Below are 56529 nucleotides of genomic sequence, written 5' to 3' on the forward strand. Positions count from 1 at the left end.
AGCAGCAGCAGGATCACCGCGGTGGACGTGGCGCGCAGCTGGGGCAGGGTGATGTACCGGAAGGTCTGCCAGCCCGACTTGGCGCCGTCGATGGCGGCGGCCTCGTACAGCTCGTCCGGGATGTTCTGCAGCGCCGCGATGAACAGGATCATGTAGAAGCCGGACTGCAGCCACAGCCGGGCGGTCACGATGACCAGCCAGTACCAGGGCGGGTTGGGGTCGATCAGCCAGGCGATGTTGTCGATGCCGAACCAGCCGAGGACCGTGTTCATCAGGCCGAAGCGGACCCCGCTGAAGATGGACATCTTCCAGATGAGGGCCGCGGCGACGTAACTGACCGCGGTCGGCAGGAAGAAGACCGAACGGAAGAACGCCCGCATGAAGCGCATGCGGTTCACCAGCAGGGCCAGGCCCAGCGACAGCGCCCAGGTGGTCGGCACGATGAACGCGGCGAAGACGGTGAAGGTGCCGAGCGAGCCGACGAAGTCGTCGTTGGTCAGCATGTACGTGTAGTTGTCGAAGCCGACGAACTTGTCCGGCGTGACGGTGAAGCGGGCCTCGAAGAAGCTCAGCCAGAGGCTCCAGAGGATCGGTGCGTAGACGAAGATCGCCAGGCCGATCAGGAACGGCCCGGTGAAGAGCCAGAAGGCGAAGGTGGGGCTGCCCCGCAGGCCCCGCCGCGGCTTGGCCGGTGAGGCCTTCGCCGGGGCGGAACCCGCGAGGTCGAGCTCGGTGGTGGTCGACATGTCGTGGTCCGTCCCGCGGCCTATCCGAACAGCTTCTTGAGCTCGCGGTTGACGGCCGTGTCGCAGCGGTCGAGGGCCTTCTCCGGGTCCATGTTCTTGCGGACGCAGTTGGCGAAGACGTCCTCGAAGGCGGTGCGCATGGCCTGGGTCCAGCCGATGTTGTCGAAGTGCCCGAACTCGTTGAACAGGCGGACGCCCTCGGCGGCGTTGCCCGACTTGAGCTTGGTGGCCTTCTGGGCGATCGAGGTGCGCGGCGGAATGTGGAAGCCGTAGGAGGTGGCCCAGTCCTCCTGGTAGTCCTTCTGGTCGATCCACAGCCACTTGACGTACTCCTTGGCCGCGTCGACGTCCTTGCCCTTGGCGTTGACGAACATCGACCAGCCGCCGTTGTAGACCGACGGCTTTCCGGAGTCCGTGACCTTCGGGAAGGGGAAGACCCCCCAGTCGTCGCCGAGTGCGTCCTGGATCGCGGGCATCGCCCACATGCCGCAGAACTGGATGGCGCACAGACCCTGGTTGAACGAGGAGGGATCCCAGGACTCGGTCGGAGCGCCGAGGAGGAGGTTGCCGCTGGTGAACAGCCGGCGCATCTTCTTCAGGCCCTCGACGACGCCGTCCGTGTGGTAGGCGATCTCGTTCTTCTCGTCGAGGTGCTGCGCCCCGGCCGACCAGATCAAGGTGTCGTTGACGCTGTGCAGGTCGTTGCCCATGTACAGGCCCTTGACCTTGCCGGTGGTGAGCTTGGCGGCGGCCTCCATCAGCTCGTCGAGCGTGGTCGGCACCTCGACCTTGGCCTTCTCCAGCATCGACTTGCGGTAGAAGAAGAACTGCGGGTCGTCGATCATGCGGACGCCGTATATCTTCCCGTCGACCGTGTGCGACTTGATGTCGGCCGGGTTGAAGTCGTCCTTGACCGGGTTGACGAGGTCGCTCAGGTCGGCCACCTGGCCGCTCTTGATGAGCTGGATCTGCGGGTGGAACTCGAAGAGGTCCGGCGCGTTCTTGGTGAGCAGGGCCGAGAAGAGCTTGCTCTCGTAGTCGGCGCTGGTGATCCACTGCGTGGTCACGTTGGCGTCCTTGTACGCCTTCGCGTACCGCTTGACTGCCTGCTCGGTGCCCGCCTCGCCGTACGCGTGGAACATCTGCACCAGGTTGGTGCCCGAACCGGACCCACCGCCGCGGCCGTTGTTGCCGCCACACGCGGCGAGTCCGCCGGCGGCGGCCAGACCCATCGCGGCCCGCAGTACGTTCCGGCGGTCCCAGTTCATGTTGCTCGATGCCGACATGCTGACGTCCTTGTCTCGAGTGTGGCTGCGGCTCTGCGGCTCACTGCCTGATGGCCCACGGCCCGTAGGCGCGTGCCAGGTGGCTCAAAGAGAGGTGCGGTGCGGGACGCTAGAGCTTCGGCTAAGGCTTCGGCAAGGGGTTGGACGAAGTCTGTGCGAAGCGTTGTGTCCGGTTCGCCATTTCGAACAGGTGGGGGGAGTGGAGGAGTTGGCCAACGGGTCGGTTTCCCGCGTTGGCTCCCGCTACGAGGGCGGGGCGGTGGTGCGGCTCCTCACGGGGGCAGTGCGTTTGCCGTTCTTCTGCCCGACGGTCTGCAGTGCGCCTTCGAGCGCGAACGTCGCCGCGCCGAGGCACACCGGGTCGGTGGGGATCGGGGAGAGGACGACTTCCGTGGCGGCCAGCGGCCGTGGCAGCGCGTGCCGGGTGACGGCCTCGCGCACCTCGTGCAGCAGCGGCTCGCCCAGGGTGCGGGCGACCCAGCTGCTCAGCACGACGATCTCGGGGTTGAACAGGTTGACGAGGTCCGCGACGCCGGCGCCCAGATAGCGGGCGGTCTCGTGGACGACCCGGCGCGCCACGGGGTCGTCCGCCGCGACCCCGCGGGCCAGGGCGTCGATGGTCGCCGTCTGGTCCTCGGCGTGCAGCAGCGCGCTGCCGGGGTCGAGTTCGCGCAGGTTCAGCATGATGCCGCGCGCGCCGACGTACGTCTCCACGCATCCGTGGTTGCCGCAGCGGCACGGGCGGCCGTCCAGCACCATCGTGGTGTGGCCCCACTCGCCGGCGCTGTTGCTGACTCCGCGGTGCAGTCCGCCGCCCAGGACGAGACCGGCGCCCACGCCGGTGCCCAGGTTGACCACCACCGCGTTCCCGCGTCCGCGCGCGGCCCCGAACCACAGCTCGGCGACCGCGCTGGCGCGCAGCGGGTTGTCCAGGTACAGCGGATAGGCGATGTGCTCGGTGAGCAGGTCGAGCAACGGTACGTCGTGCCAGTCCCAGTTCGGCGCGTACTCGGAGATGCCGGTCGCGCGGTCGACCTGCCCCGGCACGCTCACCCCGACCCCCAGCACCCGGGCGCCCTCGATGCCGGCCTGCGTGACGACCGAGCCCACGGCGGTGGCCACGTGGCCGACCACGTGCTCGGGCAGGCTCTCGCCGGGCCGGACGTCCTCCTCGGCCCGGGCCAGTATGTTCAGTCCGAGGTCGAACAACTCGACGTGGACGTAGGTCTCGGCGATGTCGACGCCGATCAGCGCGCCGCCCGAGGTGTTGACCGCCACCAGGCCCCGGGGGCGGCCGCCGGCCGAGTCCTCGAAGCCGACCTCGGTGATCATGCGCAGGTCGAGCAGCTCGCCGACGAGGGTGGCGACCGTCGCGAGGCTGAGGCCGGTGGCCGCTGCCAGCTCCTGCCGGGACGTGGGCGACTCCGCGATGATCTGGCGCAGCACCTCGTAGCGGTTCGCGGTGCGGATGTCACGTGATGTGCGCTTCACCGGGGTGCCCCATTCCTTCCCAGACCGGCCGGGCCGGGGTCGACGTCGGCACCGGCGCGGCGCAAGGCTATGGGCTGCCGGGACTTTCGACAAGGGGTTTGGAAAGGGGCTTTATAAAGTGCGCGCCTGGTGAGGGACGGTGGTGGCCCACCGTGGCCCGCCCATCATGCCTCAGTGCGGGGCCGACGGCCCCCGGTGTGCCGGCCTCACTCCTCGGCGGGAGCACCGGCGGGACCGGCCGGCGCCTCGCCCGGGCGGCTCGCGCCGGAGACCGCGGCGGACAGCTGTCGCCGCACCGGTTCGGACAGCGTCGTGCCGCGTACGGTGCCCACCAGGTCACGGGCCAGGTCGTGCAGTTTGGTGTTGGTGTTCTGCGAGGTCCTGACCAGCACGCTCCAGGCCGCCTCGGGGGTCAGGCCGAAGGAGGCCATCAGGATGCCGCGGGCCAGGTCGATGGTGGGCCGGGTCTGCATGGCGCGCCGCAGCTGGGTGACTTCGGCCCTCAGGTCCTGGCCGTCCTCCTGCGTCGGGGACGTGCCGGACGGGGCCGGGGGTGCGGTGCCCTCCATGGGGAGGGAGTCCGTGAAGAGCTCCCGCATGCCGGTCAGGTCGAGAACGCGGTCGACCGCCACGCCGCAGGACCGGACGGTGACCGACTTGCCCTGGCCGACGGCGCGGTCGTGCAGGTCCAGCAGGGCGTCGAGGCCGGAGCAGTCGCAGAACCCGATGGCGTCCAGACGCAGGTCCAGGCCGCCGCCCGACAGGGTGAGCAGGTCGTACAGCTCGGGCAGCAACCGGCGGCTTCCCAGGTCCAGTTCACCCCAGATCGTCACGGCCATCCGGTCGCCGTCCGGAACGACGTCCATGGTCGCCATGCAGGGCGGGATCGCCGCCGGCGCACTGTCGGAAGCCGTGGGTGCTACCTCTTCCGGTGTGTGAGACCGCGCAGAGCACGCAGGCTCGGGCATGGCCCTGTTCTCCCTCGTCCGTTCGCCTTGCCTCCGCTTCCAGCGTTGCGTCTCTACCCCATGCACGTCAATCAATACATGAAACGCCGTACGTGTTTTTGGGTGCGTGAATGTTCTGTCGCTAGAGTCGGGGGCATGGATGGAGTGCCCGAGCCACACACCGGATGGACGTTCCTCACCAACCATGCCCGCGTGCTGGCCGCCATTGCCGACAACCACAGTGCCCGTATCCGGGACATCGCGGCTCACTGCCGGCTCACCGAGCGGGCGGTGCAGAAGATCATCGCGGACCTGGAGCAGGACGGGTACCTCTCCCACACCCGGGAGGGCCGCACCAACACCTACCGGATCGACCCCGGCAAGGTGCTGCGCCACCCCGCCGAGGCGGGGCTGACCGTGGCGTCCCTGATGTCCCTGCTCGTCAAGGACGAGGCCGACCGCGCCACGACCTCCGTCACCCGCGGGCACCCCCACGCCGCGACCTGACCGGCGCCCGCCCTGCCATGGACGGCGGGTGAGCCGCACGCGCCGGGGCCACCGACATCCGGTCCGGCGGCGCCCTTCCTTCGCCTACGCCTGCGCGAGCACCTCCCGCACGAAGGCGTTGGCGAACTTCCCCCTCGGGTCGAGCTCCTGCGTCAGCGCCCGGAAGTCGCCCAGACGCGGGTACGACTCACGCAGAGCGGAGGCGGGCAGCGTGAACACCTTCCCCCAGTGCGGGCGGGCCCCGAAGGGTGCCAGCGCCGCTTCGACCCGCCGCACCACCGGAAGGACCGCCCAGGTGTCCTCGATCCAGGTGAAGTGCGCCGCGACGGTGTCCCGTCCGTAGGAAGGGCTCAGCCACTGGTCGTCGCCGGCGACCGTGCGCACCTCACAGGTCTGCAGGACGGGCGCGACGCTCTCCCGGATCGCGTCCAGTGCGTGCAGCATCTCCACGGCGTGCCCGCGCGGCAGCAGGTACTCCGACTGCAGCTCCGCCCCGCTGCTCGGCACGAACTCCGCCCGGAAGTGCGGCAGTCGCCGGTGCCACGGCCCCGGCACCCCGAACTGCTCGGTGCAGTTGACCGCGGGCATGCCCGGCACCGGGTGCATCTTCTCCGTCGCGGGAGCCGCCCAGGGGAACGCGGGCAGTGGCTGGTCCGTTCGCCGCTTGAGCCACACCTGCCCGAATCCCGGCTCGCGCCAGTCGGTGAACAGGCTGACGCTGTACCCCGTGGCCATCACCGTCTCGAACACCCCGGAGTCCAGGCCCTCCAGGGGCAGGCCGGTGAACACGTGCTGCTCGACCTCGTAGGCCGGCTCCAGGTCCAGGGTGAGCGCGGTGACGACGCCGAGCGCGCCCAGTGAGGTGACGGCCCCGCCGAACCGTTCCTCGTCCCGCCCCACGGTCAGCACCGAGCCGTCGGCCGTGACCAGCTCCACCTCGCGCACGGACGCCGAGAGCGGACCGTTGAGGACGCCCGAGCCGTGCGTGCCGGTCGCGACCGACCCGGCCACCGAGATGTGCGGCAGGGACGCCATGTTGTGCAGCGCCAGCCCCTGCCCGTGCACCCGGCGGGCCAGTTCCGCGTAGCGCACACCGCCGCCCACCCGGACCGTCCGGGCCACCGTGTCGATCTCCACCTCGGGGGGCAGGTCCGCCAGCGACAGCAGGACGCCCTCGGGTCCGGGCTCGGCGATCTCGTTGAACGAGTGTCCGCTGCCCAGGACCCGCACCCGGTCGCTCTGTGCGACGAGGGCGCGCACCGCGGCCGGCGAGTCCGGCCGGTGCAGCTCCTTCGCCGCGTAGGTGACGTTGCCGGCCCAGTTGGTCACGGTCCCGTTCATCCGACGTCCTTCCCCGAGGCGGCGGGGACAGGAAAGCCCCCGCGGGAACCTACCCCCGGTCCGTTGTCGATTGCCGCCCCTGCCCGGCTCGGCCTAGGGTAGGAGTCGTAGAGAGCGTTTTCTATACGCGGTGCGGAAACCGTTCGCGAACGTCCCGAGCAGGAAGGTCACCTCCTTGAGCCGGCGCCCCCAGGCACTGTTCGCCCTGGCCGCGGAGAACGTGCCGCTGGTCTTCCCGCCCGAGGTACTGGCGCGACTGCGCGAGTCGGTCGACATCGACCCGGACCTGGTGGTCCAGGACTTCACCGAGCCGCGTGGCCTCGACGCGCTCGCCCGGGCCGAGGTCCTGGTGACCGGCTGGGGCTGCCCCCGGATCGACGGGGCGGTGCTCGACGCCGCACCCCGGCTGCGGGCGGTGCTGCACTCGGCCGGCTCCGTGAAGTCCTTCGCCACCCACGCCCTGCGGGAGCGAGGCATCACCGTGTCCTCGGCGGCCGTCGCCAACGCGCTGCCGGTCGCCGAATACACCCTCGCCATGATCCTGCTCGCCGGGAAGGACGTCCTCGCCGCCCGCGACCGGATGCGCGCCACCCGCGCCTCCACGGGCTGGGGCGTCATCCCCGGCATCGGCAACCACGGCCGCCGGGTCGGCGTCATCGGCGCCTCCCGCATCGGGCGCCGCGTCCTCGAACTGCTTCGCCCCTTCGATCTGCGGCCCGTACTCACCGACCCCTACGTCGACGAACACGCCGCCGCCGCGCTCGGCGTGCCCCTGCTGCCGCTGGACGAGCTGCTGCGCACGTCCGGCATCGTCACCCTGCACGCCCCCGATACGCCCGAGACCCGCCACATGATCGGCAGCCGCGAGCTGGCGCTCATGCCCGACGGGGCGGTACTGATCAACACCGCGCGCGGCGGCCTGGTCGACCACGACGCCCTCGTGGCGGAACTGCGCACCGGACGCCTCTCCGCCGTCCTCGACGTCACCGACCCGGAGCCGCTGCCCGCCGACTCGCCCCTCTACGACCTGCCCGGCGCCTTCCTCACCCCCCACCTCGCCGGCTCCCAGGGCAACGAGCTGGCCCGCCTCGGCCTGGCAGTCGTGCGGGAGGCGGAACGCCTGGTGGCCGGCGAGGAGCCGGCATACGCGATCGAGTGGGCGACGCTGGAGCGCGAAGCCTGACCCGTCCGCGCCGCCGCGCCCGGCCGTCGGCCCGGCGCCTGACTCGGCTCGGGTGTCCGGCTCGGCCCGGGGCGAGCCCGGTCGCCGACCCGGATGAAGAGTGACGAGCGAGACATTCTCTCGGCTCGGGGGGACCCGGTACCCGTCCCGCACGGCCGGGGGCATACCGTGAGGAGTCGTACGTCCGAACCGGGAGGAGAGACGGGATGGGCAGCCGTACCGCGCTGGTCGAGGATCTGATGGAGCGGTTCCCGCACGTGCCGCGGGAGGCCGTCTTCAAGGAGGACCTGCTCCGCGGCGGCGTCGCGTTCGACCCGTCCGCGCTCAGCGATACCGCCAACGAGGCAGCCGGCGAGGTCAAGCCGAAGTCGTACTTCATCTTCTCCTTCGACCACGGCACCCTTCCCGAGCTGGGCGAGGCCGCGCTGCGCCGCCCGCCGGAGGAGATCATCCTCACCGGCGGCCCCTACGACCTGCGCCGCACCGTCGTCTCGGTCCGGGTGAACCCCGCCTCCCCCTACCGCGTCGCCGCCGACGAGGACGGCGTGCTCGGCCTCTACCTCGACGGCAAGCGCATCTCCGACGTCGGCGTGCCGCCGATGCCCGAGTACTACCGGCACACCCTCGCCAACGGGAAGTCGGTCATGGAGGTCGCGCCGACCATCCAGTGGGGCTACCTCATCTACCTGACCGTCTTCCGGGTCTGCCAGTACTTCGGCGCCAAGGAGGAGTGCCAGTACTGCGACATCAACCACAACTGGCGCCAGCACAAGGCGGCCGGCCGCCCCTACACGGGCGTGAAGGACGTCGAGGAGGTGCTGGAGGCCCTCGAGATCATCGACCGCTACGACACCGCCAAGGCCTCCACCGCCTACACCCTCACCGGTGGCGCCATCACCAAGACGGTCTCCGGCCGTGACGAGGCCGACTTCTACGGCCACTACGCCAAGGCCATCGAGGAGCGCTTCCCCGGCCGCTGGATCGGCAAGGTCGTCGCCCAGGCCCTCCCGCGCGACGACGTCCAGCGCTTCAAGGACTACGGCGTGCAGATCTACCACCCCAACTACGAGGTGTGGGACGAGTACCTGTTCAAGATGTACTGCCCCGGCAAGGAGCGGTACGTCGGCCGCGACGAGTGGCACAAGCGCATCCTGGACTCGGCGGAGGTCTTCGGCGCGCGCAACGTCATCCCCAACTTCGTGGCGGGCGTGGAGATGGCCGAGCCCTTCGGCTTCAAGACGGTCGACGAGGCCATCGACTCCACCACCGAGGGCCTGCGCTTCTTCATGTCGCACGGCATCACGCCCCGCTTCACCACCTGGTGCCCGGAGCCCACGACGCCGCTCGGCAAGGCCAACCCGCAGGGCGCGCCCCTGGAGTACCACATCCGTCTGCTCCAGGCCTACCGGCAGACCATGGAGGACTTCGGCCTCTCCTCGCCCCCCGGCTACGGCCCGCCCGGCGCCGGCAACGCGGTCTTCTCGGTGAGCTCCTTCATGGACAGCCTCCCGGCAGACGCGCCCACCGCCGTTTGATAACGCTTCGATGACAACGCCCCTTATGGCGACACGGCGTTGAGTCACAGGGCGGCCGCACCCGTATGGCACTCCGAGACCGGAGCCAGGGGTGCGGCCGCCCTGTCGTGATATCTGAACAGGGCGCTTGTCAGTTGTGTGGGAGGCGTGAAAAGCTCTTGCACTGCCGCGAGGTTCCCCCCAACTCCAACACCGATGTGGTGAGTTGACCTCGCTCGTGGATGCAGGAGACTCATGCCCGACCTGCCGACCCCTCAGGACGCCACCGAGGCCGCGCTGTTCTCCGAGTGCTGGGACGCGGTCCTCGCGTACGCGGACCTGTGCACGTCCGGTTCCGCGGCCGCCGCTCAACTGGGCCGCGAGGCGTTCGCGCACGGCATACGCGAGGCCCGTGACGCAGAGAACGGCCCGGTCCGCGGCACCGGCCGCCGCCCGGCCCGGCTGCCCCGCATACCCCTGCTGCTGACCTCCGTGCGCACCACCGCCGCGGCCTGGGAACAGCAGGGGCAGGGTCACAAACTCGACCCCGACCTGCGCCTGTGGCTCAATTCGGACAAGGCCGCCCGCTACACCGGCCCGCCCCTGCAGCGCCCGCTCGCCCTGCGCGGGCTGCGCGATCTGCAGCAGCCCGACGCCGAACTGCTCTGGTTCGCCGAGGTGGAGGCGCTGCCGCTGTCCCTGGTCGCCCGCCGCCTGGGACTCGATCCGGCCGGCGTCGCCGAGGAACTCCAGCAGGTGCGCACCCTGTTCCGGGACCGCTGCCACCGCAACCACCTCGACACGCCGATGGACCCCCAGTGCCGCAGCTATGCACGGCTGCTGGACGCCGTCACCCGCTCCTCCGCCGCCGAGACCCCCGGCGATCTGTCCCGGCACCTCGCCACCTGCGTGCAGTGCGCCGAGGCCGCCGCCTGTCTGCGCCTGCACGGCGGGGCCCTGCCCGGGGCGCTGGCCGGCGGGGTGATCGGCTGGGGCGGCCTCGCCTACCTGGAGCGCCGCCGCCGCGCCGCCGAAGTCCGGCTCGGCGCCGGCCGGCCCGGCTCCGCGGACAAGCCGGCCGGGGAACCGGAGGACGGCGAGCACAAGGCCCACGTCGCCCGCAACGGCCTCCTCGTCGCCGCGGTCCTCGTTTCCGTCCTGGCGCTCGGCGTCTCCCTCATGCCCTTCGGCGGCGACGGCGACGACCTCGGCGCGCGCGGCGGCGTCGACCGCCAGCCCGTGGCCGACAGCGCACCGCCCCTGCCCTCCGCCCCGTCCCTGACACCCGCGACCTCGAAGCCGGCCGCCGACCGGACCACCCGGCACACCGAGCAGCCGGAGAAGTCAGCAAAGCCGGACGACGACCGCCACACCGAACCCCAAGGCACCTCCTCGCCCACCGGCCGGACCGAACCCGACGAGAGCGCGGACCCCCTCTGCCGCGTCGAGTACGACCTGGTCAACCAGTGGCCCGACGGCTTCCAGGCCACCGTCACCGTCACCAGCACCCGTTCCCTCGACTCCTGGCGCGTCGCATGGTCCTTCCGGGACGGACAGCAGGTCGGCCAGATGTGGGACGCCTCCGTCGCCCAGGACGGCTCCCGCGTCACCGCTGCGGCCGCCGACTACAACAAGAAGGTCCCCGCGGGCGGCGACTTGTCCTTCGGCTTCCTCGCCTCCTGGCGCGGCAAGAACTCCCCGCCGTACGCATTCGAGTTGAACGGCCACGCCTGCGCGAAAAACAGTTGACGAACCCGCGCCGGGGCGGGATATCGTCACGTCGGTTCCGCGCACACCGTGGTTCCGTGAAGACCGAGAGCCGAGCGAGGAGGAGGTGTCGACCGATGGCTGTCATTGCGATGGGCGCTGCCCGCATCCAGTCCATGAAGTCCACCTCCGTGGCCGCCGGCTGATCCGACCGACTGTCGGACCGGGGGCCGACCTCGAAAGGGTCACCCTTGTCTTCCTCCTCTGCTTCATCCGTTTCCTCCGCGCTCGCTCCCTACGGCTGGGACGAGTCCTGGGCCGAGGCGTTCGCCCCGTACGAGGCCGACGGGCTGCTGCCCGGCCGGGTCGTGCGGGTCGACCGCGGACAGTGCGACGTCGTGACCGCCGACGGGCCGCTGCGGGCCGACACCGCGTTCGTCACCCCGCACGACCCCCTGCGGGTGGTGTGCACGGGTGACTGGGTCGCCGTCGAACCCGGCGGGAACCCGCGCTACGTCCGCACCTGCCTGCCGCGCCGTACCGCCTTCGTCCGCTCCACCTCCTCCCAGCGGTCCGAGGGACAGATCCTCGCGGCCAACGTCGACCACGCCGTCATCGCCGTGTCCCTCGCGGTCGAACTCGACCTCGGGCGCATCGAGCGCTTCCTCGCGCTCTCCTGGGAGTCCGGGGCCCAGCCCGTCGTCGTCCTCACCAAGGCCGACCTCGTGCCGGACGCCGTGACCCTCGCACACCTCGTCCAGGACGTGGAGACGAGCGCGCCCGGCGTGCCGGTCGTGCCTGTCAGCTCCCTGGGCGGAGACGGCCTCGACGTGCTCGCCGCGATCGTCGGCGGCGGGACGTCGGTGCTGCTCGGTCAGTCCGGCGCGGGCAAGTCGACACTCGCCAACGCCCTGCTCGGCGAGGACGTCATGACCGTCCAGGCCACCCGCGACGTCGACGGCAAGGGCCGCCACACCACCACCACCCGCAACCTGCTCGTGCTGCCCGGCGGGGGCGTCCTGATCGACACCCCCGGGCTGCGGGGCGTCGGCCTGTGGGACGCCGAGACCGGCGTCGGGCAGGTGTTCTCCGAGATCCAGGAACTGGCCGAGCGGTGCCGCTTCCACGACTGCGCCCACGAGGCGGAGCCCGGCTGCGCGGTGCTGGCCGCCGTCGACAGCGGTGAACTGCCGCACCGGCGGCTGGAGAGCTACCGCAAGCTGCTGCGGGAGAACCAGCGCATCGTCGCCAAGACCGACGCCCGCCTCCGGGCCGAGATCCGCAAGGACTGGAAGCGGAAGGGGGCGATGGGCCGCGCCGCGATGGAGGCGAAGCGGGGCGCCCACTGGCGCTCGTAACCCCCGCGCGCCGACTGTCGGCCCACGTGCCTGCTGCCGGGCCCGCCTCGCGCCGTGTGTGCGCTGCCGGCCCCGCGTCGGGCGGTGCCTGCGCTGCCGGGCCCGCGTCGCGCCGTGCGTGCGGCTGCCGGGCACCGGGCCCCGCTCGATCGTGGTGTCCGATTTCCGCCAGCGGCCGGTCGGCCGCCGGCGGAGACTGGACCCGTGACACACCAGGGAACGGACGAGGACACCAGGTACGAGGCCGTACGCAGCCGCGACGCCCGTTTCGACGGCGTGTTCTTCTTCGCCGTCGAGACGACCGGCATCTACTGCCGGCCCAGCTGCCCCGCGGTCACCCCGAAGCGGACCAACGTACGGTTCTTCACCACGGCCGCCGCCGCGCAGGGTTCCGGCTTCCGCGCCTGCCGGCGCTGCCGCCCGGACGCCGCGCCCGGCTCCGCCGAGTGGAACGTCCGCGCGGACGTCGTCGGCCGGGCCGTGCGACTGATCGCCGACGGCGTCGTCGACCGGGAGGGCGTCGCAGGTCTCGCCGCACGCCTCGGCTACAGCGCACGGCAGGTGCAGCGGCAGCTCACCACCGAACTCGGCGCCGGGCCGGTCGCCCTCGCCCGGGCCCAGCGGGCCCACACCGCCCGGGTCCTCGTGCAGACCACCGACCTGCCGATCACCGAGATCGCCTTCGCGTCGGGCTTCGCCAGCGTGCGGCAGTTCAACGACACGATGCGGGCGGTGTACGCGTCGACGCCGAGCGACCTGCGCGCCGCCGCGCCGAGGCACGGCCCGGGCCGCCGCACCGCCACCCCGAACGCCGGCATCCCGCTCCGGCTCGCCCACCGCGGCCCCTACCGGGCCGGACCCGTCTTCGACCTGCTGGAACACGAGGCCGTACCCGGCATCGAGGAGGTGAGCGGCCCAGCCGGCGCCCGCACCTACCGGCGCACCCTCCGCCTCCCGTACGGCACCGGCATCGTCGCCGTGGACGAACGCCCCGGTGCCGCCCGGACGGGGCTCGGTGCCCACCCGGGCGGCTGGCTCGACGCCCGGCTGCACCTCACCGACCCGCGCGACCTGACCACCGCCGTCCAGCGGCTGCGGCGCCTGTTCGATCTCGACGCCGACCCCTACGCCGTCGATGAGCGCCTCGCCGCCGACCCGCGGCTCGCACCCCTGGTCGCCGCCCGGCCCGGGCTCCGCTCGCCGGGCACCGCCGACCCCGAGGAACTCGCGGTGCGCGCCCTGGTCGGCCGCACGGAGGCCGAACGGCTCGTACGCCGCTACGGCAAGGCCCTCGACGCCCCCTGCGGGAGCCTCACCCACCTTTTCCCCGAGCCGGCCGTGCTGGCCGGAGCCGAGCCCACAGGCACCCTCGGCGCGCTCACCGCCGCCCTCGCCGACCGGGCCGTACGCCTGGACCCGGGCGCCGACCGGGACGCCGCGCGGGACGCCCTGACGGCCGTGCCCGGACTGGACCCCCGTACCGTCGCCGAGATCCGCGCCCGCGCCCTCGGCGACCCGGACGTGGCCCCGCCCGGCCTCGACGCACCCGACAGCTGGCGCCCCTGGCGCTCGTACGCACTGAACCACCTGCGCGCAGCAGGGGAGTGGGAGTCCCGATGACCTGCCCGACGTACTGGACGAGTGTGCCCGGCCCCCTCGGGCCGCTGCTCCTCACCGCCGCCCCGACCGGCGAGCTGACCTCGCTGTCGGTGCCCGGCCAGAAGGGCGGACGCGAGGTGCGGGACGACTGGCGGCGTGACCCCGGGCCCTTCCGGGAGGCCGAGGAGCAGCTCGCCGCGTACTTCGCCGGGGAACTGAAAGAGTTCCGCCTGGCCTGGCGCACCGACGGCACCGCTTTCCGTGAGAAGGTCTGGGCCGCGCTGGACGACATCCCGTACGGCTCGACCACGACCTACGGCGAGATCGCCGCGCGCATCGGAGCCCCCCGGGCCGCCGTGCGGGCGGTCGGCGGTGCGATCGGCGCGAATCCGCTGCTGGTGGTCCGTCCGTGCCACCGGGTGATCGGGGCGGGCGGCGCGCTGACCGGCTACGCGGGCGGCCTGGACCGCAAGGTACGGCTGCTGACCCATGAGGGAGTGCTGCCGGCCTGACGGCCGCCGGCTCAGCCCCAGACGACGGCGCCCACCCAGGCCGCCGCGATCAGCTGGCAGGTGAACAGCTCGGCCAGGATGCTCGAACCGCCCGCGCGCATGACCGTGCGCAGGGCGGCCACCGCGTCGGCGTGACGGCCGAGGCGGAACCGTTCGAAGAGGTAGACACCGGCGAGGAATCCCGGGATCGCGCCGGCGACGGGGATCAGGACGAAACCCAGGACGGAACCGGTGCCGGCGCAGGCCAGCATGCGGCGGGTGGTGCGGTTCATGCGCAGCCGGCGCGGTGGCAGCGCCCAGCGGACGGCCTGGGAGAGCAGCAGCAGGGCCGTGGCCCCGACCAGCACCCACCATGCGACGGGCTGCGGGTCCTTCAGCGCCCACCACATGACCGAGGCCCACACCAGCAATGATCCCGGCATGGCGGGCAGCAGCACTCCGCACAGTCCGAGCAGGATGACCAGCCCGACCAGCAGGAGGTCCCACACTCCCATCTGACCAGATTGCCGGAACACCGGAGAACACGCAGGTCAGAAGCGTGCCCGGGCTCCAGATCCGCAGGTCAGCCAGCCGCTGCGGGCCGGGCCGGCCTTTCGTACGACCGTTCCATGGCTCACTCGACGTGCCGTTCACCGCCCCTCGGTGGGCCGGTTTTTTCCGCAAGCCCCGTTTTCATCCCGCTCGTGCGGTGGACAATCAGGGCATGAGCCAGCAGGGGGGAAGGCCCACCGGTCGCGAGGACGACTGGTGGAGGGAGTTGTACGACGACTCCACCGACGACACCGGCCCCGGGCCCGCGCGGGATTCCCTGGACGACCGGTTTGCGTCGGCGTCGGGGGCGGTGGGGGACGACGGGGCCGAGAAGCGAGCCGGCTCCCCGGACGGGTCGGCGGCGCGGCCCTTCGGTACGCAGCCGGTGGTCCCGGCGCCCCGGACCGGAGCCGACGGCGTGCTCGACCCGCCCCGCCCGCCCGGCCGGCCCCGGCAACGCGCCCCCTGGGAGCCGCCACCGCAGGGCCCCACGGAGCCGGTGAGCTTCCCGACCGCACAGCAGCTGCCGCCGCGGCCCGACCGGACAGCTGCCGACCCACTCCCGGGGGAGCGACCAGCTCCCACAGCCCCGCCGACCGACCCCCGCGCGTCCTCGGCGGAAGCGGCCCCGCCTGTGGCCGCCCCCCGCGCGTCCTCGGGTGAGCGGCCGGGCGAGGCCGCCCTGCCTGCGGGTGGCTCCCGTACGTCCTCGGGTGAGTGGCCGGGCGAGGTGGCGCCGCCTGCGGGTGGCTCCCGTACGTCCTCGGAGAGCTCGGAGCAGGCGCCCGACCCGCAGGGCCCCGACGGGCGGGCGCCCCGGGTTCCGCCACCTCCCACGGCCCCTCCGGCCTGGCCACCCTCCGGGGCCGCCCCGGCTGCGGGAGCCACCCCGGAGGCTCCGGCCTCCGAGCCACGCGCGTCCGGGGCGAGCCGGCCCGAGCCGGGCGGAGCTGCCTCGCCCGCTGCGGCCGACTGGCCGCCCGTGCCGCCGCCTCCGCCCGCCGACCCCTCCGGCCGGTCGTCCGCCCCTGCGGGGCCGGTCGTCCAGGCGCCCGTACCGCCTCGCCCCGCCGAGCCGCCGACCGCGGTCCCGCAGCCCCAGGGCACGCCGTCAGCGCCCGCACGCCCCGCCGAGCCGCCCTCCGCGGTGCCGCAACCGGAAGACACCTCGTCGGTACTCGAGCGCCCCGAGCCCGCCCCCGGGGCCCGTGGTCACGTCGGTACGCGGCCGCCCACCTACGACGCCGAACCCACCGCTCTCCCGGCCGCCGATCCGGACGACCTCGACGATCTCGTCGCGGACACCGTGCTGGACGGGGCCCGGTACGGGGCCTGCACGCTGCGGGCCGTGTCCCTGCGGGGCGACTCGGCGCGGTACCGGGGGGAGCCCCGCAGGGATTCGCTGCTCACCGCCCGGTTCGGAGTGGGGGAGCGCGCGCTGCTGCTGGTGGCGATGGCGACGGGGGCCCGGGCCACTCCGGGGGCGCACCGGGCCGCCGCCGAGGCCTGTCACTGGATCGGACGAGCCGTCGGACGCAGCCACGCCCGGCTGGTCGAGGACTTAAGGGACGCCCGGCGCGGCGACCTGAAGTCCGGGCTGCACCGGCTCACCGACCGCAGCCTCGGCAAGCTCCGGGCCAGCGCCTCCGAGCAGGGCGTCGCCCCCGAGGAGTACGCGGCCGGCCTGCGCTGCCTGCTGCTGCCCGCCGACCCCCAGTGCCGCACGCGGGTGTTCTTCGGGGTGGGGCCGGGCGGACTGTTCCGGTTGCGGGAGGGCGAGTGGCAGGACATCGAGCCGCAGGTCACCGAGGTCAAGGGCGAACCCGTCCTGGGCTTCGGCTCGCCGCCCTCCGAGACCCCCGAGGGCGACCGGCTCACCATGGACTTGGGCATCCCCACCCCGCCAAGCCCGTACGAACCGGCCCCGGAGCCGCCCCGCGAGCCCTTCCGCTTCCGGGCCTCCGTCGCCCGCCCGGGTGACACGCTCCTGATGTGCAGCGCCGGCCTCGCCGACCCCCTGCGCGGCGAACCCGAACTGGGCGAGTACCTCGCCGAGCGGTGGTCCCGCCCCGACCCGCCCGGCCTCGCCGCGTTCCTCGCCGACTCCCAAGTGCGGGTCAAGGGTTATGCAGACGATCGTACGGCCGCCGCGGTGTGGGAGGCGTGAGCGCGAGCCGTGTGACTTGATGGAACCCGGAGGGATCCCAGGAGACCGAAGGGGCAGACGAGAGCCATGGCCAAACAGAACGTCGCGGAACAGTTCGTCGACATCCTGACCCGCGCCGGGGTCAAACGCCTCTACGGAGTCGTCGGCGACAGCCTCAACCCGGTCGTCGACGCCGTCCGCCGCAACTCCGCCATCGACTGGATCCACGTCCGGCACGAGGAGACCGCCGCCTTCGCCGCAAGTGCAGAGGCGCAGATCACCGGCTCTCTCGCCGCCTGCGCCGGTTCCTGCGGCCCCGGCAACCTCCACCTCATCAACGGCCTCTACGACGCCCACCGGTCCATGGCCCCGGTCCTCGCCCTCGCCTCGCACATCCCCTCCAGCGAGATCGGCCTCGGCTACTTCCAGGAGACCCATCCCGACCGGCTGTTCGCCGAGTGCAGCCACTACAGCGAGATGATCTCCAGTCCGCAGCAGATGCCGCGGCTGCTGCAGACCGCCGTACAGAACGCCGTCGGACGCAGCGGCGTCAGCGTCGTCACCCTGCCGGGTGACATCGCCGACCGGCCCGCACCGGAGAAGGCCGCCGAGACCGCCCTCGTGACCTCCCGCCCGACGGTCCGCCCGGGCGACGCCGAGATCGAACGCCTCGTGGAGATGATCGACGAGGCCGGCAAGGTCACCCTCTTCTGCGGCAGCGGCACCGCCGGAGCGCACGCCGAGGTCATGGAGTTCGCCGGGAAGATCAAGTCCCCGGTCGGGCACGCCCTGCGCGGCAAGGAGTGGATCCAGTACGACAATCCCTTCGACGTGGGCATGAGCGGACTGCTGGGATACGGCGCCGCCTACGAGGCCACCCACGAGTGCGACCTGCTGATCCTGCTCGGCACCGACTTCCCCTACAACGCCTTCCTCCCCGACGACGTCAAGATCGCCCAGGTCGACGTCCGGCCCGAGAACCTCGGCCGCCGCTCGAAACTGGACCTCGCGGTGTGGGGCGACGTACGGGAGACGCTGCGCTGCCTGATCCCGCGCGTGCGGGAGAAGAAGAACCGGCGCTTCCTCGACCGGATGCTGAAGAAGCACGCGGACGCGCTGGAGGGGGTGGTCAAGGCGTACACCCGCAAGGTCGAGAAGCACACGCCGATCCACCCCGAGTACGTGGCGTCCGTGCTCGACGAAGTGGCCGCCGACGACGCCGTGTTCACCGTCGACACCGGGATGTGCAACGTCTGGGCCGCCCGCTACATCTCTCCCAACGGCCGTCGCCGCGTCATCGGTTCCTTCTCCCACGGCTCGATGGCCAACGCGCTGCCCATGGCGATCGGCGCGCAGTTCACCGACCGCAAACGGCAAGTCGTGTCGATGTCCGGCGACGGCGGCTTCTCCATGCTGATGGGGGACTTCCTCACGCTGGTCCAGTACGACCTCCCCGTGAAGGTCGTACTGTTCAACAACTCCTCGCTCGGCATGGTCGAGTTGGAGATGCTGGTCGCCGGTCTCCCGTCGTACGGCACCGCGAACAAGAACCCCGACTTCGCCGCCGTCGCCCGTGCCTGCGGGGCGTACGGCGTGCGCGTCGAGAAGCCCAAGGACCTCCCGGGGGCCCTGAAGGACGCGTTCAAGCACAAGGGGCCGGCCCTCGTCGACATCGTCACCGACCCCAACGCGTTGTCCATCCCGCCCAAGATCAAGGCCGAGATGGTGACCGGGTTCGCCCTGTCGGCCTCGAAGATCGTGCTGGACGGCGGGGTCGGCCGCATGCTGCAGATGGCCCGCTCCAACCTGCGCAACGTGCCGCGGTTCTAGCGGACCCTCAGCTGTAGGGCGTCCATGCGCGCGCGGAGGTGTCGTACACGTAGCGGGGCAGGCCCTTGATGCCGCTGGTGCGGAACGGGTGGCCGTCGTCGTCGATCCGGACCGTGCCCCGGCGGCCCTGGGAGGACCAGTCCAGCTCCAGGTACCAGCGGCAGTCGCACGCCTGGGTCCGGGCGTTGACCAGCAGCACCTCGGGGTCCCGGGCGGACACCCGGTAGGGCATGCGCACCGCCGGGATCGGCGTACCCGCGTCGCTCCCGGCGACCGCGCGGGCGATGGGCCGGTCCTTGTCCAGGTCCACGTCGAAGGAGCGCGGGGTGATCGAACCGCCGCAGCCCCGGTCCATGGCGTAGGCGTTGCCCTGCGCCGGTGCGGTCCGTCCCACCACGCGTACGCGCAGCGCCTCCAGTACGACGGCCGTGTCGGTCCGCCCCTGCACGGACAGTTGCACGAGTGTCTCGCCGCCGTGGACCGCGTTCTGCGCGGCGGCCCAGACGCCGGCGTCCTGCGGGGCAGGTGGCGGCGCCACCTGCCCCGGCGGCCTGGCGACGACGTAGTCGTGACCGCAGCCGAGCTCCCACGCCTGGGAGTCGGCCGACCAAGTGAGGGGGACTCCGGGGTCGGCCGCGTCGGCGGGCGGCGGGGTGATGCGGGCCGAGGAGGAGGGGGCGGGCTTCCTCTTCTCCGGAGTCGCGGAGGGCGAGGGCGGCTCGGCGGTGGGGGAGCTGTCGCTCGGGTTGGGGGAGGCGCTCTCGCGGTGCGGGGCTTTCGGCCCCGCCGTACCGGACGGGGCCGGGGCCGCTGACGGGGTACGGCCGTCGGCGGTCGCACGCCGCCCGTCCGGCAGTGCGGAGAGGCTCCCCAGGGCCGCGAGCACCGCGCAGGCGGCCGCGAGCCCGACGGCGACGCGTCCGCGGCGGTACCAGGGGCGGCGGGGGAGCGGCGACGCGACGTCGGCAGGGCCGCCGACACCGACGGGTCCGGCCACCGGTACCGCCACTCCGCCGGCGACCGCGTCCCGTTCGCCCTCGGGTTCCTCCGCCCCGGCGGAGGCCGGGTGTTCTTCGGCCTCGGGTGCTTTCCTCCCGGCGGTGACCGCGTCCTGTTCGCCCTCCGGTTCTTCCGCCTTGGCGGCGAGCGGGCTTTCTTCGGCCTCGGGTTCTTTCCTCTCGGCGGCGACCGCGTCCTGTTCGCCCTCCGGTTTCTCCGCCTTGGCGACGACCGGGTTTTCTTCGGCCTCGGGTTCTTCCGCCCCCGCGGCGACCGTGTCCTCCTCGGCCGGAGCCGCCGTGCTCGCCGTGCGGGGGCGCTGCCGGGCCGCCACCGCCTGCAGCCAGCGGCGGTGGAGCTCCAGACGTTCCTCCGGGGACGCCCCGCACAGGGCGGCGAAGCGCTCCACGGGGGCGAAGTCGACCGGGACCGCCTCGCCCGCGCAGTAGCGGTGCAGGGTCGAGGTGTTCATGGCCAGACGCCGGGCGAGTGAACCGTAACTGCGGTCCGTGCGCTCCTTCAGCGTCCTGAGCAGCGCCGCGAACTCCCCGACGCAGTCGACGTCGCTCCGTGCCGACACCGTTCCCCCGTCCCGCGCGTCCGACCGGGCCCGGAACGGCATCCCAGGCACCTCATATACCTGCACGTCAGAGGGGCTGGGATGGTTCCACCGTGCCGGATCGGAAGCGGGCTGTTGCGCCCTCGCGGTGGGACCGCTGATGCTTCTGGTGCCGCACCGAGCAGACCCGGGCCGACCAGCCGGTCTCGCGGCGGCATCGACCATCCACGCATTCACCCACGGGGGACACCCATGCCCAGGCACATCCGAGCCAGTGCGCTCACCGCACTCACCGTCGCCACCCTCGCGGCGGGCACGGTCCTCACGGCTCCGGCCGCAGGTGCCGCACCGAAGGCCGCCGCACCGAAGTTCCTGTCGGCGTCCCAGCTGCCGCCGCACCCCGGCTCCGCCTGGACCGCCGGCCCGGTCACCGAAGGGTTCCCGGAAGGGCTCGGCATCTGTGTGAGCACGGAGGGCGTGCCCTCCTACGACTACCGGCACCGGGAGTTCCGGACCGACCTGGACACCAGCGCCGTGCAGCTGACCGTCGTGGCGGACACAGCGGCCCTGGCCAAGGCCCTGGCGAAGCACTACGACGACCTGATCCGCACCTGCGCCGACCGCCTGGAGAAGAACGACCCCGACATCGAGGCCGAGGGCCGGGACTACGGTTCGCTGCCCGTCGAGGAGGGCGCCCGCGTCCGCGGCGTGCACACCGAGACGTCCGGCGGCTCAACGGACATCTCGCTGCTGTCCGTCGGACGCGACGGCAGGACGGTCACCGTCGTGCAGTGGGGCCGGCTGGGCGACTTCGGGGACGCCCCGGTCGCCGCCTTCAAGAAGACGACGACCACCGCCGTCAACAAGCTGTACTGACGCGCGTCCGCCGTGAGATGCGGGGCCGTCCTCCCCCCACGGGGGTGGGGAGGACGGCCCCGTACCGGTCTCGGGGGCCGTCAAGACCGTCGCACTTCAGCCAACTTCACCCGAGCACCGCGCACCCGGTGTCCTCGCCCCGGCCCTTCCCCGTGTACGCACGGATCGACAGCCGGCCGTCGGCCCATCGTCCGATCTCCGGCGGTCAGCATCCGTCCGGGGACGACGACCGGCTACCCTCTTGCCCCCCTCCCCTCCGTCGCCGTACCGCTCGGCGGCCCGCCGCCCGGGCAGCCCGCGCCGTTCCGATGGCCGAACAACCGGTCGTCGACGATCCGGCATGACTGCCGCGTTCCCGATCGGGCATGGATCCCCGTGAACGTGTTCGAGCAGGAGGGGAACCGACATCGGCGCGCGGGCGGGGGTCATGGAGAGGCAGGCACGACGAGGCGGTCCCATAGCGATCGGGGGCTTCTCGGCGAAGACGGTGGAGGACAGGACCGACGATGTCACGGAACACGATCCGGCGCCGCAGTTGAGGCGCCGACTCGGACGGGCGGACCTGCGGGCGGTTCCCGAAGCCCGCAGGGCCCTGCGGGAACTGCTCGGGCAATGGGGGAAACACGGACAGTCCGACGTGGCCGAACTGCTCACCAGCGAACTCGTCACCAATGCGATCGTCCACACCGACCACGACGCGGTCCTGACGGCCACCGTCGGACCCCGCGGACTGCGGGTGGAGGTCCGGGACTTCGTGGCCCGCAGACCCCGGCTGCGCGCACCCGTCGCCGACGACGGCACGAACGGCAGGGGCCTGTTCCTGGTGCAGTCCCTCGCGGACGCGTGGGGCGTGCGGCCGCACGGCGTGGGCAAGTCCGTCTGGTTCGAGCTGGAGGCCGGCGCGGCGTGAACGCCGAAGGGGCGCGGCCCCCAGGCCACGCCCCTTCGCCGCCGTACCGCAGCCCGGCTAACCGAACTGCTGCTCAAGGTCCTTGAGCTTGCGCTCCAGGGAGTCCAGACGCGGCAGCGCCATGGTGTCGTCCTCCGCGGTGAGGTCGACGGTCACCGCGTCAGCTCCTTTGCGCACCGGCTGAAGGGAGGGACGCGAGCGCACGGGCAGGGGCTCCGGCGCTGATATGGCAGGCTCCGCGGAGACCTGCGAGGACTCGCGCTCCACCTGCACCTCCAGCTGCCGTCCGCCACCGCGGCCGAAGTGGCCGCGGTGACCGCGGCTGATCGCCTTCAGCTGGGCCCGCTCCACACGCTGCTGGTCGCGCCGCCGCTGCCGGGTCTCGTCCTTCTTGCGCTTGTCGTCGCGCACCTCGTCGACCGCCTCGTCCAGGCTGCGCACCCCCTCCAGGAGCATCAGCGACCAGGCGCGGTAGGTCTCGCGGGGAGCCCGCAGCCAGCGCACCATACGGATCTGCGGCAGCGGGCGGGGCACCAGGCCCTGCTCCCGCAGCGCGGCACGGCGGGTCTGCTTCAGCGCGCGGTCGAAGAGGACCGCCGCCGACAGGGACATGCCCGCGAAGAAGTGGGGGGCACCCGCGTGGCCGATGCCCCTGGGGGCGTGCACCCAGTTGAACCAGGCCGCGGCGAAGGCGAACGTCCAGACCAGTATCCGGGAGCCGAGCGCCGCGTCACCGTGGCTGGCCTCGCGCACGGCGAGGACGGAGCAGAACATCGCCGCACCGTCCAGGCCGAACGGGACGAGGTACTGCCAGCCCCCGGACAGCCCGAGGTTCTGCTCGCCGAAACCGACCAGGCCGTGGAAGGAGAGCAGGGCGGCGACGGCCGCACAGCAGAACAGAAGAAGATAGGAGAGGGTGCCGTAGACGGCTTCCTTGCGTCTGCGGCGTTCCTCGCTGCGCTCCCAGGAGTCGTCCGCGCTCGTGTTCTTGACCGAGGAGCGCTTGCCGCGCGCGAGCACCGCCACCGCCGCCAGCATGCCCAGGAGAAGCACGGCGCCCGGAAGCAGCCAGTTCAGCGATATGTCGGTCAGTCTCATCTGGGTGGTCCCTTGCATCGGGAAAGGGCGTGACGCCCGCCATAGTGGCCCAATCCCATCGGCCCTCAGGGGGTTTCGGGGCAAGAGACCGCCAAGGAAGTGCAAGGAAATGCCCAGGACGGCGATCTGCTCGAACTGTCGCTTGAGGGGCGGGAGTTGAGTTCGAGCAAGACTACCCGCACGAGTGGTTCTCCGGAAAGTTCCCGTGACACGTGGGGATGATGTGAATCGCCTGCGGGTGGGCCGGCCTGTCGGCGCGCGGACGTGCGGGTGTGTGTTTCGCGACGAACTCACGGAGCGGCCCGGGGGCTCGGCGCCGCGGGTGCGTCAACCGACCGTGGCCAGCAGCTTGGTGACGCGTTCCGTGTCGCAGGTGCGCGGGCAGGTGGTGCAGGTGTCCTCCGGCCGCAGTGTGTAGAACATGCAGCAACTCGCGCGGTCCCGGGTGAGCAGCGGCTCGCCGCCGGGGCCGGTCAGCTCCCGGAACGCCGCCGTGCCGACGTACGGCTTGGCCGTGCCCGGCAGCAGCAGCTCCAGTTCGCGCATCGCGCGGCGCTCCTCGGTCTCGCCGAGCAACTGGGCCACGTACCACAGCCCTTCGACGATCTCGTCGGTCGCCATGCCCCACAGGGCGCGCCCGCGTCGGCGCATCCGGGGGCCGAAGCCGGTCAGTACCGGCTCCAGGTGCTCGGCGACCGCCGACCGCACCTCCGCCCGCAGCGCCTCCTCGTCCGGGACGACCCGGGCACCGGGCAGTGCGGCCGCCTCGTCGCCGGGCAGGCAGGCGAAGCCGGCGGGGCGGACTGCCAGGTGCCCGAGGGCACGGCCCGGGGCGGTGCGGTCGTAGGAGACATGCGTCACGGGGTAGCGGGGGACCCGGCGGTGCAGGAACCACGGCACGGTGATCAGGAGGCAGGCGGGCCATGCGTAGCGGTGCAGCCCGAAGCCGGCGACGACGTCGGGGCGGGCCTGCCGGTCGTAGTCACGCCGGATCTGGTCCACGTCCCACGCCAGGAAGCGGTCCAGGGCGGGGCCGGCGGCTGCGAGGTCGGCGGCGACCGCCCAGCCGTCGCCGCGTGGGGTCTCGTCCGTCGCGTCCAGTTCGGTGACGACGAGGCCCGGCAGGACTTCGGCCAGACGGGCGTAGGCGCCGGAGACGGCCGAGACGGGCGCAGGCATGTGATCACCGATCCGACGGGAGAAACGGAGCTATTGAAGGTAAGCCTAACCTTACCCATGATCGCCGGAAGTCGAACGGGGATTTGAACTGGGGGCTTCGGCGCTTATGGTGCTTGACGGACGAGTAACAACCCGCCGTAATGACCGCAAGTACCGATACGTCCGGAGGAGGGCCCGTGAGGCAGGGAACGCAGGGCTCTGCGGACACGGGGACTCCGTGGGCGGCCGCGGCGGCATCGGCTTCGCCGTCGCTGCCGGCTTCGGCACCGACGTCACCGGCGGCAGCGGCGGCCGGGAAACCGGCCGGGTCCGCGCGGGTGCCGCGGCAGGCCGGGGAGGTGCGCGGGGAGCACACGCACAGCGAGCCGGCCGCGCCGGTCGCTCCGCGGGCGCGGCCCGTGGTGCAGCGGGCCTCGGTGCGCGGGCAGATCCTGGACGCGTTGCGCGCCGCGCTGGTGGCGGGGGATCTGCGGCCCGGAGAGGTGTACTCGGCGCCGGTGCTCGGCGAGCGGTTCGGGGTCTCGGCGACGCCGGTCCGGGAGGCCATGCAGCAACTGGCCCTCGAAGGCGCCGTCGAGGTCGTCCCCAACCGCGGGTTCCGGGTGGTCGAGCGGGGGGTTCGGGAACTGGCGGAACTGGCCGAGGTCCGGGCGCTGATCGAAGTCCCGGTGATGCTGCGGCTGGCCCGCACCGTTCCCGCCGAGCGCTGGGCCGAGCTGCGCCCGCTCGCCGAGGCGACGGTCCGCGCGGCGTCCTCGGGCTGCCGCGCCACCTATGCGGAGACCGACCGGGGGTTCCATCGGGCCGTGCTGTCCCTGTCGGGCAACGCGCAGCTGGTGCAGATCGCGGAGGACCTGCACCGCAGGGCGCAGTGGCCGTTGGTCGGGAGCGGCCGCGGGGTGCGGGCGCGGGCCGATCTGCTGGCGGACGCACACGAGCACACGGCGTTGCTGGACGCGCTGGCCGCACGGGACCTGGCTGTGGTCAGGGCGCTGGTGGGGGAGCACTTCGCCGGGGCGGGTGCCCTCGGCTGAGCGGCGGCGTGCGCGACCCCGCGTTCTCGCAGGGGTGGGCCGGGCCCGTGCCGGGGGTGTTCGTCCTCGCGCCGGAGGCGGGCCGGATCACCGTCCGCCCGCCCCGCCCGGTAACGCCGAGCCCCTAAGCCGTCGCAGCCGGCGGTACCGGCGGGGCCAACTGGCGGGACAGCCACGTCGGTACGCCGCCGAGCAGCCGGAACAACCGCCTCGCCTCCTCACGCAGCCGCGACGCCTCCGGCTCCGTCTCCGCGTCGGCGAGGGACACCAGCGCCGGGGCCGTGCCGACGAGATAGCCCAGCTCCTCCCGGAGCCGCAGCGACTCTGTGAATCCGTGCCGTGCCTCCGCCAACTCCCCTTCGCGCAGGGCGAGTCCGGCCAAGTGGCGCCAGGTGAACGACAGCAGCAGCGGGTCGGAGTGCGCCGTCGCGCCCGCGTGGGCCCGGCGGTAGGCGGCGCGGGCGGCCTGGGGGGCACTCGTCAGGTTCTCCGCCAGCAGCCCGCGGCGGAAGTCCAGCAGCGCCCGTGCGGGAGCCCCCGGAGGGAGCAGTGCCGCCGCCCGGCCGAGCGCGGCCCGTGCCTCGTCGGCCCGGTCGCGTACCGCGAGCAGTGTCGCCGCGTAGGCCAAGTAACCGCGTTCACAAGCGGCCGCGCCCCGCTCGTCGTCGCTGTGGGCCATCGCCTCGGCCGTGCGCAGCGCGTCCTCGGCCTCCTCCCAGCCCTGCTCGGTGTACAGACACCGTTCCACCAGGAGCGACGCGCGTTGCAGCGCCGCCGCCGGCGTGGCCGGCAGGAGCAGGGCGGCCGCGTCGGCCCAGCACCCGCGTGAGCGCAGCCGCCATACCGCGGTCTGGAGGGGATCGTCACCGGCGGTCGTTCCGTTACCAGACATGGCGGTATGCGCCACGTTGCCCTCCCCGAGCACGCCATCGAGCTGTTGAGTGGTGGCGGCATCTCAGCACGAATCGGCGGGCCGGGCCAAGAGGGTGGGTGAAGGATTTCACAAAGTCGTGGGATCCCGGGGTGCCGCGGGTTTGCCCCCGGGACACCCCGCGTATCAGCTCATCCGCAGTGCCAGGAAGAAGTCCAGCTTGTCCTCGAGGCGTGACAGGTCACGACTCGTCAACTGCTCGATTCGGCCGACCCGGTAGCGCAGCGTGTTGACGTGCAGGTGCAGACGGGTGGCACAGCGGGTCCAGGAGCCGTCGCAGTCGAGGAAGGCCTCCAGGGTGGGGATCAGCTCGGCGCGGTGGCGCCGGTCGTATTCGCGCAGGGGGTCCAGGAGGCGGGCCGTGAAGGCGCGGCGGACGTCGTCCGGGACGAAGGGCAGCAGCAGGACGTGCGAGGCCAGTTCCTGGTGGCCCGCCGCGCAGACCCGGCCCGGGCGGGCCGCGGCGACGCGCCGGGCGTGGCGGGCCTCCTCCAGCGCGCCGCGCAGCCCCTCCGCCGAGTGGACCGCCGCACTGACGCCCAGGGTGAGCCGGCCGTCGCCGTCGAGGCCCGCCGTGAGGGGTTCCCGTACCGAGGCCAGGAGTGTGTCCGCGAGGACGCCCGGCTCCGGTCCGTCGTGCTCCGTGGAGACGGCGGGGAGCGGGACCAGGGCGATGGCCTCGTCACCGGTGTGGGCCACCGCGATGCGGTCGGAGTGCTCCGGCCCGGCGACCGCGGGGTCGACGAGGACCTCCTCCAGCAGGGCCTGCGCCACCGGGCCGCCCTCGATCCCCTCGCCCTCCCAGTCGACGCGGGCCACGACCACCTGCCAGTGCGGCGCGGAGCCCAGACCGGGCAGCAGTACCGGCGCGGCCACGCGCAGGCGGGCGGCGATCTCGGCGGGCGCCGCGCCCGCCTGGACCAGTTCCAGGACCTCCTGGGCCAGCCGGCGGCGGACCGTGCGGGCCGCGTCGCGCCGGTCCCGTTCGACGGCGATGAGCTGCGTGACGCCGTGGAGCAGATCCAGCCGCTCCTCGGGCCAGTCCCCGGCGTCCGCCTCCACGGCCAGCAGCCAGTCCGCCAGGACCGTCTCGCGGACGTCCCGGGCGGGCTGCGGGGAACGGCCCGCGGAGCGGACCGGGAACAGGGAGTACGTCGTGGGGCCCAGGGCGACGCGGTGGGGGGCGCGGCGGCCCGTCCGGGTGGCGGCCAGGTGTTCCCCGGCGAGCCGGGCGCACGCCTCGGACGGCAGGGCGGGGCCCGTCGCCTTCGAGCCCGCGATCAGGCGGCCGGTGGGGGAGAGGACCCAGGCCCGCAGGTCCAGGTCCGTGCCGAGCAGGTCCAGGACCACGTCGGGGCCGCCCGCCGGGCCCGCCGTCATCATGCGGCGGTGGCGGTCGACCACCGCCGCGAGGTCACCGGCGCGCTCGCCGGAGACCTGCCGTACGACGTGCTCGGTGATCGTCGCGAAGGCCACCGACTCGTGCACCGCGAAGAGCGGCAGACGATGCCGGGCGCAGGCCACCACCAGGTCCTCCGGCACGTCACCGAGCTCGGCCTCGCCCGCGGCGAGGGCCGTCACCCCCGCCTGCACCAGGATCCGCACGAACGGCTCCGAGTCGCCTGCGTCCCGGCGCCAGGCCAGGCCCGTGAGCACCAGTTCGCCGCCCGCGAGGTAGCGGCTGGGGTCACGCAGGTCGGTGGTCATCACACCCCGGACGGTGCGGTCCAGCTCGTCCTCGCCGCCGAGCAGCTTGAGGCCCAGCGCATCGGTGTCCAGCAGTGCGCGCAGCCGCATTCTCGTCGCCGCCGTTCTTTGTCTCGAAATCAAGCCCTGCCCCGGCTGTGTTCCAGGTCACGCGGTCGTATCGCGTGTTTCCACAGGAGAACGAGGAGGTTTCCACGGGCCTCCGTTCATACGAATCTACAAGATGCCTGTCCTGGCCAGCCAAACCCTTCATGGTTTCCGTGACTGACTCGCTTGGCGCAACGCGCTGTGTACTGAGGCCACTACGCGTTAACAGCACATGAACGAGCCGGGACCGCCGCACACGGATTGGCTCAATCTGAACGCCCCACGAGAAGACGAAGAAGAGAGCCGGTCATGGACTTCCTTCGCCCCGCCAGCTGGGAGGAGGCGCTCGCAGCGAAAGCCGAGCACCCCACAGCTGTGCCGATTGCGGGTGGCACCGACGTGATGGTCGAGATCAACTTCGACCACCGCCGGCCCGAGTACCTCTTGGACCTGAACCGCATCGGCGACCTCTCCGAGTGGGAGGTCGGCGAGGAGAGCGTGCGGCTCGGGGCCTCCGTGCCGTACACGAAGATCATGGAGAACCTGCGCGCCGAGCTGCCGGGTCTCGCTCTCGCCTCGCACACGGTCGCCTCCCCGCAGATCCGCAACCGCGGCGGCGTGGGCGGCAACCTCGGCACCGCCTCCCCGGCCGGCGACGCGCACCCCGCGCTGCTCGCCGCGGGCGCCGAGGTGGAGGTGGAGTCGGTGCGCGGGAGCCGACTCATTCCGATCGACGCGTTCTACACCGGCGTGAAGCGCAACGCGCTCGCGGCCGACGAGCTGATTCGCGCCGTGCATGTGAAGAAGGCCGACGGGCCGCAGCAGTTCTCCAAGGTGGGCACCAGGAACGCGATGGTCATCGCCGTGTGCGCCTTCGGGCTCGCGCTGCACCCCGAGACCCGGACCGTGCGGACCGGGATCGGTTCGGCCGCCCCGACACCCGTCCGGGCCAAGGCCGCCGAGGAGTTCCTGAACGCCGCGCTGGAGGAGGGCGGCTTCTGGGACAACGGAAAGATCGTCACCCCGTCGGTCGCCAAGCAGTTCGCGGACCTGTGCTCCGCCGCCTGCAACCCGATCGACGACGTCCGGGGCACCGCGAGCTACCGCCGCCACGCGGTCGGCGTCATGGCCCGCCGCACGCTGACCTGGACCTGGGAGTCCTACCGCGGCGCCCGCCGCATTACCGAGGGAGCTGCGTGATGCGCGTCAACTTCACGGTCAACGGCCGTCCTCAGGAAGCCGACGACGTGTGGGAGGGCGAGTCCCTGCTGTACGTGCTGAGGGAGCGGCTCGGGCTGCCGGGTTCGAAGAACGCCTGCGAGCAGGGCGAGTGCGGCTCGTGCACGGTCCGTCTGGACGGCGTGCCGGTGTGCGCGTGCCTGGTCGCCGCCGGACAGGTGGAGGGCCGCGAGGTCGTCACCGTCGAGGGGCTCGCCGACTTCGCCAAGCAGCGCGCCGAGGGCGGCGGCTGCGCCGGCGGTGCCTGCGGTACGTCGTTGCAGAGCGCCCGGGAATGGGACGCCGGGGGCACCGATTCGCAGACCGGCGAGGGCACCGAGCTGTCCCCGATCCAGCAGGCGTTCATCGACGCCGGCGCCGTGCAGTGCGGCTTCTGCACCCCCGGCCTGCTGGTCGCCGCCGACGAGATGCTGGAGCGCAATCCCACCCCGAGCGACGCGGACATCCGCGAGGCGCTGTCGGGCAACCTGTGCCGCTGCACCGGCTACGAGAAGATCATGGACGCGGTCCGCCTCGCGGCCGCCCGGCAGTCAGAGGCGGTCTGATCATGGCTTCCCCCAGCGGAACCCCCACGAAGATCACCCAGGGCTCCCAGACCAAGGGCGGCATCGGCGAGTCCACGCTCCGCCCCGACGGCACCCTCAAGGTCACCGGCGAGTTCGCGTACTCGTCCGACATGTGGCACGAGGACATGCTGTGGGGGCAGATCCTCCGCTCGACCGTCGCGCACGCCGAGATCGTGTCCATCGACACGGGCGAGGCCCTGGCCATGCCGGGCGTCTACGCCGTGCTGACGTACGACGACCTGCCCACCGACGTGAAGAACTACGGCCTGGAGATCCAGGACACCCCCGTCCTCGCCCACGGCAAGGTCCGCCACCACGGCGAGCCGGTCGCACTCGTCGCCGCCGACCACCCGGAGACCGCACGCCGGGCCGCCGCGAAGATCAAGGTCGACTACCGTGAGCTGCCCGTCGTCACCGACGAGGCCTCCGCGACCGCCCCGGACGCGATCCTGATCCACGAGAACCGCGACGACCACCACGCCGGTCACGTCCCGCACCCCAACATCGTGCACCGCCAGCCGATCGTCCGCGGTGACGTGGCCTCGGCCCGCGAGCGGGCCGACGTGATCGTCACCGGCGAGTACACCTTCGGCATGCAGGACCAGGCCTTCCTCGGCCCCGAGTCCGGCCTCGCCGTGCCGGAGGAGGACGGCGGAGTCCACCTCTACATCGCCACCCAGTGGCTGCACAGCGACCTGCGCCAGATCGCGCCCGTGCTCGGCCTGCCCGAGGACAAGGTGCGGATGACGCTCTCCGGCGTCGGCGGCGCGTTCGGCGGCCGCGAGGACCTGTCGATGCAGATCCACGCCTGCCTGCTGGCCCTGCGCACCGGCAAGCCCGTCAAGATCGTCTACAACCGGTTCGAGTCGTTCTTCGGGCACGTCCACCGCCACCCCGCCAAGCTGCACTACGAGCACGGGGCCACCAAGGACGGCAGGCTCACCCACATGAAGTGCCGGATCGTCCTGGACGGCGGTGCCTACGCCTCCGCCTCCCCGGCCGTCGTCGGCAACGCCTCCTCCCTGTCCGTCGGCCCGTACGTGGTCGAGGACGTGGACATCGAGGCCATCGCCCTCTACACCAACAACCCGCCCTGCGGCGCGATGCGCGGCTTCGGCGCGGTCCAGGCCTGCTTCGCCTACGAGGCGCAGATGGACAAGCTGGCCGCGAAGCTCGGCATGGACCCGGTGGAGTTCCGCCGGCTCAACGCCATGGAGCAGGGCACGCTCCTGCCGACCGGGCAGCCCGTCGACTCCCCGGCCCCCGTCGCCGAACTGCTGCGCCGCGTCAAGGCGATGCCGATGCCGCCGGAGCGCCAGTGGGAGTCCAGCGAGGGCGCCGACGTACGGCAGCTGCCGGGCGGCCTGTCCAACACCACGCACGGCGAAGGCGTGGTCCGCGGAGTCGGCTACGCGGTCGGCATCAAGAACGTCGGCTTCTCCGAGGGGTTCGACGACTACTCCACCGCCAAGGTCCGCATGGAGGTCGTCGCCGGCGAGCCGGTCGCCACCGTGCACACCGCCATGGCGGAGGTCGGCCAGGGCGGCGTCACCGTCCACGCGCAGATCGCCCGCACCGAGCTGGGCGTCACCCAGGTGACCATCCACCCGGCCGACACCCAGGTGGGCAGCGCCGGTTCCACGTCGGCCTCCCGGCAGACGTACGTCACCGGCGGTGCGGTGAAGAACTCCTGCGAGCTGGTCCGCGAGAAGGTCCTGGAGATCGGGCGCCGCAAGTTCGGCTCCTACCACCCGGCCTGGGCGACGGCCGAACTGCTCCTGGAGGGCGGCAAGGTCGTCACCGACGGCGGCGAGGTCCTCTCCGACCTGGCCGACGTGCTGGAGGGCGAGACCGTCGAGGTCGAGGCGGAGTGGCGGCACCGGCCGACCGAGCCGTTCGACCTGCGCACCGGGCAGGGCAACGGGCACGTCCAGTACTCCTTCGCCGCACACCGGGCCGTCGTCGAGGTCGACACCGAGCTCGGCCTGGTCAAGGTCATCGAGTTGGCCTGCGCCCAGGACGTCGGCAAGGCGCTCAACCCGCTGTCGGTGCTCGGCCAGATCCAGGGCGGCACCACGCAGGGCCTGGGCGTGGCGGTCATGGAGGAGATCGTCGTCGACCCGAAGACGGCGAAGGTGAGGAACCCCTCCTTCACCGACTACCTGATCCCGACCATCCTCGACACGCCGACCATCCCGGTCGACGTCCTCGAACTCGCCGACGAGCACGCCCCGTACGGGCTGCGCGGCATCGGCGAGGCACCGACCCTGTCGTCGACCCCGGCCGTCCTCGCGGCGATCCGCGACGCGACCGGGCTCGAGCTGAACCGGACCCCGGTGAGGCCCGAGCACCTGACGGGTACCCAGCTCTCCGAGGGCTGAGCAGTCACGATCCCCTGGGGGGCTTCGCCCCCCAGGTCCCTTGTTCGTCTCGGGCCGTCCCCCGGGTCGTGAACATCCCAACCCCCTTTGAAACTTGGGAGACGGCACCCATGACCCAGCAATCCCTGGAGCCGAGGGCCACAGCCGACGACGCGGGCGAAGGCACCCGCGTCCCGGCGGGACGGTCCTGGCTGGACAGGTACTTCCACATATCCCACAGAGGGTCCACCGTCGCCCGTGAAGTGCGCGGCGGCATCACGACCTTCATGGCGATGGCGTACATCCTCCTGCTCAACCCCCTGATCCTGTCCGGAAAGGACGCGGCCGGGGCCACGCTCGCCCAGCCGGCCCTGATCACCGCGACCGCCTTCGCGGCGGCCTTCACCACCCTGCTGATGGGCTTCGTCGGCAAGGTCCCCCTGGCCCTCGCCGCCGGCCTCTCGGTCTCCGGAGTCCTCGCCTCCCAGGTCGCACCCGAGATGACCTGGCCGCAGGCGATGGGCATGTGCGTGATGTACGGCGTGGTCATCATGCTGCTGGTCGTCACCGGCCTGCGCGAGATGATCATGAATGCGATTCCGCTCGCGCTCAAGCACGGCATCACCATGGGCATCGGCCTGTTCATCGCCCTCATCGGTTTCTACAAGTCGGGCTTCGTGCACCAGGGCAAGGCCACGCCGCTCGCGCTCGGCCCGGCGGGTGAACTGTCCGGCTGGCCCGTGCTGCTGTTCGCCGGGACCCTGCTGCTGATCTTCATGCTCCAGGCCCGGAACATCCCCGGAGCCATCCTCATCGGCATCGTCAGCGGCACGGTCGTCGCGGCGATCCTGAACGCGGCGGGCGTCATCGACCCCAGGCAATGGTCGGGCGGCGCACCCGAACTGCACGGCAGCGCGGTGTCGATGCCCGACTTCTCACTCTTCGGGGACGTGCAGTTCGGCGGCTGGGGCGAGGTCGGCGCGATGACGGTCGGCATGATCGTCTTCACGCTGGTGCTCGCCGGGTTCTTCGACGCGATGGCCACCATCATCGGGGTCGGCACCGAGGCCGAGCTCGCCGACGACAAGGGCCGTATGCCGGGCCTGTCCAAGGCGTTGTTCATCGACGGGGCCGGCGGCGCGATCGGAGGCGTGTCCGGCGGTTCCGGCCAGACGGTGTTCATCGAGTCGGCCACGGGCGTCGGCGAGGGCGCCCGCACCGGCCTGGCATCCGTGGTGACGGGCCTGTTCTTCGCGGCCTGTCTGTTCTTCACCCCGCTCACGGCGATCGTGCCGCAGGAGGTCGCGTCCGCCGCCCTCGTCGTCATCGGCGCCATGATGCTGATGAACGCCCGGCACGTGGACTGGGCCGACCGGGCCACCGCCGTCCCGGTGTTCCTCACGGTCGTGCTGATGCCGTTCACGTACACCATCACCACCGGTGTCGCCGCGGGCGTCATCTCCTACGTCGCCATCAAGACCGCCCAGGGCAAGGGGCGTGAGATCGGCGCCTTCATGTGGATCCTCACGGCGGTGTTCCTCGTGTACTTCGCCCTCAACCCGATCGAGAGCTGGCTCGGCGTCCACTGACGCCCGCCCCCGGCCGCAACCTCAAGGAGACCGAGACAGATGCTGGACATCGCCGAGGAGCTCGACCGGTGGGTCGAGCAGGGCCGTGACTTCGCCGTCGCCACCGTGGTGGCCGTCGGCGGCAGCGCACCCCGGCAGCCCGGCGCCGCGCTCGCGGTGGACGCCGAGGGCACGGCGATCGGCTCGGTCTCCGGCGGTTGCGTGGAGGGCGCGGTCTACGAACTGTGCGAGCAGGCGCTGCGGGACGGCGAAACCGTCCTGGAGCGCTTCGGGTACAGCGACGACGACGCCTTCGCCGTTGGCCTGACCTGCGGCGGCGTCATCGACATCCTGGTCACCCCGGCACGGGCCGGCGACCCGGTCCGCCCGGTGGTCGCGTCCGCGCTCGCCGCCGCCGTCCGAGGGGAGGCGGCGGCGGTGGCGCGGATCGTGTCGGGCCCGCGCGAACTGACGGGCCGGGCCCTGGTGGTCCGTCCCGACGGGTCCCGCGAGGGAGGCTTCGGCGCCCATCCGGAACTGGACCGCACGGTCGCCGCCGAGGCCGGGGCCTTCCTGGACGCGGGGCGCACCGGCACGCTGGAGATCGGCGAGCGGGGCTCACGCTGCGGGGCGCCCCTCACGGTCCTGGTCGAGTCCTCGGTCCCGGCACCCCGCATGATCGTCTTCGGGGCGATCGACTTCGCCTCCGCCCTGGTCCGGATGGGCAAGTTCCTCGGCTACCGCGTCACGTTGTGCGACGCGCGCCCCGTCTTCGCGACCCGGGCGCGCTTCCCGGAGGCCGACGAGATCGTGGTCGACTGGCCCCACCGCTACCTGGAGGGCACGGAGGTCGACGCCCGCACGGTCCTGTGCGTGCTGACCCACGACGCCAAGTTCGACGTGCCTCTGCTGAAGCTGGCCCTGCGCCTGCCGGTGGCGTACGTCGGAGCCATGGGCTCCCGGCGCACCCACCTGGACCGCAACGCCCGGCTGAGGGACGTCGGCGTCACCGAACCGGAGCTGAGCCGGCTGCACTCACCGATCGGCCTGGATCTCGGGGCCCGTACGCCCGAGGAGACGGCCCTGTCGATCGCGTCGGAGATCGTCGCCGCCCGGCGGGGCGGCAGCGGGGTCTCCCTGACCGGGGCGCACACGCCGATCCACCACGAGCCGGGGCCGAAGGCGGCCGGGCGGATCGGGTCGGTGGCCTGAGGTCTCCGGGAACCAGTCCCACCGGCGGCGGCTCGTCAGGGCTGTCTGAGCAGGCGGTTCAGGGCCCGGCCGAATACGTACCGGGACGAGCTCCGCACCACGCCGTCGAAGAGCGACGGCAGGAACCGGATCCGGATCTCCTCCCGCCAGACCACTCGCGTACGGCCCCCCGGCCCGGGCCTTACCTCGAGTTCGGCCCAACCGAGCACCACACGGCCCCGCTTCTCCAGACGGCACACCCCCGCGGTCCCGTCCTGCGGCGGCTGCCACACCGTGACCTCCATCGGGTCGTCGAAGGCCAGCGGCCCGGTCCCCGAGCGGGCCACGACGAGTGACCCCTCACGCGTCGGGCCGGGCGGCTCCACCCTGACCACCGTCAACGGGACCGCCTCGCCGTGCAGCGGCCACCGTGTGATCCGCCGCCACGCCTCGTCGAGGGGGAGCGGCACGGTGCGTTCCAGCAGGAAGTTCGCCACCCCCCGATCGTAGGGAACCGGCGGGGAGTTATCGGTACACCTCGCCCGGCTCCGCCTTTCCCGGCGCGAGCAGCTGGGGCACCGTGACGAAGACGTAGCCGCGTTCCTTCAGCGCGTCGATGATCCCGGGCACCGCCGGCACCGTTCCGTCGTAGATGTCGTGGAGGAGGATGATCCCGTCCCGGGAGGAATGCTTGAGGACCCGGCGGGTGATCAGGTCGGAGTCGGTCGTCCGGTAGTCCTTGGCCGTCACGGTCCACAGCACCTCGGACAGACCCAGTTCGCGGCAGATCTCGTGGACGGTGCCGTCGGTGCGGCCCTGCGGCGGGCGCATGAGGGTCGGGCGCCGGCCGGTGAGGCGTTCTATCTCCTGATTGGGGCGTTCCAGTTCCTCGCGTATCTCCTCGGGGCCCAGCCGGGTCAGTATCTTGTGGTCCCAGGTGTGGTTGGCCACCTCGTGGCCCTCTTCGGCCATGCGCCGCACCAGGTCCGGGTACTTCACGATGTGTCTCTTGCCCAGGAGGAAGAAGGTCGCCGGGACCTGCTTCTCCTTCAGGATGTCCAGCAGCCGCGCGGAGTGCTCGCTCGGCCCGGCGTCGAAGGTGAGGGCGATGCACTTGACCTCGCGGCAGTCCACGGCGCCGAAGCGGGCCGGCTGCACGTCGGTCGCGGGGTGGGCCCGGACGGTGCTGGGAGCCGTGGTGCGGGTCCCCGCGCAACCGCTCAGGGCGAGGGTGAGGGCGGCGGTCGCCGCGAGCGTTCCGGCCGTTCGGAACGCGGTCCCCGTTTTCTTCATCTTCTTGGTCGGAGAAGGCATGCCGGGACTATACATTGCGTGTATACATGCAATGTATAGTCGCCTGGGTGTGCCCTGCGGGGTCTGACACGGTGTTTGAGGGAGCCGCACCGCGGCACTCGCCAGCACGGCAGTCCGCGTACGCCGCCGGAGGGAGGGCAGCCCGTATGACCTCGTACGCCGTCGTGATCCCCACCCTCGTGCCGGACACCCTCGCCGACTGTCTCGCCGCGCTCGCCGCCGCGATCGGGCCGCGCCCCGAGGAGATCGTCCTGGTCGACGACCGGACCGACCCCGAACCCGGGCCCCTGCGGCATCCGTTGAGCGTCCTCGGGGACCTGCGTGGGCGCACCACCGTGCTGGGCGGCGGCGGTCGTGGGCCCGCCGCCGCCCGCAACACCGGGCTGCGCGCCGTGAGTACGCCGTGGACCGTGTTCCTCGACGACGACGTCCAGGTGGGTGCCCACTGGTGCGAGCAACTGGCCGAGGACCTCGCCGGGGCGTCCCCCGATACCGCGGGCGTCCAAGGCGTCCTCGCCGTGCCGCTGCCCGGCGAACGCCGCCCCACCGACTGGGAACGCGGCACCGCCGGACTCGTCCGCGCCCACTGGGTCACCGCCGACATGGCCTACCGCACGGAGGTCCTCAAGCAGATCGGCGGCTTCGACGAACGCTTCCGGCGCGCCTTCCGGGAGGACGCCGACCTCGCGCTGCGCGTGCTCGACTCGGGCCGGCGCATCCGGCAGGGCCGCCGCACCACCCGCCACCCCGTGCGCTCGGCCTCACGCTGGGCGTCCGTGCGCCAGCAGCGCGGCAACGCCGACGACGCCCTCATGCGGCATCTGCACGGCCCCGACTGGTGGGACAAGGCCGTCGCGCCCCGCGGACGGATCCGCTCCCACGCGGCCATCACGACCGCCGGGGTCGCCGCCTGCGCCCTCGCCGCCACCGGGCACGGCCGGGCCGCGACGGCCTGCGCGCTCGGCTGGGCGGCCGGCACGGCGGAGTTCGCCCGCGCCCGTATCGCCCCCGGACCGCGCACCCGCCACGAGGTGACGACGATGCTCGCGACCAGCGTGCTCATCCCGCCCACCGCGACCTGGCACCGGCTGGCGGGTGCCTGGCGCCACCGACACACCCCCGCCTGGCAGGAGGAGGCCACCCCGTGAGCCCGGTGAAGGCCGTGCTGTTCGACCGCGACGGCACACTCGTCGAGAACGTCCCGAACAACGCCGACCCCGACCGGGTACGTCCCGTCGAGGGGGCACGCGAGGCGCTCGCGCTGCTGCGGCGGCGCGGCATCCGCACCGGTGTCGTGACCGGCCGGCCCGGTGTCGCGGGCGGGCCGCTGACCGACGCCGACATGCGCCGGGTCAACCACCGAGTGGACGAACTCCTCGGCCCCTTCGAGGTGTTCGCCGTCTGCCCGCACCGCCCCGACGACGGCTGTCACTGCCGCAGTCCACAGCCCGGCATGCTGCTGTGGGCGGGTGGCCGGATGTGCACCGGGCCCGCCGAACTCGCCGTCATCGGTTCCACCGCGGCGGACGCCGAGGCAGCGCGCCGGGCGGGCGCCCACGGCATCCTCGTTCCGAACGGGCACACCCGCCCCGAGGAGACCATCCGGGCCGACCATGTCGCCCCGGACCTGCTGACCGCGGCCCGGGCGCTGCTGGACGGACCACCGAAGGGCCGCGTCCTCGCCGACGAGCGCCCCATCCAGCAGGCGTTCACCACCGGCCCGTGAACGGGGAGCACGGGTGACGGGCCGGTGCCCGTGAGCGGCCGGTGCCCGTGACCGGTGCCCGAGAACGGCCGGTGCCGGTGAACGGGCAGCCCCGTGACGGGCCCAGTGCCGGGCCCGTGCTCGGAGCCTGGAACGTCTGCCGGGGAGCCGCCGCCGGCGGACGCGTTCAGCTGCCGCACCACCGGCACATCAGGCGGAACCCGGCGAACATCGTCAGGGGCCATATCGCCGCGAACGCCCAGATCAACCCCGGCTCGGACGTCACGATCCCGGCCACCATCAGCCCCGTCGACACCGCGAGCAGGACCGCCACGGTCCACACGCGGGGGCGGTAGGAAGCGACACGGGCCAGCAGGCGGGCGGGGTCGGGGCGGCGGCTCACTCGGTGGGTGCGCAGCTTGCGGTCGAGACGACGGTCGCGGCGCAGGGCCCGTTCCATCTCATCGAGGATGCGCTGCTCATTCTCGGGAAGTCGGCCGATGGACACGCTCTCTCCTTCCGGGCGGCCGGACCGTCTCTCCTCCCGGGGGGACGTGCGGCGGGAAGTACAGCGGGGGACGTACAAGCGGGTGCCCCGCGGGGCCCTCGGGCTAACCGGGAACCGGGCGCGCCAACGCCTCGACGAGCCGGTCCGCGCTGTCCGGGACGGTGCCCTCCCGGAACCCGTCGCGGATCTGCCGCGCAGTCACCCGGCCGCCGGTCAGGCACCAGTCCCACCAGCGGTCCAACTGCCGCACGTCCAGCCCCTCGGCGGGCACCAGCGCGGGCCAGCCGCAGGCCCGGGCCTGCGCGGTCAGTTTGGCGCCGCCCGCGACCGGGTCGACGGCCAGCACCGGCGTGCCCACCCGCAGTGCGATCACCAGCCCGTGCAGCCGGTCGGTGACGACCAGGTCCAGCCGGGCCAGCACCGACTGCAACTGCGCGGGTGTCGCGCTCAGATGCCAGTCGTGGGTGTCCAGCCGGGTCTCCAGCTCCAGCCTGCCGCAGTCCTTGCCGGCCAGCCAGCGCGTCACCTCCTCGGCGACCTGCCCGTGCCGACGCAGCCGCCCGTACTCGTGCTGCCCGTGTGCGAGGATCACCCCGACCACGGGCCGCGCCGGTACGTCCGGGGCGCGGGCCGCGAGATCCTCCACCGGCTCGCTGTCCGGTCCGTCCCGCGGCAGCACCCGGTGGAAGCCGGTCACGGCCCGGCTGTCGGGATCGATCACCGAGGTGCCGACGGCGATCCGCACGCAGTGCGCGAACCGCTGGTGCAGCTCCTCGATCTGCGGCCCGTGCAGCGGGCCGCACACGAAGACGAGGTGGGTGTAGTCCTCGGGCCACAGCCGGTCCAGATGCAACGCCTCCGGACGGAAGCGGGGGCTCCAGGCGACGTCGTAGGGGATGCCCGTCCCCCGCAGCACGTCCTCCACCCGGCGCAGGGCCAGCACGTCCCCGGCGGTCGCTTCCCTGTCCCGGAAGCTGAACCACCCGGTGAGCAGCACCCTGCGCGGTCGTTTGCCCTCTTGTGTGTGCACATGCCCTGAGTGCCCGCCCACCGGCAAGACATTCGGGGCATTACACGCATTTACCGTGCTGTCACCCGGTGTAGAAGGTGACGTCGGCCCGGTGGCCGACTGCAGACCCCGCATGGTGGTCGCGACGAGCGCACCTCGCTCGCGGACCCGGCTCCGGCCGTAGGCTGGGCGTATGGCTCGTACGGCGGAGGAAGCACCCGTCGCGCTCACGGTGCGGCCGTCGGTGCCCGCCCTCGTGCCGTCCGTCGCCGCGTTGGGCTACACCGAGGGGCGGTTCGCGCACGCCGCCGAGCTGGCCCTGCCGACGGGCGCGGCGCAACTGCTGGTGAACCTCGACGCGGACACCCTGTCCTCGTCCCCGCTGCGGGGTGCGGACCGGCGTACCCGGGGCGCGGCCGTGCTCGGTCCGTTCTCGGAGCCGGCCGTGATCGACCCGGCGCAGCAGCGGGCCGTCCTGTGGGTGGCGTTCCGTCCCGCGGGCGTCCGCCCCTTCCTGGGCGTCCCGGTCCGCGCCCTGCGCGACGAGCTCGTGGACCTCGGCGAACTGTGGGGCACGGACGGCGCGGTGCTGCGCGAGCGACTTCTGGAAGCCGTGGCCGCCCGGGGCCCGCGGGCCGGGCTGCGGGTGCTGGAGACGGCCCTGGCGGAGTGGGCGCGAGGCCCCTGCGAGCCCGACCCGGCGGTCCGGCTCGCCGCGGCCCTGCTCGATCGCGGCACACCTGTCGGCGAGGTCGCCGACCGGCTCGGCTGGACGTCCGGGCGGCTGGCCCGCGGATGCACCGGACAGCTGGGCCTGACACCCAAGCGATACGCGCGGATCCGGCGCTTCCAGCGGCTGCTGCGCCGGGTGAACGCCGGGCACGGGCCGCCGGACTGGGCGGCCCTCGCCGCGGACTGCGGCTACCACGACCAGGCCCATCTGATCCATGAGTTCCGGGCCCTGGCCGGCATCACTCCGACCGCGTACGCCCCGCGCACACCGGGAGAACGCAACCACGTACCGCTCGGCGGGTGACGGCCTCCGCCCGGCCGGCGAATTTCTACAATCCACGCCGCCCGGGACCCGCGATCGTGAACGCATGACGAACGCACACGGCGAACCCGACACGACCGGCGCACCGCACCCCACCGGCCACCCTGCCGTCACCCGGCTCTACGCACGGCTCGTGGTCTCCGACGGAGCCCGCGCCATCGACTTCTACCGAGACGCGCTCGGCGCCGAGGAGAGCGAACGGTACACCGGACCCGACGGCCGGATCGTGCACGCGATGCTGCGACTCGGCGCCGCGGCGATCGCGGTCAAGGACGCAGACGCCGGCGACCCGCCGCCGACGTCCCTCGGCGGCAGCCGGTGATCATCGCGCTCGAGGTGTCCGACGCCGACGCCGTGGCCGAGTCCATGCTGCGGGGCGGGGCGACGGTGGTGCACCCCGTGACCGACCGGCACTACGGGCAGCGCGGCGGCCGCCTCGCCGACCCGTTCGGCCATCTCTGGATGATCTCCCAGACCGTCGAGGAGCTGACGCCGCAACAGATCCAGCGACGCACGGACGAGGCGTTCACCTCCTGACGGGCTTCGTCAGCGCGCCTGTGCCGCCGGCTCCTGCACCTTCGCGTGCGAATCCACCGTGCCGCCCGGGTGCCGCAGGGCGCACAGGAAGGCGATGCCCAGTGCGATGGCCATGCCGTAGAACACCCACTGGTTGGCCTCCGCGAAGTCCATGCGGATCGCCGACATCGCGTCCCGGGTCGCCTCGGCGGCGGGCCCGGTGCCGGTGGGCGGCTGGGCGTCGCCGTTGCCCGTGACCGACTCGGTGACGTCGCGCGCCACACTCTCGGCCGTCCCGGCGGGCACGCCCCGGGACTCCAGGGTGCCCGTCACGTTGTCGGTCGTGACGTGCGTCAGGATCGTGCCGAAGATCGCCATGCCCACACTGGCCGCGAAGTTGCGCACCGTCTGCGTGATGCCGGTGACCTCGCCGTAGGAGGCGCCGATGGCGCGGTTCACGGCGTCCGTCGACGCCGGCGCCAGGATGAAGCCGATGCCGGCCCCGGCAAGCGCTGCATAGAGCCACTGGTCGTGCATGGTCAGGTTGGTGAGTTCGCCCGCCCACAGCGCGAACCCGACGGCGCCCACCACCCCGCCCATTTTCAGGGCCGGCCGCGCGCCCTTCTTGTCCAGGATCCGACCGCCCCACTGGGAGGCGATCGCGAAGCCCACGAAGAAGTACAGCAGGAACAGCGCCGCCTGGTTCGGCGAGGCGCTCAGCGACACCTGCGCGTAGACGGAGGCGAAGAAGAACACCGGGACGAACGCGAGCATCGCGAAGAACAGCACCAGCGCGTCCACGCTGAACGCCTTGTCGCGGAAGACCCGCAGATCGATCAGGGGGTGCTCCACCCCGCGCTCGTAGCGGATGAACCCGGCCAGCACCGCGAGGCCGCCCGCGATGCACAGCCAGGTTGCCCAGCTGTCCCAGCCCCAGGAGAACGCCTGCTGGAAGCCGAGGACGCTCAGGCCCATGCCGAAGGCGATGAGGACGGCACCCGGCACGTCCAGCGTGCCGGACCGCCGCCGGTCGGGGATGTGCGCCAGGCCCGTCAGCACCAGCGCCACGATCGCCACCGGGACGTTGACCCAGAACACGGCCCGCCAGGTCCAGCTGGTCAGCCAACCGCCCAGGAGCGGCCCGATGGCGGTCAGCGCACCGGTGACACCGAAGAACAGGGCCAGGGCGCGGCCGCGCCGCTCGACCGGGAAGACGGCCACCACCACGGCCAGGGCCGCGGGGAACAGCAGCGCCGCCCCCAGCCCCTGGGTGGCCCGGAAGATGATCAGCCATGCCTGCGCGGCGCCGCCCTCGGGGACGCAGCCGCACAGCACGGACGAGACGACGAACACCACGGTTCCGATGACGACGACCCGGCGCGGTCCGTACAGGTCCGCGAGCCGCCCGCCGAGTGCGAAGAACGCAGCCAGGGCCAGCAGGTAGGAGTTGACCACCCACTGCATACCGGAGGACGACAGGCCCAGCTCGCGGACGATGTCCGGAGCAGCGATCGACACGATGGTCTGGTCGATGAACGTCATGGCGACGGCGAACATCATCGCCGCCAGCGCCAGCGTCTGCTGTGGCGCGGTTCGGGTAGGGGACGCGGACCCGCGTCCCGGGCGCACGTTGCTCACCAGCCCAGTCTGCGCCCGCGGGAAACATGCCGCATCACGGGGCATCTGCCGCCTCTGGCGTCACATCCATACCGCCGAACGGGCCATCCGGCAACCCCCCGGTCGTGTGAGGACGACCTCCTCGGCCGTGTGACCGTGGTCCGCCACGGATGCCGCGTCGAGCGTGCAGGATGCGGGCACCAAGGAGGACAGACACAAAGACGAGGAGAGGCAGACGATGGTTCCAGCGGAAGCTGAACCCCAGAGGATCGGCATTCCGGCCGAATCCACTGCGGACGAGACCAGGGTGGCGGCCACACCGGCCACCGTGGGCAGACTCGTCGCGCTCGGGTACGAGGTGGTCGTCGAACCGGGCGCGGGAGCCTCGTCCCGCTTCTCCGACGCGGCCTACGAGGAGGCGGGAGCCCGGCTCGGCGACCCGTGGCAGGCGGAGATCGTGCTCAAGGTCAACGCCCCTTCGACCGAGGAGGCCGACCGGCTGAACGACGGGGCGACACTGATCGCGCTGATCAGCCCCGCCCTCAATCCGGAACTGGTCGAGGAGCTGGCGCGGCGGCCGATCACCGTGCTCGCCATGGACGCCGTGCCGCGCATCTCGCGCGCCCAGTCGCTGGACGTCCTCAGCTCGATGGCGAACATCGCCGGATACCGGGCCGTGGTCGAGGCCGCGCACGCCTTCGGCCGCTTCTTCACGGGCCAGGTCACCGCCGCCGGCAAGGTGCCGCCCGCCAAGGTGCTGGTGGCCGGGGCCGGAGTGGCCGGGCTCGCCGCGGTCGGCGCGGCCCGCAGCCTGGGCGCCGTGGTCCGCGCCACCGACCCGCGCCCCGAAGTCGCCGAGCAGGTGCGGTCCCTGGGCGGCGAGTTCCTGACGGTGACCGCCGAGCAGGAGGTGAGCACCGACGGCTACGCCAAGGCCACCTCGGACGACTACAACCGGCTCGCGGCGCAGATGTACGCCGAGCAGGCCGCCGACGTCGACATCATCATCACCACCGCGCTCATCCCGGGCCGTCCGGCACCGAGGCTGATCACCGCCGAGGACGTCGCGAGCATGAAGCCCGGCAGCGTGATCGTCGACATGGCGGCCGCCCAGGGCGGCAACGTCGAGGGGACGGTCGCCGGGAAGGCGGTCGTCACCGACAACGACGTGACGATCATCGGCTACACCGACCTGCCCGGCCGGCTCCCCGCCCAGGCCTCGCAGTTGTACGGCACGAACCTCGTCAACCTGATGAAGCTGCTCACCCCGGGCAAGGACGGCCGGCTCGTCCTCGACTTCGACGACGTGGTGCAGCGGTCGATGACCGTGGTCCGCGAGGGTGAGAAGACCTGGCCGCCGCCCCCGGTGCAGGTTTCCGCCGCGCCCGCACCGGCCGCGGCCAAGGACCCGGAACCGGCCGCCGCCGAGGCGCCGGCGAAGCCCGCCCGCCCGGCCTGGTCCTCCTACGCCCTCGTCGGTGCCGGAGCACTCGCGCTGTTCCTGGTGACGGCCTTCTCCCCGAGCGAACTCCTCGGCCACTTCACGGTGTTCGTCCTGGCGATCGTCATCGGCTTCTACGTCATCGGCAATGTGCACCACGCGTTGCACACCCCGCTGATGTCGGTCACCAACGCCATCTCCGGCATCGTGGTGGTCGGTGCGCTGCTGCAGATCGGGCAGGGCGACACCGCCGTCACCGTGCTGTCGTTCGCCGCGATCCTGCTGGCGAGCATCAACATCTTCGGCGGATTCGCCGTCACCCGCCGCATGCTCGGCATGTTCTCGAAGGGCTGATCAGGGATGACCACAGACACGGCCGCCCAGGCCGCCTACGTCGTCGCCGCGCTGCTGTTCATCCTCAGCCTCGCCGGCCTCTCCCAGCACAAGACGTCCCGTTCCGGAGTCGTCTGGGGCATCGCGGGCATGGTCGTCGCCCTCGCCGCCACGGTCGGGCTCGCCTCCCGCAGCATCTCCGCGACCGGACTGGTGCTGATCGTCGTCGCCACGGCCCTCGGCGCGGGCATCGGCCTGTGGCGGGCCCGGGTGGTCGAGATGACCGGCATGCCGGAGCTGATCGCCATCATGCACAGCCTCGTGGGCCTCGCCGCCGCGTTCGTCGGCTGGAACGGCTACCTCGACGTCGACGCGGAACTCTCCGGTTCGCTGCTGGGCATCCATCACGCCGAGGTGTTCATCGGGGTGTTCATCGGCGCCGTCACCTTCACGGGTTCCGTCGTCGCCTACCTGAAGCTCTCGGCGCGCATCAACTCCCGCCCGCTCACGCTGCCGGGCAAGCACCTCCTCAACATCGGCGCGCTCGTGGCCTTCGTGGGGCTCACGGTGGCGTTCGTCGTACGCCCCGGCATGGGCCTGCTCATCGCGGTCACCGTGATCGCGCTGGCCCTCGGCGCGCACCTGGTCGCCTCGATCGGCGGCGGTGACATGCCGGTGGTGGTCTCCATGCTGAACAGCTACTCCGGCTGGGCCGCCGCGGCTTCCGGCTTCCTGCTCGCCAACAATCTGCTCATCGTCACCGGTGCGCTGGTCGGCTCCTCCGGTGCCTACCTGTCGTACATCATGTGCAAGGCGATGAACCGCTCCTTCATCTCGGTGATCGCGGGCGGCTTCGGCACCCCGGCGGCCGCCGCCGACGAGGGCGAGCAGGGCGAGCACCGGGAGATCAGCGCCGAGGAGACCGCGGAACTCCTCGGCAACGCCACCTCGGTCATCATCACGCCGGGTTACGGCATGGCCGTCGCGCAGGCCCAGTACCCGGTCGCCGAACTGGCACGCAAGCTGCGCGACCGGGGTGTGGAGGTGCGGTTCGGCATCCACCCCGTCGCCGGCCGGCTGCCCGGGCACATGAACGTGCTGCTCGCCGAGGCCAACGTGCCGTACGACATCGTCCTGGAGATGGACGAGATCAACGACGACTTCGCCGCCACCTCGGTCGTCCTGGTCATCGGCGCCAACGACACGGTCAACCCGGCCGCCACCGACAACCCGTCCAGCCCCATCGCCGGCATGCCGGTGCTGCACGTCTGGGAGGCGGCGAACGTGGTCGTCTTCAAGCGGTCCATGGCCGCCGGCTACGCGGGCGTGCAGAACCCGCTGTTCTTCCGCGAGAACACCCAGATGCTGTTCGGCGACGCCAGGCAGCGTGTGGAGGACATCCTGCGCGGCCTGGACTCCCTGGACGCACCGGTCCCGGAGATGGCCGGCACGTCACGCTGAGCGCGATGCCCCGCCGGTACCGACCGGCGGGGCACCGGCGTTCCGAGGGTGCGGCCGGCCCGGTATCGGCGTTGACTGGTGAAGAGGGCACACGACCCGCCCGGCACGCGACGGAACGACGCAGCCGCGCTGCGACACCGGCATGTTGCGGAGTCGACCATGACCCATCAGCTTCGGATACGCGTGTGCGCGGTGCTGGCCACCGCTCTGCTGGCCCTGTCCGGTGGTTGGGCGTACGGGGCCCCCGCGCGTGACGACATGGGCCAGGACATCGAAACGGCCGTGCAGGGCGTCGACGCCTTCTGGGACGCCCACTGGTCCGAGTTCTTCACACGGACGTACGTCCCGCCCACCGTCCTGGGCGAGTACGACGGCGCCGCCGCGGACGTCCCCACCTGCGACGGCGAACCGCTGGCGGACGACAACGCCTTCTACTGCACGACGGATGAGGACTACGTCGCCTGGGACACCGACCTCATGCGGTCGGGCTACCGGTACGGGGACGCGTTCGTGTACCTGGTCGTCGCGCACGAGTGGGGCCATGCGATACAGAACCGCCTCGAGGCGGAACTCCAGACGGTGGACGGCGAGTTGCAGGCGGATTGCCTGGCCGGAGCAGAGCTCGACGGCGCGGCCCGGGACGGAACGGTCGTCTTCGACGAGGGGGACGTGGACGAGTTGCGCACGGCCCTGGTCCGCGACGCCGACGACACTCCCTGGACGAGGGAAGGGGACCACGGAAGCGCCGACGAGCGGGTCGACGCCTTCGCCACGGGGCAGGAGTTCGGCGTCGAGGGGTGCTTGCCGGACGAGGTGTCCACCGAGGGTGCGGCGGCGGCCCCAGGCCGGTGAGAACGCCGGGAGGCCGGCCCGACATCGCGTCGGGCCGGCCTGGCGCGGTGCCGTGCGGTCAGTCCGTGCCGGACTCCATCGCCGCCCGGTCCAGCCACGCGTCCTCCTCCGAGACCTCGCCCCGGGAGGCGATGGCCTCGGCACCGCCCTGCGGCAGCTCCGGCATGGTGCCGATGAGGCCGGTCGCGGCGGCCTGGGAGGCGCCGATGGTGGGGCTGCCGGTGCCGATCAGGCCGATGCCGGCGTACTGCTCCAGCTTGGCGCGGGAGTCGGCGATGTCGAGGTTGCGCATGGTGAGCTGGCCGATCCGGTCCACCGGGCCGAACGCGGAGTCCTCGGTGCGCTCCATGGACAGCTTGTCCGGGTGGTAGCTGAACGCCGGGCCCGTGGTGTCGAGGATCGAGTAGTCCTCACCGCGCCGCAGCCGCAGCGTCACCTCGCCCGTGACGGCGGCGCCGACCCAGCGCTGGAGCGACTCGCGGATCATCAGCGCCTGCGGGTCCAGCCAGCGGCCCTCGTACATCAGCCGGCCGAGGCGCCGGCCCTCGGTGTGGTACTGGGCGAGGGTGTCCTCGTTGTGGATCGCGTTGACGAGACGCTCGTAGGCGGCGTGCAGCAGGGCCATGCCCGGGGCCTCGTAGATGCCGCGGCTCTTGGCCTCGATGATGCGGTTCTCGATCTGGTCCGACATGCCCAGGCCGTGCCGGCCGCCGATGGCGTTGGCCTCCATGACCAGGTCGACGGGGGAGGCGAACTCCTTGCCGTTGATCGACACCGGGCGGCCCTCGGCGAAGCCGATCGTCACGTCCTCGGCGGCGATCTCGATCGAGGGGTCCCAGAACCGGACGCCCATGATCGGCTCGACGGTCTCGACGCCGGTGTCCAGGTGCTCCAGGGTCTTGGCCTCGTGGGTGGCGCCCCAGATGTTGGCGTCCGTGGAGTACGCCTTCTCCGTGCTGTCCCGGTAGGGCAGGCCGTGGGCCAGCAGCCACTCGGACATCTCCTTGCGGCCGCCGAGCTCCGTCACGAAGGCCGCGTCCAGCCAGGGCTTGTAGATGCGCAGGTGGGGGTTGGCGAGCAGGCCGTAGCGGTAGAACCGCTCGATGTCGTTGCCCTTGAAGGTCGAGCCGTCGCCCCAGATCTGGACGTCGTCCTCCAGCATCGCCCGCACCAGCAGGGTGCCGGTGACGGCCCGGCCGAGCGGGGTGGTGTTGAAGTACGCCCGCCCGCCCGAGCGGATGTGGAACGCGCCGCAGGTCAGCGCGGCCAGGCCCTCCTCGACCAGCGCGGCACGGCAGTCGACCAGGCGCGCGATCTCGGCCCCGTAGGTCTTGGCACGGCCGGGCACCGAGGCGATGTCGGGCTCGTCGTACTGGCCGATGTCGGCGGTGTAGGTGCACGGGACGGCGCCCTTGTCGCGCATCCACGCGACCGCGACGGAGGTGTCGAGACCGCCCGAGAAGGCGATGCCGACGCGCTCGCCGGCGGGCAGGGAGGTGAGGACCTTGGACATAGAAAGAGTATGTCTCACTTTGCATAGTCATGCAAGCCGGGTATGCGAAATCGCCGTCCCGGCTGCTCAGAGCTCAGGAACCGGCTGGGTCGGAACCCCCGAGCGCGCCGAGGATCCGCTCGGCGGCCAGTGTCGGGGTGAGTTCGCCCTCCCGGACGCGCTGCTCCAGCACCGGTGCCAGCGCCCGTACCGCCGGGTCGGCCCGGAGGCGGCCGAGGAGTTCGTCGCGGACCATGTTCCAGGTCCAGTCGACCTGCTGGTCGCGGCGTTTCCCGGCGAGACGGCCGGTGGAGTCCAGCAGGGTGCGGTGCTGCTCCAGGCGCTCCCACAGCGTGTCCAGGCCGGTCGACTCGCGGGCGCTGCAGTGCAGTACCGGCGGCGTCCAGAACGCGTCCTTGCCGTGCATCAGCCGCAGCGCCCCCGCCAGTTCCCGGGCCGCCGCCCGGGCGTCGCGCTCGTGCGGCCCGTCCGCCTTGTTGACGGCGATCACGTCGGCCAGCTCCAGCACGCCCTTCTTGATGCCCTGGAGCTGGTCGCCGGTGCGGGCGAGGGTGAGCAGCAGGAACGTGTCGACCATGTTCGCGACGGCCGTCTCGGACTGGCCGACGCCGACCGTCTCCACCAGGATCACGTCGTAACCCGCGGCCTCCATCACCACGATCGACTCGCGGGTGGCCTTGGCGACCCCGCCCAGCGTGCCCGCGGTGGGGGAGGGGCGCACGAACGCCGCCGGGTCCACGGCCAGGCGCTCCATCCGGGTCTTGTCGCCCAGGATCGAGCCGCCGGTACGGCTGGAGGACGGGTCGACGGCCAGGACCGCCACCCGGTGTCCGAGCGAGGTCAGCAGCGTGCCGAACGCGTCGATGAACGTCGACTTGCCCACGCCCGGCACCCCGCTGACGCCGATTCGCCGGGCCCGGCCGCTGTGCGGCAGCAGCGCGGTCAGCAACTCCTGCGCCAGCGCCCGGTGCTGCGGCCGGGTCGACTCGACGAGGGTGATCGCGCGGGCGATGATCGCCCGCTTCCCGTCGAGCACGCCCTTCACATACGCGTCGACATCGATCACAGCTCGTGCCCGAGGCCGTCCGACAGTCGCTGCACCAGGTCGTACGCCGCGTCCGGGATCACCGTCCCGGGCGGGAAGACGGCCGCCGCGCCCATCTCCAGCAGCGTCGGCACGTCCTGCGGCGGGATCACCCCGCCGACCACGACCATGATGTCCTCGCGGCCCTCCTCGGCCAGCGCCTCGCGCAGGGCCGGGACGAGGGTGAGGTGACCGGCCGCCAGCGACGAGACGCCGACGATGTGCACGTCCGCCTCGACGGCCTGTCGGGCCACCTCGGCGGGCGTCTGGAACAGCGGGCCGACGTCCACGTCGAAACCGAGGTCGGCGAAGGCCGTGGCGATCACCTTCTGGCCGCGGTCGTGGCCGTCCTGGCCCATCTTGGCGACCAGGATGCGCGGGCGGCGGCCCTCGGCCTCCTCGAAGGCGGACACCAGGGTGCGGGTGCGGTCCACGCTCGGGGACTCTCCGGTTTCGTTGCGGTACACGCCGGAGATCGTACGGATCTGCCCCGCGTGCCGGCCGTACACCTTCTCCAGGGCGTCGGAGATCTCCCCGACGGTGGCCTTCGCGCGGGCCGCGTGCACGGCCAGCTCCAGCAGGTTGCCCTCGCCGCCGGCGGCCCTGGTCAGCGCGTCCAGCGCGTCCTGGCAGGCCCGCTCGTCCCGCTCCGCGCGCAGCCGCCGCAGCTTCTCGATCTGCTGCGCCCGCACCGAGGAGTTGTCGACCTTCAGGACGTCGATCTGCTCGTCGGACTCCACCCGGTACTTGTTGACGCCGATGACCGGCTGCCGGCCCGAGTCGATCCGGGCCTGGGTGCGCGCCGCGGCCTCCTCGATGCGCAGCTTCGGGATGCCCGCGTCGATGGCCTTGGCCATACCGCCCGCGGCCTCGACCTCCCCGATGTGCTGCCAGGCCCGCCGGGCCAGGTCGTACGTCAGCTTCTCCACGTACGCGCTGCCGCCCCACGGGTCGATCACGCGGGTGGTGCCGGACTCCTGCTGGAGCAGCAGCTGTGTGTTGCGGGCGATGCGCGCCGAGAAGTCGGTGGGCAGGGCGAGCGCCTCGTCGAGGGCGTTGGTGTGCAGCGACTGCGTGTGCCCCTGCGTCGCCGCCATGGCCTCGACGCAGGTGCGCGTCACGTTGTTGAACACGTCCTGCGCGGTCAGCGACCAGCCCGAGGTCTGCGAATGGGTGCGCAGCGACAGGGACTTGGCGTTCTTCGGGTCGAACTGCTTCACCAGCTTCGCCCACAGCAGGCGCGCCGCCCGCAGCTTGGCGACCTCCATGAAGAAGTTCATGCCGATCGCCCAGAAGAACGACAGCCGCGGCGCGAACGCGTCCACGTCCAGGCCCGCCTCACGGCCCGCCCGGATGTACTCCACGCCGTCGGCGAGGGTGTACGCCAGCTCCAGGTCGGCCGTCGCACCCGCCTCCTGGATGTGGTACCCGGAGATGGAGATGGAGTTGTAGCGCGGCATCCGCTGCGAGGTGTACGCGAAGATGTCGGAGATGATCCGCATCGACGGCTTCGGCGGATAGATGTAGGTGTTGCGGACCATGAACTCCTTCAGAATGTCGTTCTGAATGGTTCCGGCCAGCTTCTCCGGCGGTACGCCCTGCTCCTCCGCCGCCACGATGTACAGCGCCAGCACCGGCAGCACGGCACCGTTCATCGTCATCGACACGGTCATCTTGTCCAGCGGGATGCCGTCGAACAGCTGCCGCATGTCGTAGATGGAGTCGATCGCCACGCCCGCCATGCCGACGTCACCGGTCACCCGCGGGTGGTCGCTGTCGTAGCCGCGGTGCGTGGGCAGGTCGAAGGCGACCGACAGGCCCTTCTGGCCGGCCGCGAGGTTGCGCCGGTAGAACGCGTTGGACTCCTCGGCCGTCGAGAAGCCGGCGTACTGGCGGATCGTCCAGGGCTGGTTGACGTACATCGTCGGATACGGACCGCGCAGGTACGGCGCCGCCCCCGGATACGTGTCCAGGAAGTCCAGGCCCTCCAGGTCACGGCCGGTGTACAGCGGCTTGACCGCGATCCCCTCCGGCGTCTCCCACAGCAGGTCGTCCCCGCCGGAGGCGTTCTTGACCGCCGAGCGCCACTCGTCGGCGCCGCCGTCGGGGGCCGGGGCGCCCAGCTCGATCCCGGAGAAGTCGGGGATACCCATCACGACACTCCCATGCGGTCGAGGGTGGCGGACAGCACGGCGACGGCGTCGCAGCCCGCGAAGACGTACGAGTCGACACCCGGGTGCTCCCCGGGACGGCCCGCGAGGAACACATGCCGTGCGCCGGCGGCCTTCAGCGCCCGGACGGCCGCCTCGGCCTGCTCCGCGTACACAGAGTCGCTGGAGCACAGCACGGCCTCCGTCGCACCGCTCTCCTCGAAGGTGCCGTCCACGACCGGCTCGATGCCGCCGGCCTGGAAGAGGTTGGAGGCGAAGGTGAGGCGGGCGGTGTGCGCGGCGGCCGGGCCGAGCGCGGCGAGGAAGACCCGCGGCCGGGAACCCGTCGCGGCGAGGTGGGCGTCCGAACGGGCGCGCAGCGCCTCGTACGCCTCGTCACGGCGGACGCGAGGCAGACCGCCGGAGCGCGGCTCGGGTGCCTCCGCGCGGACCACCGGTTTCTCCGCGAGGAACGGGAACTCGCTGACGCCGGTGATGGGTTCGCGCCGCTTGGCGAGCCTGCCGGTGCGTGCCCTCCAGGTCTCGGCCAGGTCCTGCGCGACGTCCCCCGACCGCAGGGCGGCCGCCATGCCGCCGAGCCGCTCGATGCGCTGGAAGAACTCCCAGCCCGCGTGGGCGAGTTCGTCCGTGAGGCGTTCCACGTACCAGGAGCCGCCCGCGGGGTCGATCACCCGCGCCAGGTGCGACTCCTCGATGAGGATGGTCGAGGTGTTGCGGGCGATCCGGCGCGCGAACGCGTCCGGCAGGCCGAGGGCGTGGTCGAAGGGCAGCACGGTGACCGCGTCGGCCCCGCCCGCGCCGGCGGCCAGGGTGGCGATCGTGGCGCGCAGCATGTTCACCCACGGGTCGCGGCGCGTCATCATCACGGGCGAGGTGACCACGTGCTGGAGCTGCGCCCCCGCGCGCGGCGCCCCGCAGGCCTCGGCCACCCGGGCCCACAGCCGGCGCGCGGCCCGCAGCTTCGCGATCGTCAGGAACTGGTCCGCGGTCGCCGCGTACCGGAACTCCACCTGGGAGCAGGCCTGTTCGACATCGAGACCGGCCCCGGTCAGCTCCCGCAGATACGCCACGCCGGTGGCCAGCGAGCAGCCCAGCTCCTGGGCGGCCGAACCTCCGGCCTCGTGATACGGCAGCGCGTCCACGGTCAGCGCACGCAGCCCCGGGTACTCTCCGGCGCACAGCCGCGCGAGCTCCGCCGCCGGCGCGGTGTCGCACCGCTGACCGGTACGGGCCTCGTGCCCGAGCGGATCCGCGCCCAGATTGCCGCGCGCCGCGTCCCGGGCCACTCCCCGCTCCGCGTACACCCGGAGCAGCTCCCGCGCGGCCGGTTCGGCATCGCGCCCGGCGTCCAGAACGACGGGCGCCAGGTCCAGATACACGCCGTCGAGGACCCGGCCGAGGTCCGGCACCGGGATGCCGCCTTCCCCGACCGTCAGCCAGAGCGAGGTGACGCCGTTCTCCAGGTCCCCGAGCACCGCGTCACGGTCGGCCGTGGAGTGCCGTTGCCGTACGTCCCAGCCGCCGACCGTGTTCCCCTCGGGGCGGCCGCCGCGCACAAAGGGAGCGAATCCCGGGAAACCCGGCTCGGGCGCGGAGTCGTGGGCGGTGTAGAGAGGGCGGGTGCGCAACCCGTCCTCCAGCGCGGTGGACAGGGCTTCCTCGGCCTCGGCCCCCTCGACGTCCTTGCCCGATTTGCGCAGTACACCCGCCACAAGGCGCTGCCACTGCTCATGGGACACGTCAGGGAACTCGCCGGCCAGCTCAAGCCCGTCGTCAGGCAGGACCGTCATGCTCGGATGTTAGGCCACGTTAACGAACGAGCAGCAGAGGGAACGGCTGTGACCTTGCCCTCGCTCCGGTTGTGACCTCGCTCTCCCCGCCCCGCGCCCGGCGCGAACGGGCGGTGGGCGCCGCCCATGCTAGCGACGCGTCCCCCTCGGGGATCCCGCGTGTGGCGAAGAAGCGACGGCCGTGATGGGGCGCAGAGCACACCCGGCGGTGGGCCACCGGCAGTGTGTGCGTGGAGCGCCTGGGTAGACGAACGACCGAAAGGTCACTTGGCAACACGAACAACAACGAAAGAGCCCCGTATGGTCATCCCGCTTATGAAGCAGGCGGAAGATGAGCCGGGCGCGGACGAGCGGGCCACCCTGCGCTGCGGCGCGGTCTGGGCCGAGGGCGCGGCTTGCGCCGTCGAGGCGCGCCGGGCGCTGCGCGCGTTTTTGTCGCGCGTACCGTCTTCCGGCCGCCGCTCCGTGCCGGCCCCGCTGGCGATCGACGCCGAGCTGGTCGTCAGTGAACTGGTCACCAACGCGATCCGGCACGCACCCGGACCCTGCGGGATGATCCTCCAGCTGTCCGAGGACGGACTCGCCATCACCGTGTGGGACACCTCCGCCGAGCCGCCGCTGGTCAGGCAGCGCGACGGGCGGCGTTTCGGCGGCCACGGGATGCACGTGGTGCACACGGTCAGCGAGGAAGTCGTGGTCAGCCCCTTCGGGGACGGCAAGCGGATCACGGCCCACCTGCGCCCGGCGCGGGACGAGGAGGCCGAAGCGGTGATCGACACCAACCCGGCGGCCTGAAGACCGCGACGGTGCCTGCTCCCGGCGGGGTTCACCACCCGGTGAGCAGCAGATGGTTGAGGAGCAGCGCGAGCAGCGCCTGGGCGGTGAGCCACAGGCGGGGGCGGGGGAGGAAGGCGCACGCCGGCAGGAGCCACAGGGCGAAGGGGAGCCAGATGCGTTCCGTCTCCGCCTTGCTCATGCCGGACAGGTCGGCGACCAGCAGGGCCGCCAGCGCGGCGGCCACGAGGAAGGCGAGGCGGACACCGGCCCGGGCCCCGATGCGGTGCCGGAGCAGCGAGGCCGCTGTCCGCCGCAGCCCCGCCACGGTCGCCGGTCCCGTGACGAGCACCGCGCAGGCCAGATTGGCCCACACCCAGTAGCCGTAGGGACGGATGCCGCCCGCGCCCTGACCGTAGCGTGTGACCAGCAGGCGGTAGGCCTCCCACCAGTCGAAGCCGGCGAGCGTGAACACCGCGGGCACCACCGCCAGCCCGGCGAGCAGCGCCGCCGGTACGACCGGGTGCCGCCGGACCCCGTGGCGGCCGAGGACGAGGACCGCCCCGGCGATCAGCGCGACGAGCGTGAGGCCGTACGACAGGTAGCACGTCAGGCCGAACAGCAGCCCGGACGCGCCCGCCCACCCCGGGGAACCCCGGGTGACCGCCAGTGCCAGCAGTGCCACGGCCCAGGCCGCCACCGCCGCGAAGTACGCGTCGGCCGAGGTGCCCATCCACACGGCGGCCGGGGCCAGGACCAGGAAGGGCGCCGCACGGCGGGCGAGCGCCTCGTCGGCCAGCGCGCGGAGCGCGACCAGCACGGCCACGCACGCGGTCGCCCCCACGACGACGCACCACGTCCCGGCCCACCCCCCGCCCCGCAAACCGGCCCGGTCGAGCAGTACGAAGGTGAGGGTGGCGGCGGGCGGATGCCCGGCGACGTGGGCGGGCCAGTTGTCGGGGGAGTCCAGCAGGATGTGCCCGGTGAAACCCCGCAGCGCCGCCGGGACGTCGTGGAAGCGGTCGACGACCTGAAGGTACTCATGGCGGGTGGTGAGCCTGCGGGCGACACCCCGGTGCCAGCCGTCGACCAGGGCGAGGGACAGGATCCACACCGTGGACGTGGCCCAGGCGGCCGGGAGCAGGGTACGCCATGGCAGCCGGGCCGCCAGGACGGGCCCGTACGCCACGGTGGCGACCGCGACCAGGACGGCGGCCGGGGTACCGGGGCCCGTGTGCGGGGCCCAGGACGCCAGCACGGGGGGCCAGTCGACGAACAGCGTCCGGCTGGTGTCCTGGATGTGACGGCCGACCAGGACGGACGCCGTCACGAGCAGCGCGGCGGCCACGGCGGCGTACACATCGCGGCGCAGGTCCCGGTACGGGGCGGTGGGCGGGGTGCGGATCACACCGGCACGCTAGGCGGCGCGGCCGGCCGCGGGCCGCCGACCGGGCCCGACGTCAGCGTTTCGTCATGGGTCGCGCACCCTTTCGCGGGGGTTTCGCGGCCTAACGTCGGCTCATGCGAGACGACCCACGCGATCCGCGGCTCCCCACGTCCCCCGCCTTCTGGCGCAGCCCCCTGCGGGGGCCCTGGCTCACCTCGGTGCTGGGCCTCGTCCTCCTGGCCGGCGTCACCGTCCTGTTCGTGACGGGACTCGTCTCGTACGCCGCCTACAACCCGGGCCTGTCGCCGGTCAACGACAAGACCCCGGGCAAGGGGATCCTCGGCTTCTACCTGTTCGCCTGGCCGACGGACCCGCACTGGCTGTACCGGCTGAACCAGGGCGTCCACGTCACCCTCGGCATCACCCTGATCCCCGTCCTGCTCGCCAAGCTGTGGTCCGTCGTGCCGAGGCTGTTCGCGCTGCCGCCGGCCCGCTCGCTCGCGCACGCCCTGGAGCGGATCTCACTGCTCCTGCTGGTCGGCGGCGGACTGTTCGAGTTCGTGACCGGCGTCCTCAACGTCCAGCTCGACTACGTGTTCCCCGGCTCGTTCTACCCCCTGCACTTCTACGGCGCCTGGGTGTTCTTCGCCGCCTTCGTGGCCCACGTCCTGCTGAAGGCCCCCACGGCACTGCGCAATCTGCGGCAGCTGGGGGAGGAGAAGAACGACCTGGTGCCACCGCGCCCCGCCGAGCCGACCGTCTCCCGGCGGGGTGCCCTGTGGTTCGTCGGGAGCGGCTCGCTGCTGCTGTTCGCCACGACCGTGGGGCAGAACTTCGGCGGTCCGCTGCGGCGTACCGCCCTCCTCGCCCCGCACGGGGGCGGCGAGCCCGGCACCGGACCGAACGGCTTCCAGATCAACAAGACCGCGGCGTACGCCGGGATCGAAGTGGCTCAGACGACCGGCGACGCCTGGCGGCTGGTGGTGACGGGGCGCACC

48 protein-coding genes (2 of these 48 cut by a window edge) are annotated in these 56529 nt (G+C 72.3%); 27 read left to right on the top strand and 21 right to left on the bottom strand.

The annotated features are described in order from the left end of the window. The 4 genes from ACIQU3_RS34400 to ACIQU3_RS34415 all read right to left on the bottom strand — a co-directional run. Window positions 1–746 carry the 5' portion of a carbohydrate ABC transporter permease gene (locus tag ACIQU3_RS34400; protein WP_403929536.1) on the bottom strand. Its footprint begins 220 nt before the window's first position, so the window shows 746 of its 966 coding nt (coding positions 1–746); the start codon lies at window positions 744–746; its stop codon lies off the left edge, out of view. A gap of 20 nt (window positions 747–766) precedes the next feature. Next, complete coding sequence (locus ACIQU3_RS34405; protein ID WP_403739649.1) at window positions 767–2032, bottom strand: ABC transporter substrate-binding protein; 1266 nt, start codon at window positions 2030–2032, stop codon at window positions 767–769. 243 nt (window positions 2033–2275) lie between these two features. Next, window positions 2276–3523: an ROK family transcriptional regulator gene (locus ACIQU3_RS34410; protein ID WP_403929539.1), complete on the bottom strand. Its 1248-nt coding sequence runs from the start codon at window positions 3521–3523 to the stop codon at window positions 2276–2278. Between the two features lie 206 nt (window positions 3524–3729). Further along, a complete protein-coding gene (locus ACIQU3_RS34415) occupies window positions 3730–4398 on the bottom strand; it encodes an ANTAR domain-containing protein (RefSeq protein WP_403929542.1) in 669 nt (222 codons plus the stop codon). Window positions 4399–4626: 228 nt separating this feature from the next. Between ACIQU3_RS34415 and ACIQU3_RS34420 the strand changes: the two genes are divergently transcribed. After that, window positions 4627–4977: a helix-turn-helix transcriptional regulator gene (locus ACIQU3_RS34420; protein WP_403739640.1), complete on the top strand. Its 351-nt coding sequence runs from the start codon at window positions 4627–4629 to the stop codon at window positions 4975–4977. Window positions 4978–5061: 84 nt separating this feature from the next. Here ACIQU3_RS34420 and ACIQU3_RS34425 read toward each other — a convergent pair whose 3' ends face one another. Beyond that, a complete protein-coding gene (locus tag ACIQU3_RS34425) occupies window positions 5062–6318 on the bottom strand; it encodes a D-arabinono-1,4-lactone oxidase (protein ID WP_403929545.1) in 1257 nt (418 codons plus the stop codon). Between the two features lie 175 nt (window positions 6319–6493). Here ACIQU3_RS34425 and ACIQU3_RS34430 point away from each other — a divergent pair, with 175 nt between their 5' ends. The 6 genes from ACIQU3_RS34430 to ACIQU3_RS34455 all read left to right on the top strand — a co-directional run bounded on the left by ACIQU3_RS34430 (window position 6494) and on the right by ACIQU3_RS34455 (window position 14191). Continuing rightward, window positions 6494–7501 (top strand): hydroxyacid dehydrogenase, encoded by a 1008-nt coding sequence (locus tag ACIQU3_RS34430; RefSeq protein WP_403929547.1) that lies wholly within the window; start codon window positions 6494–6496, stop codon window positions 7499–7501. A gap of 206 nt (window positions 7502–7707) precedes the next feature. Beyond that, a complete protein-coding gene (locus ACIQU3_RS34435) occupies window positions 7708–9036 on the top strand; it encodes a radical SAM protein (RefSeq protein WP_403739632.1) in 1329 nt (442 codons plus the stop codon). Between the two features lie 234 nt (window positions 9037–9270). Then, window positions 9271–10764 (top strand): cellulose binding domain-containing protein, encoded by a 1494-nt coding sequence (locus tag ACIQU3_RS34440; protein WP_403739629.1) that lies wholly within the window; start codon window positions 9271–9273, stop codon window positions 10762–10764. 209 nt (window positions 10765–10973) lie between these two features. After that, on the top strand, window positions 10974–12080 hold the full coding sequence (rsgA, locus tag ACIQU3_RS34445) for a ribosome small subunit-dependent GTPase A (RefSeq protein WP_403739626.1): 1107 nt from the start codon (window positions 10974–10976) through the stop codon (window positions 12078–12080). Window positions 12081–12284: 204 nt separating this feature from the next. Continuing rightward, window positions 12285–13700 carry a DNA-3-methyladenine glycosylase 2 family protein gene (locus ACIQU3_RS34450; RefSeq protein WP_403739623.1) on the top strand — a complete coding sequence of 472 codons (1416 nt, stop codon included), beginning with the start codon at window positions 12285–12287 and terminating at the stop codon, window positions 13698–13700. Continuing rightward, window positions 13697–14191: a methylated-DNA--[protein]-cysteine S-methyltransferase gene (locus ACIQU3_RS34455; protein WP_403739619.1), complete on the top strand. Its 495-nt coding sequence runs from the start codon at window positions 13697–13699 to the stop codon at window positions 14189–14191. The genes ACIQU3_RS34450 and ACIQU3_RS34455 overlap by 4 nt, the downstream gene beginning before the upstream one ends. 11 nt (window positions 14192–14202) lie before the next feature. Here ACIQU3_RS34455 and ACIQU3_RS34460 read toward each other — a convergent pair whose 3' ends face one another. Next, window positions 14203–14685: a DUF456 domain-containing protein gene (locus ACIQU3_RS34460; protein ID WP_403739617.1), complete on the bottom strand. Its 483-nt coding sequence runs from the start codon at window positions 14683–14685 to the stop codon at window positions 14203–14205. Window positions 14686–14894: 209 nt separating this feature from the next. On the opposite strand from ACIQU3_RS34460, the gene ACIQU3_RS34465 reads away from it, so the two are divergent. Further along, window positions 14895–16889, top strand: coding sequence for a protein phosphatase 2C domain-containing protein (locus ACIQU3_RS34465; protein ID WP_403929550.1), 1995 nt, complete (start codon window positions 14895–14897; stop codon window positions 16887–16889). Between the two features lie 66 nt (window positions 16890–16955). After that, window positions 16956–18698 (top strand): pyruvate dehydrogenase, encoded by a 1743-nt coding sequence (locus ACIQU3_RS34470; protein ID WP_403739615.1) that lies wholly within the window; start codon window positions 16956–16958, stop codon window positions 18696–18698. Between the two features lie 7 nt (window positions 18699–18705). On the opposite strand, the gene ACIQU3_RS34475 is transcribed toward ACIQU3_RS34470, so the two are convergent. Beyond that, window positions 18706–20319 carry a helix-turn-helix domain-containing protein gene (locus tag ACIQU3_RS34475; protein WP_403739612.1) on the bottom strand — a complete coding sequence of 538 codons (1614 nt, stop codon included), beginning with the start codon at window positions 20317–20319 and terminating at the stop codon, window positions 18706–18708. Between the two features lie 189 nt (window positions 20320–20508). On the opposite strand from ACIQU3_RS34475, the gene ACIQU3_RS34480 reads away from it, so the two are divergent. Both ACIQU3_RS34480 and ACIQU3_RS34485 read left to right on the top strand, forming a co-directional pair. Then, window positions 20509–21132, top strand: a complete 624-nt coding sequence (locus ACIQU3_RS34480; RefSeq protein WP_403739609.1) for a hypothetical protein — start codon at window positions 20509–20511, stop codon at window positions 21130–21132. A gap of 427 nt (window positions 21133–21559) precedes the next feature. After that, complete coding sequence (locus tag ACIQU3_RS34485) at window positions 21560–22042, top strand: ATP-binding protein (RefSeq protein WP_403739606.1); 483 nt, start codon at window positions 21560–21562, stop codon at window positions 22040–22042. A gap of 57 nt (window positions 22043–22099) precedes the next feature. Here ACIQU3_RS34485 and ACIQU3_RS34490 read toward each other — a convergent pair whose 3' ends face one another. After that, entirely contained in the window at window positions 22100–23140 is a 1041-nt protein-coding gene (locus tag ACIQU3_RS34490; RefSeq protein WP_403739603.1) for a DUF2637 domain-containing protein, read from the bottom strand. Window positions 23141–23467: 327 nt separating this feature from the next. Continuing rightward, entirely contained in the window at window positions 23468–24319 is an 852-nt protein-coding gene (locus tag ACIQU3_RS34495) for a (2Fe-2S)-binding protein (RefSeq protein ID WP_403739600.1), read from the bottom strand. A gap of 176 nt (window positions 24320–24495) precedes the next feature. On the opposite strand from ACIQU3_RS34495, the gene ACIQU3_RS34500 reads away from it, so the two are divergent. After that, window positions 24496–25353 (top strand): GntR family transcriptional regulator, encoded by an 858-nt coding sequence (locus ACIQU3_RS34500; protein WP_403929553.1) that lies wholly within the window; start codon window positions 24496–24498, stop codon window positions 25351–25353. Window positions 25354–25477: 124 nt separating this feature from the next. On the opposite strand, the gene ACIQU3_RS34505 is transcribed toward ACIQU3_RS34500, so the two are convergent. Further along, complete coding sequence (locus ACIQU3_RS34505; protein WP_403739594.1) at window positions 25478–26245, bottom strand: hypothetical protein; 768 nt, start codon at window positions 26243–26245, stop codon at window positions 25478–25480. Window positions 26246–26410: 165 nt separating this feature from the next. Continuing rightward, window positions 26411–28081 carry a PucR family transcriptional regulator gene (locus ACIQU3_RS34510; RefSeq protein ID WP_403739591.1) on the bottom strand — a complete coding sequence of 557 codons (1671 nt, stop codon included), beginning with the start codon at window positions 28079–28081 and terminating at the stop codon, window positions 26411–26413. Window positions 28082–28387: 306 nt separating this feature from the next. On the opposite strand from ACIQU3_RS34510, the gene ACIQU3_RS34515 reads away from it, so the two are divergent. From ACIQU3_RS34515 to ACIQU3_RS34535, 5 genes are all read left to right on the top strand, one after another. Further along, on the top strand, window positions 28388–29278 hold the full coding sequence (locus tag ACIQU3_RS34515) for an FAD binding domain-containing protein (RefSeq protein ID WP_403739588.1): 891 nt from the start codon (window positions 28388–28390) through the stop codon (window positions 29276–29278). Then, window positions 29278–29862 carry a (2Fe-2S)-binding protein gene (locus ACIQU3_RS34520; RefSeq protein ID WP_403929556.1) on the top strand — a complete coding sequence of 195 codons (585 nt, stop codon included), beginning with the start codon at window positions 29278–29280 and terminating at the stop codon, window positions 29860–29862. The genes ACIQU3_RS34515 and ACIQU3_RS34520 overlap by 1 nt, the downstream gene beginning before the upstream one ends. Before the next feature lie 2 nt (window positions 29863–29864). After that, complete coding sequence (locus ACIQU3_RS34525) at window positions 29865–32264, top strand: xanthine dehydrogenase family protein molybdopterin-binding subunit (protein WP_403929559.1); 2400 nt, start codon at window positions 29865–29867, stop codon at window positions 32262–32264. Between the two features lie 110 nt (window positions 32265–32374). Then, entirely contained in the window at window positions 32375–33832 is a 1458-nt protein-coding gene (locus tag ACIQU3_RS34530) for an NCS2 family permease (protein ID WP_403929562.1), read from the top strand. Between the two features lie 39 nt (window positions 33833–33871). Next, window positions 33872–35023 carry an XdhC family protein gene (locus ACIQU3_RS34535; RefSeq protein ID WP_403929564.1) on the top strand — a complete coding sequence of 384 codons (1152 nt, stop codon included), beginning with the start codon at window positions 33872–33874 and terminating at the stop codon, window positions 35021–35023. A 35-nt stretch (window positions 35024–35058) separates the two neighbouring features. Here ACIQU3_RS34535 and ACIQU3_RS34540 read toward each other — a convergent pair whose 3' ends face one another. Both ACIQU3_RS34540 and ACIQU3_RS34545 read right to left on the bottom strand, forming a co-directional pair. After that, window positions 35059–35499, bottom strand: coding sequence for an SRPBCC family protein (locus ACIQU3_RS34540; protein WP_403739573.1), 441 nt, complete (start codon window positions 35497–35499; stop codon window positions 35059–35061). Between the two features lie 28 nt (window positions 35500–35527). Beyond that, a complete protein-coding gene (locus tag ACIQU3_RS34545) occupies window positions 35528–36316 on the bottom strand; it encodes a polysaccharide deacetylase family protein (protein ID WP_403739569.1) in 789 nt (262 codons plus the stop codon). A 146-nt stretch (window positions 36317–36462) separates the two neighbouring features. On the opposite strand from ACIQU3_RS34545, the gene ACIQU3_RS34550 reads away from it, so the two are divergent. Both ACIQU3_RS34550 and ACIQU3_RS34555 read left to right on the top strand, forming a co-directional pair. Continuing rightward, window positions 36463–37464, top strand: coding sequence for a glycosyltransferase family 2 protein (locus tag ACIQU3_RS34550; protein ID WP_403739566.1), 1002 nt, complete (start codon window positions 36463–36465; stop codon window positions 37462–37464). Continuing rightward, entirely contained in the window at window positions 37461–38042 is a 582-nt protein-coding gene (locus ACIQU3_RS34555; protein WP_403929567.1) for an HAD-IIIA family hydrolase, read from the top strand. Before ACIQU3_RS34550 ends, ACIQU3_RS34555 begins: the two co-directional genes overlap by 4 nt. Window positions 38043–38208: 166 nt before the next feature. Here ACIQU3_RS34555 and ACIQU3_RS34560 read toward each other — a convergent pair whose 3' ends face one another. Beyond that, entirely contained in the window at window positions 38209–38529 is a 321-nt protein-coding gene (locus tag ACIQU3_RS34560) for a DUF3040 domain-containing protein (RefSeq protein WP_403739562.1), read from the bottom strand. Window positions 38530–38632: 103 nt separating this feature from the next. After that, on the bottom strand, window positions 38633–39559 hold the full coding sequence (locus ACIQU3_RS34565) for a polysaccharide pyruvyl transferase family protein (protein ID WP_403929570.1): 927 nt from the start codon (window positions 39557–39559) through the stop codon (window positions 38633–38635). A 172-nt stretch (window positions 39560–39731) separates the two neighbouring features. Here ACIQU3_RS34565 and ACIQU3_RS34570 point away from each other — a divergent pair, with 172 nt between their 5' ends. The 3 genes from ACIQU3_RS34570 (at window position 39732) to ACIQU3_RS34580 (ending at window position 41129) form a co-directional block, all read left to right on the top strand. Then, window positions 39732–40574 carry a helix-turn-helix domain-containing protein gene (locus ACIQU3_RS34570; RefSeq protein ID WP_403929573.1) on the top strand — a complete coding sequence of 281 codons (843 nt, stop codon included), beginning with the start codon at window positions 39732–39734 and terminating at the stop codon, window positions 40572–40574. A gap of 64 nt (window positions 40575–40638) precedes the next feature. Next, window positions 40639–40914, top strand: a complete 276-nt coding sequence (locus ACIQU3_RS34575; RefSeq protein ID WP_403929576.1) for a VOC family protein — start codon at window positions 40639–40641, stop codon at window positions 40912–40914. Next, complete coding sequence (locus tag ACIQU3_RS34580) at window positions 40911–41129, top strand: VOC family protein (RefSeq protein ID WP_403929579.1); 219 nt, start codon at window positions 40911–40913, stop codon at window positions 41127–41129. The genes ACIQU3_RS34575 and ACIQU3_RS34580 overlap by 4 nt, the downstream gene beginning before the upstream one ends. Window positions 41130–41138: 9 nt before the next feature. Here the strand turns inward: ACIQU3_RS34580 and ACIQU3_RS34585 are convergent, their stop codons facing one another. Continuing rightward, window positions 41139–42668 (bottom strand): MFS transporter, encoded by a 1530-nt coding sequence (locus tag ACIQU3_RS34585; RefSeq protein ID WP_403929599.1) that lies wholly within the window; start codon window positions 42666–42668, stop codon window positions 41139–41141. Window positions 42669–42963: 295 nt separating this feature from the next. On the opposite strand from ACIQU3_RS34585, the gene ACIQU3_RS34590 reads away from it, so the two are divergent. The 3 genes from ACIQU3_RS34590 to ACIQU3_RS34600 all read left to right on the top strand — a co-directional run bounded on the left by ACIQU3_RS34590 (window position 42964) and on the right by ACIQU3_RS34600 (window position 46812). Beyond that, window positions 42964–44520 (top strand): Re/Si-specific NAD(P)(+) transhydrogenase subunit alpha, encoded by a 1557-nt coding sequence (locus ACIQU3_RS34590; protein WP_403739554.1) that lies wholly within the window; start codon window positions 42964–42966, stop codon window positions 44518–44520. A 6-nt stretch (window positions 44521–44526) separates the two neighbouring features. Continuing rightward, window positions 44527–45960 carry a Re/Si-specific NAD(P)(+) transhydrogenase subunit beta gene (gene pntB / locus ACIQU3_RS34595; RefSeq protein WP_403929582.1) on the top strand — a complete coding sequence of 478 codons (1434 nt, stop codon included), beginning with the start codon at window positions 44527–44529 and terminating at the stop codon, window positions 45958–45960. A 159-nt stretch (window positions 45961–46119) separates the two neighbouring features. After that, window positions 46120–46812 carry a hypothetical protein gene (locus ACIQU3_RS34600; RefSeq protein WP_403739550.1) on the top strand — a complete coding sequence of 231 codons (693 nt, stop codon included), beginning with the start codon at window positions 46120–46122 and terminating at the stop codon, window positions 46810–46812. Window positions 46813–46870: 58 nt separating this feature from the next. Here the strand turns inward: ACIQU3_RS34600 and argG are convergent, their stop codons facing one another. The 4 genes from argG to ACIQU3_RS34620 all read right to left on the bottom strand — a co-directional run bounded on the left by argG (window position 46871) and on the right by ACIQU3_RS34620 (window position 53370). After that, a complete protein-coding gene (gene argG / locus ACIQU3_RS34605; RefSeq protein WP_403739547.1) occupies window positions 46871–48325 on the bottom strand; it encodes an argininosuccinate synthase in 1455 nt (484 codons plus the stop codon). A 73-nt stretch (window positions 48326–48398) separates the two neighbouring features. Continuing rightward, the gene (meaB, locus tag ACIQU3_RS34610) at window positions 48399–49391 is read right to left on the bottom strand and encodes a methylmalonyl Co-A mutase-associated GTPase MeaB (RefSeq protein ID WP_403739544.1); all 993 of its coding nucleotides are present in this window, start codon (window positions 49389–49391) and stop codon (window positions 48399–48401) included. Next, window positions 49388–51562 carry a methylmalonyl-CoA mutase gene (gene scpA / locus ACIQU3_RS34615; protein WP_403739541.1) on the bottom strand — a complete coding sequence of 725 codons (2175 nt, stop codon included), beginning with the start codon at window positions 51560–51562 and terminating at the stop codon, window positions 49388–49390. The genes meaB and scpA overlap by 4 nt, the downstream gene beginning before the upstream one ends. After that, the gene (locus tag ACIQU3_RS34620; protein WP_403739538.1) at window positions 51562–53370 is read right to left on the bottom strand and encodes a methylmalonyl-CoA mutase family protein; all 1809 of its coding nucleotides are present in this window, start codon (window positions 53368–53370) and stop codon (window positions 51562–51564) included. Before ACIQU3_RS34620 ends, scpA begins: the two co-directional genes overlap by 1 nt. 300 nt (window positions 53371–53670) lie before the next feature. Here ACIQU3_RS34620 and ACIQU3_RS34625 point away from each other — a divergent pair, with 300 nt between their 5' ends. Further along, window positions 53671–54165, top strand: coding sequence for an ATP-binding protein (locus ACIQU3_RS34625; protein ID WP_403739535.1), 495 nt, complete (start codon window positions 53671–53673; stop codon window positions 54163–54165). A 31-nt stretch (window positions 54166–54196) separates the two neighbouring features. Here ACIQU3_RS34625 and ACIQU3_RS34630 read toward each other — a convergent pair whose 3' ends face one another. Continuing rightward, window positions 54197–55552 (bottom strand): hypothetical protein, encoded by a 1356-nt coding sequence (locus tag ACIQU3_RS34630; protein WP_403929584.1) that lies wholly within the window; start codon window positions 55550–55552, stop codon window positions 54197–54199. A gap of 113 nt (window positions 55553–55665) precedes the next feature. Between ACIQU3_RS34630 and ACIQU3_RS34635 the strand changes: the two genes are divergently transcribed. Continuing rightward, window positions 55666–56529 carry the 5' portion of a molybdopterin-dependent oxidoreductase gene (locus ACIQU3_RS34635; protein ID WP_403739528.1) on the top strand. It continues 378 nt past the right edge of the window, so only the first 864 of its 1242 coding nucleotides appear in the window; the start codon lies at window positions 55666–55668; its stop codon lies off the right edge, out of view.

The sequence above is a fragment of the Streptomyces sp. NPDC101110 genome (genome assembly GCF_044759525.1).
Lineage (GTDB): Bacteria > Actinomycetota > Actinomycetes > Streptomycetales > Streptomycetaceae > Streptomyces.

Excerpts from the sequence above, each read along its gene's own strand:
- ACIQU3_RS34625 (WP_403739535.1), top strand. The coding sequence starts at position 53,671 with ATGGTCATCCCGCTTATGAAGCAGGCGGAAGATGAGCCGGGCGCGGAC.
- ACIQU3_RS34545 (WP_403739569.1), bottom strand. The coding sequence starts at position 36,316 with ATGCCTTCTCCGACCAAGAAGATGAAGAAAACGGGGACCGCGTTCCGA.
- ACIQU3_RS34415 (WP_403929542.1), bottom strand. The coding sequence starts at position 4,398 with ATGGCGACCATGGACGTCGTTCCGGACGGCGACCGGATGGCCGTGACG.
- ACIQU3_RS34420 (WP_403739640.1), top strand. The coding sequence starts at position 4,627 with ATGGATGGAGTGCCCGAGCCACACACCGGATGGACGTTCCTCACCAAC.
- pntB (WP_403929582.1), top strand. The coding sequence starts at position 44,527 with ATGACCACAGACACGGCCGCCCAGGCCGCCTACGTCGTCGCCGCGCTG.
- ACIQU3_RS34520 (WP_403929556.1), top strand. The coding sequence starts at position 29,278 with ATGCGCGTCAACTTCACGGTCAACGGCCGTCCTCAGGAAGCCGACGAC.
- ACIQU3_RS34425 (WP_403929545.1), bottom strand. The coding sequence starts at position 6,318 with ATGAACGGGACCGTGACCAACTGGGCCGGCAACGTCACCTACGCGGCG.
- ACIQU3_RS34505 (WP_403739594.1), bottom strand. The coding sequence starts at position 26,245 with ATGTCTGGTAACGGAACGACCGCCGGTGACGATCCCCTCCAGACCGCG.
- ACIQU3_RS34465 (WP_403929550.1), top strand. The coding sequence starts at position 14,895 with ATGAGCCAGCAGGGGGGAAGGCCCACCGGTCGCGAGGACGACTGGTGG.
- ACIQU3_RS34585 (WP_403929599.1), bottom strand. The coding sequence starts at position 42,668 with ATGATGTTCGCCGTCGCCATGACGTTCATCGACCAGACCATCGTGTCG.
- ACIQU3_RS34535 (WP_403929564.1), top strand. The coding sequence starts at position 33,872 with ATGCTGGACATCGCCGAGGAGCTCGACCGGTGGGTCGAGCAGGGCCGT.
- ACIQU3_RS34460 (WP_403739617.1), bottom strand. The coding sequence starts at position 14,685 with ATGGGAGTGTGGGACCTCCTGCTGGTCGGGCTGGTCATCCTGCTCGGA.
- ACIQU3_RS34495 (WP_403739600.1), bottom strand. The coding sequence starts at position 24,319 with ATGCCTGCGCCCGTCTCGGCCGTCTCCGGCGCCTACGCCCGTCTGGCC.
- ACIQU3_RS34575 (WP_403929576.1), top strand. The coding sequence starts at position 40,639 with ATGACGAACGCACACGGCGAACCCGACACGACCGGCGCACCGCACCCC.
- ACIQU3_RS34515 (WP_403739588.1), top strand. The coding sequence starts at position 28,388 with ATGGACTTCCTTCGCCCCGCCAGCTGGGAGGAGGCGCTCGCAGCGAAA.
- argG (WP_403739547.1), bottom strand. The coding sequence starts at position 48,325 with ATGTCCAAGGTCCTCACCTCCCTGCCCGCCGGCGAGCGCGTCGGCATC.
- ACIQU3_RS34470 (WP_403739615.1), top strand. The coding sequence starts at position 16,956 with ATGGCCAAACAGAACGTCGCGGAACAGTTCGTCGACATCCTGACCCGC.
- ACIQU3_RS34525 (WP_403929559.1), top strand. The coding sequence starts at position 29,865 with ATGGCTTCCCCCAGCGGAACCCCCACGAAGATCACCCAGGGCTCCCAG.
- ACIQU3_RS34550 (WP_403739566.1), top strand. The coding sequence starts at position 36,463 with ATGACCTCGTACGCCGTCGTGATCCCCACCCTCGTGCCGGACACCCTC.
- ACIQU3_RS34620 (WP_403739538.1), bottom strand. The coding sequence starts at position 53,370 with ATGACGGTCCTGCCTGACGACGGGCTTGAGCTGGCCGGCGAGTTCCCT.
- ACIQU3_RS34405 (WP_403739649.1), bottom strand. The coding sequence starts at position 2,032 with ATGTCGGCATCGAGCAACATGAACTGGGACCGCCGGAACGTACTGCGG.
- ACIQU3_RS34590 (WP_403739554.1), top strand. The coding sequence starts at position 42,964 with ATGGTTCCAGCGGAAGCTGAACCCCAGAGGATCGGCATTCCGGCCGAA.
- ACIQU3_RS34475 (WP_403739612.1), bottom strand. The coding sequence starts at position 20,319 with ATGCCGTTCCGGGCCCGGTCGGACGCGCGGGACGGGGGAACGGTGTCG.
- ACIQU3_RS34480 (WP_403739609.1), top strand. The coding sequence starts at position 20,509 with ATGCCCAGGCACATCCGAGCCAGTGCGCTCACCGCACTCACCGTCGCC.
- ACIQU3_RS34490 (WP_403739603.1), bottom strand. The coding sequence starts at position 23,140 with ATGAGACTGACCGACATATCGCTGAACTGGCTGCTTCCGGGCGCCGTG.
- ACIQU3_RS34440 (WP_403739629.1), top strand. The coding sequence starts at position 9,271 with ATGCCCGACCTGCCGACCCCTCAGGACGCCACCGAGGCCGCGCTGTTC.
- ACIQU3_RS34570 (WP_403929573.1), top strand. The coding sequence starts at position 39,732 with ATGGCTCGTACGGCGGAGGAAGCACCCGTCGCGCTCACGGTGCGGCCG.
- ACIQU3_RS34485 (WP_403739606.1), top strand. The coding sequence starts at position 21,560 with ATGGAGAGGCAGGCACGACGAGGCGGTCCCATAGCGATCGGGGGCTTC.
- ACIQU3_RS34435 (WP_403739632.1), top strand. The coding sequence starts at position 7,708 with ATGGGCAGCCGTACCGCGCTGGTCGAGGATCTGATGGAGCGGTTCCCG.
- ACIQU3_RS34530 (WP_403929562.1), top strand. The coding sequence starts at position 32,375 with ATGACCCAGCAATCCCTGGAGCCGAGGGCCACAGCCGACGACGCGGGC.
- ACIQU3_RS34600 (WP_403739550.1), top strand. The coding sequence starts at position 46,120 with ATGACCCATCAGCTTCGGATACGCGTGTGCGCGGTGCTGGCCACCGCT.
- ACIQU3_RS34455 (WP_403739619.1), top strand. The coding sequence starts at position 13,697 with ATGACCTGCCCGACGTACTGGACGAGTGTGCCCGGCCCCCTCGGGCCG.
- ACIQU3_RS34510 (WP_403739591.1), bottom strand. The coding sequence starts at position 28,081 with ATGCGGCTGCGCGCACTGCTGGACACCGATGCGCTGGGCCTCAAGCTG.
- scpA (WP_403739541.1), bottom strand. The coding sequence starts at position 51,562 with ATGGGTATCCCCGACTTCTCCGGGATCGAGCTGGGCGCCCCGGCCCCC.